The sequence below is a fragment of the Dysosmobacter sp. genome (assembly GCF_052306735.1).
Lineage (GTDB): Bacteria > Bacillota > Clostridia > Oscillospirales > Oscillospiraceae > Oscillibacter.
The window spans coordinates 7,778-56,892 of the sequence record NZ_DAWBAJ010000011.1; the positions used below are offsets into that span (position 1 = coordinate 7,778).

Annotated in this window: 56 protein-coding genes and 1 pseudogene; 38 read left to right on the forward strand and 19 right to left on the reverse strand. The window is 57.1% G+C overall.

The features are described 5' to 3' along the window. The 12 genes and pseudogenes from ACT67G_RS04555 to ACT67G_RS04610 all read left to right on the forward strand — a co-directional run. Positions 1-189, forward strand: a 189-nt coding sequence (locus ACT67G_RS04555; RefSeq protein WP_443663176.1) for a hypothetical protein, incomplete at its 5' end; no start/stop codon positions are given. A gap of 29 nt (positions 190-218) precedes the next feature. After that, on the forward strand, positions 219-686 hold the full coding sequence (locus ACT67G_RS04560) for a hypothetical protein (protein WP_443663177.1): 468 nt from the start codon (positions 219-221) through the stop codon (positions 684-686). 38 nt (positions 687-724) lie between these two features. After that, on the forward strand, positions 725-934 hold the full coding sequence (locus ACT67G_RS04565; RefSeq protein WP_443663178.1) for a hypothetical protein: 210 nt from the start codon (positions 725-727) through the stop codon (positions 932-934). 44 nt (positions 935-978) lie between these two features. Continuing rightward, positions 979-1,440, forward strand: coding sequence for a hypothetical protein (locus ACT67G_RS04570; RefSeq protein ID WP_443663180.1), 462 nt, complete (start codon positions 979-981; stop codon positions 1,438-1,440). Between the two features lie 162 nt (positions 1,441-1,602). Beyond that, positions 1,603-4,395, forward strand: coding sequence for a DNA methyltransferase (locus tag ACT67G_RS04575; RefSeq protein WP_443663182.1), 2,793 nt, complete (start codon positions 1,603-1,605; stop codon positions 4,393-4,395). Between the two features lie 126 nt (positions 4,396-4,521). Continuing rightward, complete coding sequence (locus ACT67G_RS04580; protein WP_443663184.1) at positions 4,522-4,905, forward strand: hypothetical protein; 384 nt, start codon at positions 4,522-4,524, stop codon at positions 4,903-4,905. 227 nt (positions 4,906-5,132) lie between these two features. Then, the gene (locus ACT67G_RS04585) at positions 5,133-5,291 is read left to right on the forward strand and encodes a hypothetical protein (protein ID WP_443663186.1); all 159 of its coding nucleotides are present in this window, start codon (positions 5,133-5,135) and stop codon (positions 5,289-5,291) included. Positions 5,292-5,352: 61 nt separating this feature from the next. After that, positions 5,353-5,478, forward strand: coding sequence for a hypothetical protein (locus ACT67G_RS04590; protein WP_443663188.1), 126 nt, complete (start codon positions 5,353-5,355; stop codon positions 5,476-5,478). Positions 5,479-5,649: 171 nt separating this feature from the next. Further along, positions 5,650-5,751: pseudogene (locus tag ACT67G_RS04595) on the forward strand (type II toxin-antitoxin system YoeB family toxin); the annotation flags it as partial. A 481-nt stretch (positions 5,752-6,232) separates the two neighbouring features. Then, positions 6,233-6,982, forward strand: a complete 750-nt coding sequence (locus ACT67G_RS04600; protein ID WP_443663189.1) for a hypothetical protein — start codon at positions 6,233-6,235, stop codon at positions 6,980-6,982. Positions 6,983-6,985: 3 nt separating this feature from the next. Further along, positions 6,986-7,936: a hypothetical protein gene (locus ACT67G_RS04605; protein WP_443663191.1), complete on the forward strand. Its 951-nt coding sequence runs from the start codon at positions 6,986-6,988 to the stop codon at positions 7,934-7,936. 12 nt (positions 7,937-7,948) lie between these two features. Further along, positions 7,949-8,392 carry a type IV toxin-antitoxin system AbiEi family antitoxin domain-containing protein gene (locus ACT67G_RS04610; protein WP_443663192.1) on the forward strand — a complete coding sequence of 148 codons (444 nt, stop codon included), beginning with the start codon at positions 7,949-7,951 and terminating at the stop codon, positions 8,390-8,392. Between the two features lie 551 nt (positions 8,393-8,943). On the opposite strand, the gene ACT67G_RS04615 is transcribed toward ACT67G_RS04610, so the two are convergent. Next, a complete protein-coding gene (locus ACT67G_RS04615) occupies positions 8,944-9,075 on the reverse strand; it encodes a hypothetical protein (RefSeq protein WP_443663193.1) in 132 nt (43 codons plus the stop codon). 135 nt (positions 9,076-9,210) lie between these two features. Continuing rightward, positions 9,211-9,432, reverse strand: coding sequence for a helix-turn-helix domain-containing protein (locus ACT67G_RS04620; protein WP_443663194.1), 222 nt, complete (start codon positions 9,430-9,432; stop codon positions 9,211-9,213). Between the two features lie 211 nt (positions 9,433-9,643). On the opposite strand from ACT67G_RS04620, the gene ACT67G_RS04625 reads away from it, so the two are divergent. From ACT67G_RS04625 to ACT67G_RS04640, 4 genes are all read left to right on the forward strand, one after another. Then, positions 9,644-9,922, forward strand: a complete 279-nt coding sequence (locus ACT67G_RS04625) for a hypothetical protein (protein ID WP_007493636.1) — start codon at positions 9,644-9,646, stop codon at positions 9,920-9,922. 127 nt (positions 9,923-10,049) lie between these two features. Then, positions 10,050-10,700, forward strand: a complete 651-nt coding sequence (locus ACT67G_RS04630) for a SprT-like domain-containing protein (protein WP_443663195.1) — start codon at positions 10,050-10,052, stop codon at positions 10,698-10,700. Between the two features lie 161 nt (positions 10,701-10,861). After that, complete coding sequence (locus ACT67G_RS04635; RefSeq protein WP_443663196.1) at positions 10,862-11,425, forward strand: tyrosine-type recombinase/integrase; 564 nt, start codon at positions 10,862-10,864, stop codon at positions 11,423-11,425. Between the two features lie 105 nt (positions 11,426-11,530). Then, positions 11,531-12,562 (forward strand): helix-turn-helix transcriptional regulator, encoded by a 1,032-nt coding sequence (locus tag ACT67G_RS04640; RefSeq protein WP_443663197.1) that lies wholly within the window; start codon positions 11,531-11,533, stop codon positions 12,560-12,562. A 55-nt stretch (positions 12,563-12,617) separates the two neighbouring features. Here the strand turns inward: ACT67G_RS04640 and ACT67G_RS04645 are convergent, their stop codons facing one another. Next, positions 12,618-13,829, reverse strand: a complete 1,212-nt coding sequence (locus ACT67G_RS04645) for a tyrosine-type recombinase/integrase (RefSeq protein ID WP_443663198.1) — start codon at positions 13,827-13,829, stop codon at positions 12,618-12,620. A gap of 13 nt (positions 13,830-13,842) precedes the next feature. Here ACT67G_RS04645 and ACT67G_RS04650 point away from each other — a divergent pair, with 13 nt between their 5' ends. The 4 genes from ACT67G_RS04650 to ACT67G_RS04665 all read left to right on the forward strand — a co-directional run bounded on the left by ACT67G_RS04650 (position 13,843) and on the right by ACT67G_RS04665 (position 17,137). After that, positions 13,843-14,325, forward strand: a complete 483-nt coding sequence (locus ACT67G_RS04650; RefSeq protein ID WP_443663199.1) for a ferritin-like domain-containing protein — start codon at positions 13,843-13,845, stop codon at positions 14,323-14,325. Between the two features lie 260 nt (positions 14,326-14,585). Continuing rightward, positions 14,586-15,215 carry a YoaK family protein gene (locus ACT67G_RS04655; protein WP_443663200.1) on the forward strand — a complete coding sequence of 210 codons (630 nt, stop codon included), beginning with the start codon at positions 14,586-14,588 and terminating at the stop codon, positions 15,213-15,215. A 215-nt stretch (positions 15,216-15,430) separates the two neighbouring features. Further along, positions 15,431-16,444 (forward strand): helix-turn-helix domain-containing protein, encoded by a 1,014-nt coding sequence (locus tag ACT67G_RS04660; RefSeq protein WP_443663201.1) that lies wholly within the window; start codon positions 15,431-15,433, stop codon positions 16,442-16,444. Positions 16,445-16,480: 36 nt separating this feature from the next. Continuing rightward, positions 16,481-17,137, forward strand: a complete 657-nt coding sequence (locus tag ACT67G_RS04665; protein WP_443663202.1) for an HAD hydrolase-like protein — start codon at positions 16,481-16,483, stop codon at positions 17,135-17,137. 62 nt (positions 17,138-17,199) lie between these two features. Here the strand turns inward: ACT67G_RS04665 and ACT67G_RS04670 are convergent, their stop codons facing one another. Beyond that, complete coding sequence (locus tag ACT67G_RS04670) at positions 17,200-18,498, reverse strand: S1C family serine protease (RefSeq protein ID WP_443663204.1); 1,299 nt, start codon at positions 18,496-18,498, stop codon at positions 17,200-17,202. A 169-nt stretch (positions 18,499-18,667) separates the two neighbouring features. Between ACT67G_RS04670 and ACT67G_RS04675 the strand changes: the two genes are divergently transcribed. Both ACT67G_RS04675 and deoC read left to right on the forward strand, forming a co-directional pair. Further along, positions 18,668-19,648 carry an MBL fold metallo-hydrolase gene (locus ACT67G_RS04675; RefSeq protein ID WP_443663206.1) on the forward strand — a complete coding sequence of 327 codons (981 nt, stop codon included), beginning with the start codon at positions 18,668-18,670 and terminating at the stop codon, positions 19,646-19,648. A 20-nt stretch (positions 19,649-19,668) separates the two neighbouring features. Next, entirely contained in the window at positions 19,669-20,325 is a 657-nt protein-coding gene (deoC, locus tag ACT67G_RS04680) for a deoxyribose-phosphate aldolase (protein WP_326215767.1), read from the forward strand. A 112-nt stretch (positions 20,326-20,437) separates the two neighbouring features. Here the strand turns inward: deoC and ACT67G_RS04685 are convergent, their stop codons facing one another. Then, complete coding sequence (locus ACT67G_RS04685) at positions 20,438-21,355, reverse strand: nucleoside recognition domain-containing protein (protein ID WP_326215768.1); 918 nt, start codon at positions 21,353-21,355, stop codon at positions 20,438-20,440. Positions 21,356-21,461: 106 nt separating this feature from the next. On the opposite strand from ACT67G_RS04685, the gene ACT67G_RS04690 reads away from it, so the two are divergent. The 10 genes from ACT67G_RS04690 (at position 21,462) to ACT67G_RS04735 (ending at position 30,177) form a co-directional block, all read left to right on the forward strand. Further along, entirely contained in the window at positions 21,462-21,746 is a 285-nt protein-coding gene (locus ACT67G_RS04690) for a YabP/YqfC family sporulation protein (RefSeq protein ID WP_325247514.1), read from the forward strand. Between the two features lie 3 nt (positions 21,747-21,749). Continuing rightward, positions 21,750-22,976, forward strand: coding sequence for a sporulation protein YqfD (locus ACT67G_RS04695; RefSeq protein ID WP_326215769.1), 1,227 nt, complete (start codon positions 21,750-21,752; stop codon positions 22,974-22,976). A 21-nt stretch (positions 22,977-22,997) separates the two neighbouring features. Continuing rightward, positions 22,998-23,972: a PhoH family protein gene (locus ACT67G_RS04700; RefSeq protein ID WP_325247512.1), complete on the forward strand. Its 975-nt coding sequence runs from the start codon at positions 22,998-23,000 to the stop codon at positions 23,970-23,972. Then, positions 23,972-24,469, forward strand: a complete 498-nt coding sequence (ybeY, locus tag ACT67G_RS04705; protein ID WP_325247511.1) for an rRNA maturation RNase YbeY — start codon at positions 23,972-23,974, stop codon at positions 24,467-24,469. Before ACT67G_RS04700 ends, ybeY begins: the two co-directional genes overlap by 1 nt. Positions 24,470-24,502: 33 nt before the next feature. After that, the gene (locus tag ACT67G_RS04710; RefSeq protein WP_443663209.1) at positions 24,503-24,766 is read left to right on the forward strand and encodes a hypothetical protein; all 264 of its coding nucleotides are present in this window, start codon (positions 24,503-24,505) and stop codon (positions 24,764-24,766) included. Between the two features lie 44 nt (positions 24,767-24,810). Beyond that, positions 24,811-25,134, forward strand: a complete 324-nt coding sequence (locus ACT67G_RS04715; protein WP_325247509.1) for a hypothetical protein — start codon at positions 24,811-24,813, stop codon at positions 25,132-25,134. Positions 25,135-25,155: 21 nt separating this feature from the next. Beyond that, complete coding sequence (gene recD2, locus ACT67G_RS04720; protein ID WP_443663211.1) at positions 25,156-27,360, forward strand: SF1B family DNA helicase RecD2; 2,205 nt, start codon at positions 25,156-25,158, stop codon at positions 27,358-27,360. Positions 27,361-28,081: 721 nt separating this feature from the next. Further along, positions 28,082-28,321, forward strand: a complete 240-nt coding sequence (locus tag ACT67G_RS04725) for a helix-turn-helix domain-containing protein (RefSeq protein ID WP_443663212.1) — start codon at positions 28,082-28,084, stop codon at positions 28,319-28,321. Between the two features lie 3 nt (positions 28,322-28,324). Further along, positions 28,325-28,990 (forward strand): ComF family protein, encoded by a 666-nt coding sequence (locus tag ACT67G_RS04730; protein WP_443663214.1) that lies wholly within the window; start codon positions 28,325-28,327, stop codon positions 28,988-28,990. Positions 28,991-29,151: 161 nt separating this feature from the next. Continuing rightward, on the forward strand, positions 29,152-30,177 hold the full coding sequence (locus tag ACT67G_RS04735; RefSeq protein WP_326215775.1) for a rod shape-determining protein: 1,026 nt from the start codon (positions 29,152-29,154) through the stop codon (positions 30,175-30,177). Between the two features lie 54 nt (positions 30,178-30,231). On the opposite strand, the gene ACT67G_RS04740 is transcribed toward ACT67G_RS04735, so the two are convergent. Continuing rightward, complete coding sequence (locus tag ACT67G_RS04740; protein WP_443663216.1) at positions 30,232-30,843, reverse strand: sugar O-acetyltransferase; 612 nt, start codon at positions 30,841-30,843, stop codon at positions 30,232-30,234. A 157-nt stretch (positions 30,844-31,000) separates the two neighbouring features. Between ACT67G_RS04740 and ACT67G_RS04745 the strand changes: the two genes are divergently transcribed. Beyond that, the gene (locus ACT67G_RS04745; RefSeq protein WP_325247698.1) at positions 31,001-31,846 is read left to right on the forward strand and encodes a DegV family protein; all 846 of its coding nucleotides are present in this window, start codon (positions 31,001-31,003) and stop codon (positions 31,844-31,846) included. A 156-nt stretch (positions 31,847-32,002) separates the two neighbouring features. Here ACT67G_RS04745 and ACT67G_RS04750 read toward each other — a convergent pair whose 3' ends face one another. Continuing rightward, positions 32,003-33,460, reverse strand: coding sequence for a sodium-dependent transporter (locus tag ACT67G_RS04750; RefSeq protein ID WP_443663217.1), 1,458 nt, complete (start codon positions 33,458-33,460; stop codon positions 32,003-32,005). A 165-nt stretch (positions 33,461-33,625) separates the two neighbouring features. Between ACT67G_RS04750 and ACT67G_RS04755 the strand changes: the two genes are divergently transcribed. Together ACT67G_RS04755 and ACT67G_RS04760 are read left to right on the forward strand one after the other, a co-directional pair. Then, positions 33,626-35,029, forward strand: coding sequence for a GNAT family N-acetyltransferase (locus ACT67G_RS04755; RefSeq protein ID WP_325247696.1), 1,404 nt, complete (start codon positions 33,626-33,628; stop codon positions 35,027-35,029). A 101-nt stretch (positions 35,030-35,130) separates the two neighbouring features. Further along, on the forward strand, positions 35,131-35,589 hold the full coding sequence (locus ACT67G_RS04760; protein WP_443663219.1) for a DUF1648 domain-containing protein: 459 nt from the start codon (positions 35,131-35,133) through the stop codon (positions 35,587-35,589). A 59-nt stretch (positions 35,590-35,648) separates the two neighbouring features. On the opposite strand, the gene cdd is transcribed toward ACT67G_RS04760, so the two are convergent. The 5 genes from cdd to ACT67G_RS04785 all read right to left on the reverse strand — a co-directional run bounded on the left by cdd (position 35,649) and on the right by ACT67G_RS04785 (position 39,389). Then, a complete protein-coding gene (gene cdd, locus ACT67G_RS04765; RefSeq protein ID WP_326215778.1) occupies positions 35,649-36,053 on the reverse strand; it encodes a cytidine deaminase in 405 nt (134 codons plus the stop codon). Positions 36,054-36,076: 23 nt separating this feature from the next. After that, positions 36,077-37,345 (reverse strand): hydrolase, encoded by a 1,269-nt coding sequence (locus tag ACT67G_RS04770; protein ID WP_443663221.1) that lies wholly within the window; start codon positions 37,343-37,345, stop codon positions 36,077-36,079. A gap of 98 nt (positions 37,346-37,443) precedes the next feature. Continuing rightward, positions 37,444-37,800 (reverse strand): stage V sporulation protein AE, encoded by a 357-nt coding sequence (spoVAE, locus tag ACT67G_RS04775; RefSeq protein ID WP_326215780.1) that lies wholly within the window; start codon positions 37,798-37,800, stop codon positions 37,444-37,446. 26 nt (positions 37,801-37,826) lie between these two features. Continuing rightward, positions 37,827-38,843: a stage V sporulation protein AD gene (locus ACT67G_RS04780; RefSeq protein WP_443663223.1), complete on the reverse strand. Its 1,017-nt coding sequence runs from the start codon at positions 38,841-38,843 to the stop codon at positions 37,827-37,829. Between the two features lie 90 nt (positions 38,844-38,933). Continuing rightward, a complete protein-coding gene (locus ACT67G_RS04785; protein ID WP_326215782.1) occupies positions 38,934-39,389 on the reverse strand; it encodes a hypothetical protein in 456 nt (151 codons plus the stop codon). 157 nt (positions 39,390-39,546) lie between these two features. Here ACT67G_RS04785 and ACT67G_RS04790 point away from each other — a divergent pair, with 157 nt between their 5' ends. From ACT67G_RS04790 to ACT67G_RS04800, 3 genes are read left to right on the forward strand one after another with little or no spacing between them, the layout of a single operon-like run. Continuing rightward, the gene (locus tag ACT67G_RS04790; protein WP_325247689.1) at positions 39,547-40,158 is read left to right on the forward strand and encodes a hypothetical protein; all 612 of its coding nucleotides are present in this window, start codon (positions 39,547-39,549) and stop codon (positions 40,156-40,158) included. Further along, positions 40,155-41,507 (forward strand): Na+/H+ antiporter NhaC family protein, encoded by a 1,353-nt coding sequence (locus tag ACT67G_RS04795; RefSeq protein ID WP_326215783.1) that lies wholly within the window; start codon positions 40,155-40,157, stop codon positions 41,505-41,507. The genes ACT67G_RS04790 and ACT67G_RS04795 overlap by 4 nt, the downstream gene beginning before the upstream one ends. Positions 41,508-41,513: 6 nt before the next feature. Then, the gene (locus ACT67G_RS04800; protein WP_443663226.1) at positions 41,514-42,677 is read left to right on the forward strand and encodes a cation diffusion facilitator family transporter; all 1,164 of its coding nucleotides are present in this window, start codon (positions 41,514-41,516) and stop codon (positions 42,675-42,677) included. Between the two features lie 393 nt (positions 42,678-43,070). Here the strand turns inward: ACT67G_RS04800 and ACT67G_RS04805 are convergent, their stop codons facing one another. From ACT67G_RS04805 to ACT67G_RS04835, 7 genes are all read right to left on the reverse strand, one after another. Further along, a complete protein-coding gene (locus ACT67G_RS04805; RefSeq protein ID WP_325246197.1) occupies positions 43,071-43,346 on the reverse strand; it encodes a tyrosine-type recombinase/integrase in 276 nt (91 codons plus the stop codon). Beyond that, positions 43,301-44,224: a tyrosine-type recombinase/integrase gene (locus tag ACT67G_RS04810; RefSeq protein ID WP_443663228.1), complete on the reverse strand. Its 924-nt coding sequence runs from the start codon at positions 44,222-44,224 to the stop codon at positions 43,301-43,303. The genes ACT67G_RS04805 and ACT67G_RS04810 overlap by 46 nt, the downstream gene beginning before the upstream one ends. A 265-nt stretch (positions 44,225-44,489) precedes the next feature. Then, positions 44,490-44,963, reverse strand: a complete 474-nt coding sequence (locus ACT67G_RS04815; RefSeq protein ID WP_325246193.1) for a nucleoside deaminase — start codon at positions 44,961-44,963, stop codon at positions 44,490-44,492. A 23-nt stretch (positions 44,964-44,986) separates the two neighbouring features. After that, positions 44,987-46,030: a BMP family protein gene (locus tag ACT67G_RS04820; protein WP_443663230.1), complete on the reverse strand. Its 1,044-nt coding sequence runs from the start codon at positions 46,028-46,030 to the stop codon at positions 44,987-44,989. A 43-nt stretch (positions 46,031-46,073) separates the two neighbouring features. Continuing rightward, entirely contained in the window at positions 46,074-47,006 is a 933-nt protein-coding gene (locus ACT67G_RS04825) for an ABC transporter permease (RefSeq protein ID WP_325246189.1), read from the reverse strand. A gap of 3 nt (positions 47,007-47,009) precedes the next feature. Next, positions 47,010-48,053 carry an ABC transporter permease gene (locus ACT67G_RS04830; protein ID WP_325246187.1) on the reverse strand — a complete coding sequence of 348 codons (1,044 nt, stop codon included), beginning with the start codon at positions 48,051-48,053 and terminating at the stop codon, positions 47,010-47,012. Then, positions 48,050-49,024: an ATP-binding cassette domain-containing protein gene (locus ACT67G_RS04835; RefSeq protein WP_443663232.1), complete on the reverse strand. Its 975-nt coding sequence runs from the start codon at positions 49,022-49,024 to the stop codon at positions 48,050-48,052. The genes ACT67G_RS04830 and ACT67G_RS04835 overlap by 4 nt, the downstream gene beginning before the upstream one ends. Positions 49,025-49,115 lie beyond the last annotated feature (91 nt).

Sequence of the window (49,115 nt, forward strand, 5' to 3'; positions counted from 1 at the left end):
AAAAAACCCCCGCCGCTGATTGCTTTTCACCGCTCCCCTTTCATCTTGCAGCCGTTTTCCGGCTGTTTTTTTCTTGCTCCCATTATACTACATGTTCCGATTAAAGTACAGGTTTTCCTTTTCCCGGTGCTATACTTAAAGCACAAAGAGGGACAGAGAACAAGAAAAAAACAAAGCCCCTCAAAATAAAAAATAAAATGAAAAAGGAGATTACCATCATGAAAAAGAACGCTATCATCTACATCGACGACACCCACGCTCAGGTCACCAAGGCTTTTGAGAAGCAGGCCCGTATCTTTGGCACTCCCGAATACAGAGAGTGGAGAGCCTACCGCCAGGACTTCCCCAACGCCCAGATGGTGCCCAAGACCATCAAGAAGGCGAAGAACAAGAAGAACGACGCCAAGAACAGAACTTATGAAAAGATGGCCGAGTATATCAGCTTGCAGAAGAACGCCGCCGAGCTGATGAAGGAGTTCGAGGCGCAGAAGAAACTGGCTGTTGTCCAGAAGAGCCGCTACCGCGCCGTGCTGAATTGGTTCCTCGCTACCTTCCCCGAGTTGAAGGAGGACGAGGATAAGAAGGAGGGCCAGGAGGACAAGGCCACCGCCGCCGAGGAAGCCGCTCCCGCCAGCGAAATCGCCGCCGATCAGAACGACGAGACGGAGATGGACAAAGCCTCTTGAAGTGTATTTTTCAAAAAACAGAAAAGGAGCTTGATACTATGGAAGTCACCCGTAACTACATGATTGGCTATCTGTTGCTCTTCTGCACCACCGAGGAAGAGTACAAGAAAGAGGAAGAGCGCTTGACTGTCCTAACCGATGAAGCGCTGAAAGCGGAGTTCACGGCCCAATACAACAGCCTAAAAGGTGCCTGTCCCAGCCATCCCCTCTACGAAGGCAATACTCCCGACCTCTACCTGGACTTTTAAGACAACTCACAATTCAAATTCAGAATTTTAAGGAGGAAAATACCATGAAGAACAACACTTACAAGATTGATTTTGTGAACAACACCCTCACCATGAGCAAGGCTTTCGAGGAAGCCCTTAACAATCCCGCCTCCGAGGAATACAAGTTGTTTCTGCAACTCCGTGCCGACTTCCCCGGCCTGACGATTATCCGCAAGACCCGCCGCGCCCCCAAGAAGGCCCGTCCCACCAAGAACCTGACTTACAAGCACATGGAGCAGTACATGAGCGTGTTTCAGAACGCCGACGAGCTGCTGGCCCAGTTTAAGGTGGTTAAGGAGTGCTCCAAGCAGCAGCCCAGCCCCTACAAGTTCGTGCTGGATTGGTTCAAGACACAGTACCCCAAGTACAAGGAGCTGCCCGACTTCGGCAACAACGCCCCCAAGGTGATTGACCTTGCGGCCTTCCAGAAGAAGCAGGAAGAGAAGAAGGCCCAGGCCGAACAACTGGAAAAGAAGGACGCTTGATAACAATGGAATACAAAATGAGAGAGGACGGTACTGCTGATGTACCGTCCTCTCTTATTTTGAAAATAGTCTCCAGTTTTGAAACACAGGGATATGCACCCTATGGAAAAACTCTGAGGTTTATGGTATTCTGTAAGCAAAGAAATTGCGGAGGAAGCCAGCATGACAGAGATACAACAGCGGACAGCGGCAAAAACATTCGTAGATTCCTGGAGCACTCGCGGTTATGAGAAGCAAGAGACCGCTCTTTTTTGGATTGACTTACTCCAAAATGTGTATGGAGTGGAGAATATAAAAGAATTCATCCAGTTTGAGGTGCCGGTTCAATTAGATCACACCAGCTTTATTGACGGTTTCATCCCGGAAACCCGCGTTTTGATTGAGCAAAAGAGCGCTGATGTGGATTTGAAGCGAGGGGCCAAGCAGTCGGATGGTTCTATTCTGACGCCCTATGGACAGGCCCGCCGGTATGCCGGGTATCTGCCCCACAACCAAAATCCCCGCTGGATTGTGGTCTGCAATTTTCGCGAATTTCGTATCCACGATATGAACCGGCCCAACGACGAACCGGAAATCGTACTCCTTGCCGACCTGGAAAAAGAGTACCCCCGCCTGCAATTTCTGGTGGATACCGGCGATACCAATATCAAAAAAGAGATGGAAGTCTCCCTGCAAGCGGGTGAAATTGTAGGAGTTCTGTATGATGCGTTGCTCAAGCAGTACAAAGACCCGGAGAGTGAAGAGACCTTAAAGAGCTTGAACGCCCTTTGCGTCCGGCTGGTCTTCTGCCTGTATGCCGAAGATGCTGGAATTTTTGGCGGCGGGCATAAGATGTTCCAAAGCTATCTGCGGAACCATGCCAGTGAGGCACGCCGCGCTTTGATTGACCTGTTTAAAGTGCTGGACACCAAGCCGGAAGAGCGAGACCCCTACATGGATGATGACCTTGCCGCGTTCCCCTATGTGAATGGCGGCTTGTTTGCAGATGAGAGTGTTGTCATTCCCCGTCTGGACGAAGAGATCGTAGATTTGATTATCCACAAGGCTAGTGAGGACTTCAACTGGTCTGAAATCAGTCCCACCATTTTCGGCGCTGTTTTTGAGAGCACCTTGAACCCGGAGACCCGGCGTTCCGGTGGGATGCACTACACCAGCATTGAGAATATCCACAAGGTGATTGACCCGCTGTTCCTGGATGGCCTGAAAGCGGAATTGGCGGAAATTCAGGAGATTGCCGTAGATAAGACCCGAACCGCCAGGCTGAAGGCATTCCAGACAAAGTTGGCCGGTCTGACCTTCCTTGACCCGGCCTGTGGTTCCGGCAACTTTTTGACCGAAACTTACCTCTCCCTGCGGCGGCTGGAAAACAAGGTTCTGGCCCTGCTGGTGGAGGCAGCGAGGAAACAGGTGACAGGTCAGATTATGCTGGGCGGCGGGGGTGATATGAACCCGATTCAGGTCTCCATCGGCCAATTCTACGGAATTGAAATTAATGACTTTGCTGTTACCGTTGCCAGGACGGCGCTGTGGATTGCAGAGAGCCAGATGATGAAGGAGACTGAGGACGTGGTACATATGCCCTTGGACTTCCTTCCTCTGCGCTCTTACGCAAATATCATTGAGGGAAATGCCCTGCGGCTGGACTGGGAGAGTGTGGTTCCCAAATATAAGTTGAATTACATCATGGGAAATCCGCCGTTTGTGGGTGGAATGATGATGACCAGAGAACAGCATGACGAACTCGAGAAAGCATTTCCTGAGTGTGAAAAAGTGGGGGAAGTTGACTATGTTGCTGGCTGGTATGCAAAAGCGTCTAAACTGATTCAAGGGACTACTATCAGATGCGCTTTTGTATCGACCAATTCAATCTGCCAGGGACAATCTGTTGCAGCGGTGTGGAAACCATTGTTTGCAGAACATATTCACATTGACTTTGCTCACCGGACATTTCGCTGGGACAGTGAAGCAAAGTTAAAAGCCCATGTGCATTGCGTTATTGTTGGCTTTAGTGTAGTACCAAACAATCAGAAAAAAATAATTTATACTTCGGAACGGCCAATGGAGGCGGACAACATCAATGGGTACCTTTTAGATGCTGAGAACGTCTTTATTAACAATAGAAATGAACCGTTGTGTGATGTGCCTAAAATGAAGTTTGGTAGTATGCCGCGAGATGGGGGAGGCTTTGTACTCAACGAAGAAGAGAAGGATGCTTTAATTGCGAGTGAACCTATTTCAAAAAAGTGGGTGCATTTGTATCTTGGCGCAGAAGAATTTATCAATAATAAAAAAAGATATTGCCTTTGGCTTGTAAATGCCTCTCCTAACGAATTGCGTTCCTGTAAAGAGGTCATGCGGCGAATTGAGGCTGTCCGTACATTTCGAGCAAATAGTAAAGCTGCGGCAACAAGAAAATTTGCAGAGACGCCTACTCTTTTTTGCCAGGTTGCTCAACCCGATACTGATTATATCATTATTCCAGGTGTTTCGTCAGAACGGCGGCGCTATGTTCCAATTGGATTTATGGATAAAGAAACGATTGCATCAAATCTAGTCCAGATTATTCCCAGCGCAACGCTCTACCATTTTGGCATATTAACCTCCAATGTCCACATGGCTTGGATGCGGGCAGTCTGCGGAAGATTGAAGAGCGACTACCGCTATTCTAAAGATATTGTCTACAATAATTTCCCCTGGCCCACCCCTACTGACGAACAGAAAGCGAGAATTGAACAGACGGCCCAGGCCATCTTGGATGCCCGCGCATTGTACCCGGATTCCAGTTTGGCTGACCTGTACGACGAAACCACCATGCCGCCGGAGCTGCGGAAGGCGCATCAGCAAAACGACAGAGCGGTCATGCGGGCTTATGGATTTGACATCAAGACCACGACAGAGACTTCCTGTGTTGCAAAACTGATGCAGATGTATCAGGTGCTAACGCAAGGGAGATGAGAATGCATCGACAGAGCGAGACGAGGATCGAAACAAGGGCGCAATAAAAATGCGATAATAGCGTTGAAGATGTGATTGCATTATCTCGAAGTGTGTGGTACAATAAGACGCAAAGGGGGGGCGAATATGTCTGCATTAGACGGATTCAGGGCGTTCGACTTTTCGGAGGGTGTTCCGTATGCGTCATTCACACAGAACGGCATCACCTTTAACAAGTCAGTGACGCTCAAGCTGGGTGAACCAGAATACGCAAAATTTCTCATCAACCCAGAGACGAAACAGGTTGCAGTTCAAGTGTGTGATTCGGACGATAAAAACGCAACTGTATTTTACCGTCCCAAGGCGTCTGGTGTGCTATCTGTAAGATGGAACGCCCGCGACTTGCTAAATACGCTGGAGCGCGTCATGGGGTGGAATCTCAAAGAAAATGGTTATCGGGCTGACGGAGTGTTGCTTCGTGAGGAGCGGGCCATTTTATTTGACCTTTCCAAAGCAACCATACTCACCTAATCGGTGTCTACCGGCAATACCGGATGACATATAAAAAGGCCTTGGCTGAGTTGCCGCTCAGTCAAGGCCAGGTGAGAAAAGTTCAGACGGCTAAACCGCCCATATACTTTACTCGGAACACATTATAGTATATGGTCGTCTCTACTTTTTTCAAGAGGTTTCAGTGATTTGCTTGCAACTTGTTTTTGTCAAGTCACTGAAAATCTTTTGGAAAGGAGGACGAGCGTTTGAATAACAACGTGAAGTTAGAGCAAACTGAACGGGACGATTCTTCGGTTACTTACGTTTACACGGCGTATATTACTACTCGTAATGGTAGACGGATTTATGCCAAGGCGTATGGCCTTAATGCGTTCCGTATTGCCGTTCAGGCTGACAAACAGTAACTAACCTTCAGGGAGGATGTTGGCGGTTTCGTCCTCCCTCACCATTGAAAGGAGATTATTCATGGCAGTCCATCATGGTGGCAAAGTAGGCAAAGCCGCTAAAACACTTGCAGCCAAATCGTCTACTCGCAAAGCCAAGAGTAAAGCAGGAAAAACTCTTGCTATTCACAAAGCCGAGCAGCACTAATTATTAACTGATACTCACTCTCAATTCTTTGAATTAAGGGTGAGTATTTTTATGCCTTTTTTGCCGTTTTCGCCCGTGTTTCCCGTGATTTATCAGCGGTCGGGAAAACTCCCAAGAAAAGCCGCCGCCGAGAATTACAAGTGTAGTTTCCCAGAACCACCCCCCGCCTGGGGGTATTGGAGCCGACGCATTGACGATACGAACAGACTTGTTTACCGCATGGTCGATGGACAGGTCGAAGTCTATCAATGCAAAGGCCATTATGACGATTGAGTGAGTGAAGCGGTACTGCCAGCCGCTTCACTTTTTTGTTGTCCAGGTTCCGCTCCAAATTGAAACTACACTTTCAAAAACGGATCTCTACGCACAAGAATTCAACTTGTGAGAACAACAGACAACTCCGAAACAACTTTTGAGAAGTAGCGGCAACTTCCAATCATCCAGTAACAACTTTTAGAGCAAAGGCAACAACTTTGTTGCAGAATGAGGCAAAAACAAGGCCGAAACCGTTTCTTTGACATAAAAAAATTTTTATGTTATAATATTTACAGAAAAAGGAAAAGGGATTTGTAATTCATCATTCCCTTTGTAGGCTTAAACAAGCAGTAGGATGAAGGCGCTGCGGCCTTCCATCTTGTAGAGCGCTTCCGTTCTATGCTTCCGGGCAGCAACGCCAAGTGCTGGCAACACGCTTCCTACTGTTTGCTTAAATCTACAAAGAAAGGAAGCATACAAGATGGCGAATTAGAACCTGTTGCCAGCAGGGGACAATCCGAAGTACAACAACTGTTTTACTTTGGGTGAGAAGTGTTGGCACAATGGAAGGCTGATAAAAGTTCCTGTTTTTATCGACCATTACGATGATACAATTCAAAATTTGTATGGCAGTAAAAACGGTGATAAACGCAAATATTATGAGCTTTCTTATGAAGAAGCCCGAACAGAATATTATCGGTTTAGAAGTAGCGAAAACTGGGAGAAAAGCAGTAAGGTTTTACGTATCAGCCTTTGGCTGGATAATGCCATGTTTGGCAACCTTCACATTTTTGTGATTGACTTTGACAAGATAGATGGAACAGTCGAAACGGAAAGCGTCTTTTTCAAGGAGGCAAAGGAGCTTGCCGACAAGGTGACACGTTCACAAGGCGGCGGCTACCACATGTTCTACGGCGTAGACAAGGAAAAGGCGGAGCCACTTTTTGACAGTATCAATCTGTTGGCAAGTGAGAACGCTGCGAGTTTTGTTTGTAAGACCGGCGCTGTCACACGGGACGGAGCAAACAAAGTCGATCTATTTTGTGATACAGGACACTTTATTTACGAATGGGAGCCGTGGGACAATACCATTGGCTTGACCGATAAGACACGAGAGCTTTACCAGCTTATCAAAGAAAACTTCGACTTATCGCGTCCCATGAGCAGCGGCAAGGGTAAACGCACAAGCAGCAAAGGCGGCAAAAGTTATGCCATGCTGGAAGAGGTTTCCGAAGAAGAGCTGTTGTAGCAGATGAGCGCAGAGCAGCGAGAAGTCTTTACCGATCTGCAAACAAAATCCTCTGACTGTTCCAGTTCCCAGTGGTTCAGTATTGGCATTGATATTTACCATGTCTTTGGTGCGGAGCTGGGCGGCAAGGTGTTCTTCCTATGGAGCAAACCGGGACATAGTTTCCAGCCGCAAGGCTGCTCTTTAACATGGTCTAATATTTGTGACCGTGGGCCTGATACAGAGCTTGTCAATGGGCGATGGGCTGACATTATGCAGGGCGATAACAAGGGCAAAGAGCTTGACGGGCTATCTTTACATGAAGCGCTCGAAGCAGCGCCACAAGTCCCGCTGCCGCTCGAAGATGATACTTCCGCCACGCTGGAAAAAGCCGCCGCCGAGCCAACCTTCCGCGACCTTCCGATTGCCTGGGAGAATGTGACAACAGAAGAGAACGGCAAGCAGAGAACCGGGCATTGGATTGTCTGGAACGGTAACCGCTCCAAGCGGGAAGAGTTCTTCATGCTGGCCTTCCCCGACCAATACAACAAAGTCAAGAAGCGCGTGAAGTTCCTGGGGCAAGCTGCGGATGATGTGCTGCGGCTGACAGGCGGACAGCGAACCAAATTGATGTATGAAATTTTGGCGTGGAAGTATGGATTGGAAGAAGTGGACGAACAGGACAGCCTTGACTTAATCCGCCTTTGCCAGCGCGAAGAGGACAATAAAACCGCCGATGATTTACTGTCCCGCCTGCATTGGCCCAACGGTTTATCCAAGCTGGTGACCTTTGGTGTGGGGATGAAGCTGGACGCTGCCGCACAGCAGACATGGTGCTATTCCGTTGACTACCAGGAGGACAAAGCGCTTTTCACGGGAAGCCCAATGACCTGGGAGCGCTGGCAAGTAAAGCTGATTGAAGTTTTAGATCGGTGCCGGGCCTGCCGTTATAGCTATTCAAAAATGTGGAAATAGGTTCGGCCCACCATGTATTATCAGTTTGACCGCTACGGTAGATACCTCACCCTTACACAAGAGGATTGCAGAGCAATAACGGAGTGGATAAATGAATGCTTTGTAGGCGGTTCCGCTCCATTCCCTCTGTCCGGGGCAATACCCGCCGCCGATTACAAATTTGTGATCGACTACAACACCGAGGTTGAATTTGTGGACAACCGGGATTTGAAGGCCCCCGGCGAGATGGCAAAATACAATCAGGAAACCAACGCCGCCAGGAACAAGGAGAAGGGCAAGAAAAGAGTGCAGGAGCGTTTTTCTGCCGCATGTGGGGCAGTAAAGGTAGGCGATACCTTGACAACGAAACAGCTCGTAGAAATGGGGTACACCGATGATAAAGCGAGAAAGAGGCTGATTGATAGCGGTGTCCTAAAAAGGATAAAACGAGGTTACTATTTGGTGCTTTCAGTGTAATTCCAGCGGAAACCCGGCACGCCCCGAGGGGGTAAAAGAGAAAGATATAATCCCCACGGGGTACGCCGGGTTTCCGCTTCCGCACTTGAAAGTACACTTTCAAAAAAATCAATGAAGGAGGAACACAACAATGTTCAAAGAATTACTTCAAATTTTGTAGGATTTCGAGCGCCAAGATAAGGCCAACCGTACTCACTGGATTGAAAGCGTCCTTGCTGCACAGAGCGGTTCCGCTCCAACTGCTTTAGAGAATTACAAGAGGGCAAAGGAGGGCTGGCAGGACGAACAGAGCCGCCGCCAAAGGTTCTATGACTATCTCATGCAGCGCCGCGATTTGGTGAACGCCCTGGCCCAAAGCGTGATAGACAGCAGCGCTAAGGAGATACAGGTCAAAGCCGAACAAGAGCTTGATAAGGCCGTGAAAGAAAAAATAGATAAGACAGTTCGCCTTTATTTCAAATGAGAGCTGCGCTGATCTGACAAAGATGTATCGTTAAATCAAGAAGTCGGAGAAAGATGTAAAATCTTCTCTCCGACTTCTCTTTTTGTGTTCAAGACTTTTTAGAAGTTGATGAAAGTTGTGTGTTTTCCTTCTCTTCTTCATCTTTTTCGCCGGGCTTCTTTTCCCAACCGAGTATTTCTTCCATGATAAGGGCCAGGGGCAATTCTGTATCTCCGAACATGATACCACCTCCCAGGTGTCGCTTGAGCCGGGCGCGTCGTGGCGACTGTCACGACGCGCTTCCTATTTTTTCGCGCTGCGCTGGATTTTCGTACTACTGTAATCAACATCAGTAATCTTTCGTGGTTCCCATAAATTACCTGTCCCCTGGAGCCTCCTTGACGTATTCCAGTAAATCGCCGGGCTGACAGTTGAGCAGTTCGCAAATGGTTTCGAGCGTGGCCCACGACACCATTTGGCCGCTGCGGATTTTTTGCAGCATGGCCTCCCCCATGATTTTCTCTTTCCGAATTCTGGAGGTGTTGTACCCGGCTTCTTTCAGCGCGGCGATTACATCAACCCTGTATTTGATTGGCATGTTTGGCCCTCCCTCCGGGACGCTCCAAAAATTGCGCGTCTCTTCCATTGTCCTTATTCTAACACAGAATTACACCTTTTTCAAGTGTTAAAATTACACATAATTCAAGTGTAAATCTTGTGTATTTTGCGAATTGAATTACACTTAAAAAAGGTGTAAACTATAATCAGTTAAGGGGAACGCCCCCAATAAAAACAAAGGAGAATGAGCTATGAGCAAGAACGAACTGGTTGCCAAAATCGAGGCGCTGAACGAGTGGGAAGCCGTTATCGAGGAAGCCAAAGCAGAGGCAGAGGCCATCCGGGACAGTATCAAGGCTGAAATGATGGAGCGCGACACCGAAGAAATGACCGCTGGAAAGTATATCGTCCGCTGGACTTCGGTTCTCTCCAATCGGTTCGACACCACGGCCTTTAAGAAGGCCCACGGCGAACTGTATAAGGAGTACACCAAACAGAGCGCCAGCCGCCGCTTCTCCATCAGCGCTTAAAGAAAAGCCCCTTGTCCCACACGCCGACCAAAGCAGAGGACAAAGAGCTTTACCCAGACCTCACGGAGAGGGCAAGACCATTATAGCTTGCCCTCTCCCCAAAATCAAGAACAGGAGAGAAAAAGACATGAAAGAACTGACAAGCTATAACCGCGTGGCCGGGTATCTGAATAAGGTTTTTGACCTGCTAAACGCCGAATTTTTTGAAAATGCACTTTCAAGGCCGACGATCACCATTCAATCCACGCCCCGCGCCTACGGCCATTTCTCCCTGCGGGAAGATACCTGGGTTTCCAAGCTGGGCGGCACCCACGAAATCAACATAGGAGCCGGGACACTGGCCCGGCCTATCGAGGACGTAGCCGCGACCCTGCTTCACGAAATGGTACATTACTACAACTACGAGAACGGCGTGCAGGATTGCAGCCGGGGGAACACCTACCACAATCGCCGCTTCAAAGCCGCCGCCGAGGCCCACGGCCTGATAGTGGAGCACAGCGACAAATACGGGTGGAGCCACACAAGCCCTTCTGACGAGCTGCTGGACTTCATATTGGAGAACGGCTTGACCGACATTCTCATAAGCCGCAACGAGTTCGCCGGGTTCCATATCACCGGGACAGGAACACACAGCGGAGCAGAGGGCACCACGCCGCCGCCGCGCACGTCCAGCACACGGAAATATATCTGTCCTTGTTGTGGCAATTCCGTCCGGGCCACAAAGGAAGTACACATAGCCTGTTTAGATTGCGGTATGCCGATGGTGCTTGCAGGGTAACAGGGAAGGGTGGGGAGCAATCCCCACCCAATTCCCCAAAGTTCGTATAATCGGGATTATACGAACACCAAAATCAAGCAATCACGGCACTTTTCCGCCGCCGCCCATAATACGCGAACTTTCCTGCTTGAAATAACGAACTTTTGACGATGGAGGCCACCATGAACAAGAAAACAAAGGCGCTCACCACCGAGCAATATAAAGAGATAATCCAGACCATGCGCGAGGGGTTCAGCGGTTGCCGCCCCAATGAGCGCATAGCCACCGCCCTTGTGCTGGAAGGGAATTTGGGCTTGCGTATCAGCGATATATTGAAGCTGCGGCCTTGTGATATTGTCCGGGATGGTGACAGATACCGGCTGGAAATCACCGAGCAGAAAACAGGCAAGCGCCGCGTGTTCACCGTCCCGCTTGTTATCCAGCAGTACATAGAGAATTATTGCTTGCGCCACAATATCCGACGTGAAGATCTGATTTTCCCCATCACCGAGCGAGCCATACAGAAGCAGCTTCATATCGTGTGCGACTACCTGGGCTTCGAGGGTATCAGCACACACAGCTTCCGCAAGTGGTACGCCACCGAGATATACAAGACGAACGGCTACGATATTGCCCTGGTGCAGAGGCTGCTACAACACAGCTCCGCCGCCGTGACACAGCGCTATATCGGCATTGAGCCGCAACGGATAGAAACGGCAATACAGAACCACGCACAGCTTATTTGACAGGCAGGGCCGCTCACTATGAGCGGCCCCCTATAACTTCGCTGCTGCCTTTTCCCTGATTTTATGGTACACTGGATATAAGACCGGGAAAGCGAGGCGGCACACATGGCAAGAGCAGAAAAGCAAAAAGTGAAAACGCTTTTTGTGGCGAAATACTTTTTGGAAAATTCCGATGAAAACCACCCGATCACCGCCGGGGACATTGTGGACTATCTGCGGGAAGATTGTGGGATTGAAGTGGAGCGCCGCGCCATCTACCGGGATATTGCCGCCCTGCGCGATGTGTACGGGATGGACATAGCTGGGGGACAGGGGGGCAAATATAGGCTGCTGTCCCGCCAGTTTGAATTTGAAGATTTACGGCTACTGGCTGAGTGCGTCCACGCGGCCAAATTTATATCCGCATCCAAGGCCAAGGAGCTTGTAAAGACTATCAGCGAGTTTTGCAGTATCTACCAGGCGGAAGAGTTGCAAAAAGAAGTGTTCCTTTGTGACCGCGTGAAAACAACACAAAATAAAGTCCTACACAATGTAGGGATTATTCACACGGCTATGGCAACTAAACAGGACGGAAAGCCCCACACGCCGCAAAAAATCACCTTCAAATATTTGAAATATACACTTCAAAACAAGGGCAAACAGATAGAAAGTTCTAACATTTATAAGGTCAGCCCGTATAGATTGCTGATAAATGAAGGGAATTACTATATGTTAGCTTTTGCAGACGGTAAAAAGCCGAAGATTAAGACTTACCGTGTTGACCGTATGAAAGATGTAACACCTATTGATGAACCGAGAGAGGGCGCAAAGGAATTTGCCGAGATTGATATGGAGAGTTATACCCGCCGCGTGTTCTCCATGTTCGGCGGGAAGCAAAAACGTGTCAGTATCCGCTTTATCAATCAGTTATTAGATACGGCGATTGAGCGCTTTGGAACAAGCCCCGATGTATTTTACAGGCAGGATGATGAAAAGCATTTTGTTGTGACCGCCGATGTGGAAGTCAGCGACCAGTTTTTTGCGTGGGTTTGCGGTTTCCGTAAGAGAGCGGCGATTATCAATCCTCCCGATGTGGTGGAGAGTATGAAAAAGTTTTTGGAAGATATTGAAACAAGATACCAAGATGATGAAAATTGAAGAAACGAGGCCAGAAGTTGTCACTTCTGGCCTCGTTCTTTTCAAAAGTTGTTGGTTATAGCCGGTTGAGGTTTTCCCGTAGAATATCAATTCCTGCTTTGGACAGCGCGATATAATACCGTTGTGTAACCTGAATGTTTCCATGACCCATTTGCGAACAAAGAAGGTGCTGCGGTGTGTTCAACTCCGCCATCATAGTCCCATAGGTATGACGCAAATAGTGATACTTGAACATTATCCCGCATTTGGCCTTAACCTCCCGCGTGTGGAACTTCATGGAGTTCACCGTCTGGATTTTCCCATCTGGCAGACAGTTCACAAGCTCCGTGGAGGAAATTTTACTTCCGTCCAAATCCTCGATAATACGCTGGTTCTGTTCCCGCAAGTCGGCAAGGTGGAGCTGGTCTTGCTCCCGCCGCTTCGCCAAATTCTGAAAATACACTTTCAGTTTGTCGCACATTTGGATTGTACGCTTTGCGTTGCGGGTTTTGAGGGACACAAGCTTGATACGCCCCTGCTGGTATTGCATTTGCCGGTCAATCAAAATCGTGCCATTTATCAGATCGACGTTCGACCATTTCAGACCGTAGCACTCATTGATACGCAGACCGCAATACCGTCCCAGCAAATACGCCGTTTCTGCATTGATGCCGTGGAAATAATCATCCAGTACGGCAAGCTCTTCCCGATTGAATGATACAATATCCAAGTCATCATCCGTTTTCAGCTTTGGCATGTGGATTTTGGTATCTTTGTTGACACAGAGCTTGTTGTAACTGTCCACGTCGAGATAGTTCCGGGAGTAGGCTTGCCCGAAGAGCAGATAGAACATCTTCAAGAAGCCCTCCACATAGCGATAGGAGAGGCCGCGGCTGCAATACAGTTCCGTCAAGTAGTCCACCACCTCCGCCGCGCTGATTTCATCAATGTACCGCTCCCCGAACCGGGTGCAAAGGTGGTTTTTCCAGAGGCTGTCCTGCTTGCGTTTGGTAGTGTATGCCCGGTCACTTCGGCCATTAGCACAGTATTCTTGATAGACCTCTTGAACCGTTTTCCGTACCGTGGGCTTTGGCTTGCGGGAGTTCTGGGCGCTGTCAATAGCCGCTTGCCGCGCCTTGATTGCTTCACGCTTTGTCTTGAAAGGAGCGCCAAATTCATCCTTTGCCTTCCGAACCTCTTTGCGGACACCATTCACCATGAGAACATAGCGATAAGCCCAATTCCCATTTTTCAATTTGTAGACACCCGCGTCATTTTGCTTTGCCACTTGCAAATCCCCCTTGTGGATTTTTTTGTGGCAAAAAGCCAAATTCCAGCGTGTGAAAAATGTCCACTTGTGGATAAAGAAATTTCCTGTATCTTCCTCTTTTTCACCTGTTTCCCGGCGCCGAACGGCGAAGCCGTTTGGCTACTTCACCGGCGAGTGCACTGAGGTGGGTATGTATCTGGCTATGTCCCGGGTGGCTTACCGCGAGGGCTATCCCGAGATCGGCGACTACTGGTACAAGGCCGGTCTGGAGGAGGCCGAGCACGCTGCCAAGTTTGCCGAGCTGCTGGGCGAGGTGATCACCGACTCCACCAAGAAGAACCTGGAGATGCGCGTCGACGCCGAGAACGGCGCCACCGCCGGCAAGTTCGAGCTGGCCAAGAAGGCCAAGGAGCTGAACCTGGACGCCATCCATGACACCGTCCATGAGATGGCCCGCGACGAGGCCCGACATGGCAAGGCTTTCGAGGGCCTGCTGAAGCGTTACTTCGGCTAATCCAAAGCCAACAGAATCGAAAATCCCCCGGCCGCAGCTGGCCGGGGGATTTTTTTGCGCCAGTGGGCTGACAGGCCATCAGGCGGATTCTCCTTGCATTTGCCAGTCGGGTGGGGTAGTATATAGAAGAAAACCGGGGGGTTTTCTTGGAAAATGATCGGTTGGAAGAGAAAACCAGTCACTTTGAGGGGCAGGGAGAAACAGATGTTTCGCTTTCAGATCTATGACAGCAGCGGCGACTATCTGGAAAGTCAGCGCTGGTGGATTTTTCCATCTTGATGACGGTGGGCGGCTTTTTGGGGGCATTTACCTATACCATCCGTGGCGGCGTGTTCTGCAATGCCCAGACGGCAAATTTTGTACTTTTCGCTATGGCCCTGGGGGATGCCCAGTGGAGCCGGGCGCTGTATTTCCTCATTCCCATGAGTGCCTATTTCCTGGGTGCCCTGCTCTCCGAGGCTGCCATGTCCTCTCCCAGATGGACGATGCCCGTCCGCTGGGAGACGGTTCTGGTCTTGGTGGAGATGGTTCTGGTGGTGATTTTGGGCCTGCTGCCGGAGAGTGCGCCTTATCAGATCTCCCAGGTGGTCATCAATTTCATGTGCTCCATGCAGTACAACACCTTCCGCATCGCCCAGGGAGTTCCCATGGCCACCACCTTCTGCACCAATCACCTGCGCCAGACGGGGATCGCCTGCTGCAAGGCTATTCGCACCCGGGATATCCAGCATGTCAAGCGCCTGGCCTGTCATCTGGAGATGCTGGCTGTCTTCGTGGCGGGGGGGCGTGGTCTCCACCATTTTGTGCCGGCATTTTATGGGACGGGCCATCTGGGCTGCCTTGCTCCCTCTTGCGGTGGTATTGGCGGATCTGCTGCACGCAGATCTTAAGGGAGAGCAGGCGGCGCCTGCGAAGTCCTGACGCAGCCGTGCATTGAGATTCAAAAGAGCCCCCTGATGGCACCGTCAGGGGGCTCCTTCTCACTTCCCGGACGTGTGCTGCGGAACGTTTTGGATATCTGCGGAGCGTAGACCGGTTCTTCAAAACAGGGATGGACACGCCCAAGACAGGGATGGGATACTGGGATCAGAAAGGAGGCGGAGGTATGGATGCCGGAAAAACGGGTGAGTATCTTGCCATGCTGCGCCGGGCCAGGGGCATGACCCAGCAGGAAGCGGCGGAGCAGCTGAATCTCTCCAACAAGACCATCAGCAAATGGGAGTCCGGCGGGGGGTTCCCCGATATCACGGTGCTGCCCGCTTTGGCGGAGCTGTACGGCGTGACCGCAGACGACATCCTGGCGGGGGAGACCCTGCGGGGCACCAAGCGGGAACAGGCGGCCGCCGGACGGAGTGCCGCGGAAAAGCGGCTGCTGGGGCGGCTGCGGATGCGGTTTGATGTGTGCTTTGTGCTCTCCCTGGCCCTGGCGGTCCTGGGGATGCTTCAAATCCCGTATGTGAGCCTGACTGCCCTGCCCCTTTCCGTGGCGTCAGTTTGGATGGGCTATGTTTTGACTGCCCATCCCCTTCGCTATGGCGGCGTGACGGAGGAGCGGAAACTGTATGAGAACCTTTACCGAAAGCTGCTGGCGGCTTCCGGCCTCCAGTGGCTGGCGCTGCTGGGCATGATCCACCTGGGTACGGTGGACTGGAGCCGGACAGACCTGGAAAATCTGACGGTGCCCTATACCGGGGATCATTGGAAACCGGTGATTTTCCTGGCGGGCCTGGTGCTTTTGTGGGGGCTGCTGGAGGCGGGCGTGCGCCGCCGCGCCGGAAAGGATGCCCGTCTGCTGCCGGGTAATTGGAAGGCCTGGGCCCTTTGGGGCATTTGGCTGACGGTGTTTCTGGCAGTGTGGACTGCTGTGGATCACCGGTTCGACGTGGCGTTGGCTCCCTGGGTGGAGCGGTATGGGGCGGATGTGCTCCATGACAGCCGCTTTGACGAGTGGTGGCCCACCTTGCGGGAGGAACGGGACAATGCGCTGATGCCCTTCCTGTGGGCCAGACGGATCACAGCCGGGGCTGGCGGTGTCATAACGGTGGTTCTGCTGGCAGTGACACTGCGGCGCATCTGGCGGAAAAAACCGGGGCAACCTCTTGCGCCGAAAGAGGAATGATGATAGAATTTTCCCGGAATAAAGGGGAGAATCATCATGTATCATGTTATCTTTTTCGACCTGGACGGTACGCTGACGGATTCCAAGGAGGGAATCTTCAAAAGCGTCCGCTATGCCCTGGAGAAGCTGGGGCGCCCGGTTCCCGGCGATGACATCCTGACGCTGTTTGTGGGCCCGCCTCTGGCGGATTCCTTTATGAATTTCTGCGGTATGACCCGGCCGGAGGCCGACGAGGCCGTGCGGATCTTCCGGGAGCGGTATGCCGTCAAGGGCCTCTTTGAAAATGCCGCGGTGCCCGGCGGCCCGGAACTGCTGCGGCGGCTGAAGGAGCGGGGCTATGTGCTGGCCCTGGCCTCCTCCAAGCCGGTGGAGCACTGCCGGCCCATTGTGGAGCGGTTTGGTTACGCCCCGTACCTGGATGTGGTGGCCGGCAGCGAGGGTGAATCCGACGAGACCAAGGCGGACATCATCCGCAAGGCCATGGCCCAGCTGGGCATCACGCAGGCGGATAAGGCCCGGGTGCTGATGGTGGGCGACCGGAAGTTCGACGTGCTGGGTGCCCGGGAGTGCGGCATCGACTGCGTGGGCCTGGAGGTGTGCCGCTATGGCCAGCCCGGCGAGCTGGAGGCAGCCGGCGCCGTAGCGGTAGTGGAGACGATGGAAGAACTGGAGACCTTCATTCTCCATCATTGATCAAAAAAAGGATGCCCTGCGCAACTGTACGCAGGACATCCTTTTTTGTCCGGGAAAAACCGTCAGGCGGCTTCCCGTTCCTTGATCTCGCGGATGGTCCAGCCTTCGCCGGTCAGGTCTGCGGAGAGTACCGGGTCGATGGGCACCGCCAGATACATGCTGTTGCCGTATGTATAGGCGCCGGAGGTGACGCCGATCACCTGGCCCAGGGCGTTTAGCAGGGCTCCGCCGCTGCTGCCCTGAGAGATATCCGCCGTACTCATCAGGCAGGGCACGGAATAGCGCTCCACATCCCGGTTCGTGGCACTGATGATGCCGGAGGATACCGCCAGGCCCATGCCCAGGGGATCGCTGAGGGTATACACCGGATCTCCGGGCCGCACGTCCCGGGTGCCGGAGGGGGCGATGTCCAGATGGGCAAAAGCAGAGGTGACATGGCCGGAGCGGCTGGTCTTGGAGATCTGGATCACGGCAATGTCGGCGTCGGGATCATAGTAGAGCACCCGCTGGACGGGATAGACCTCCCCGGTGGAGAGGGTGGCAACGGCGTGGACACTGTCTTCAATGGTGTGGTAATTGGTGACGGCCAGACCATCGGCGGAGATGAAGAAGCCGCTGGCATTGACCATGGGCATATCGATATCCAATTCAATCTGCCGGGTATAGACGTCCAGATGGAAGGCCGCCGCCGTATAGCGCTCTGCCACCTGCCGGGCCGTGAGAACAGGGGAGAGGAAGCCCAGAGCATTGGCCGCCGCCCGGGAGACGATGCCGCGGTCTATGAGGCGGCTGATGACGGTGGCGGAGCCGTCCTTGTAGGAGAAGGACAGGGCACTTTCCAGAAGGACAAAGAGCTGCCCCCGGGAGAGGGAACCCGTGGAGACCTGGGGCGTCAGGCCGATATGCTGGGCGAACAGGGCGGCGGAGTCCGGGGAAAAGTCACCGGCGGCGTCGTCATAGCCCAGCATCCGCAGCAAGAAGGTAAACCATTCATCCGCCGTAATGGCCGTGTCGGGATGGAAATCCAGGCCGGCGGAAGCGGGAGAGTCGATCCAGCCCTGGTGCACCGCGTAATGGACGGCGCGGGAGGCCCAGGTGGGTACATCCCGGTAGCCGGAGAACCAGTTGTCCGCGGCAGCATCCTGCTGCGCGCCTGCCAGACGCACCAGCAGCACAGCCGCCTGGGCCCGGGTGGCAGGGGACTCCAGGGCATATCCGCTGGTCCCGGTACCGTTGATCAGTCCCAGGGTGTGCAGGGCGTCGGCGGCCCGAAGGGTTTCCCCCTCCTGGGCAGCGGCAAAAGGGACTGCGCCTGTCAGCAGCAGCAGGGCGCAGAGAAAGGCAAGTACGCGTTTTTTCATGGGGCAGTTCCTCCATATTCCTGGGTGGACAGATTGATGGGCGGTGCCCAACAGAGGCTGAAACGGCGGGCACCGTCCGGCAGCCTGATTGTAGCACCTGGAAGCGGGGTTGGCAAGTGGGCGGATCTCTGCTACAATCTCACTGTAAGAACGGAAAGGCGGAAGAAATATGGCACAGCGCATTGCGGAGGGATTGTGGCGGCTGGAGATCCCTCTGGTGGGAAATCCCCTCAAGACGCTCAACAGGTACCTCATCACCGGGGAGCGGAACCTCCTCATTGACACGGGCTTTCGCCAGCAGCCCTGCCGGGAGGCATTGGAGCGCCAGCTCCGGGAGCTGGCGGTGGATCTGAACCGGACGGATCTCTTTCTCACCCATCTCCACAGCGACCATACGGGCCTGGCGCCGGAGCTTGTCCGGCCCGGCTGCCGGGTTTACATCGGCGCGGTGGATGGGCGGCGCCTGGTGGAGAGCGGGAGAGAACAGCCGTGGCGGAAGCTGTACCGGGAGTACGTGCAAAACGGCTTTTCCCGGCAGGATATGGAGACCCTCTGGGACAGCAATCCCGCTAAATCCGGCGCGCCGGTGCCGTGGGACGGTTACACGTTCCTGGAGGATGGGGACACACTGGGCTATGGGGCTTATAACCTGCGCTGCCTGCTGACGCCGGGCCACACCCCGGGACACATGTGCCTGTACGATGCAGCCCGGAAGACACTGTTCTCCGGGGATCATGTGCTCTTTCACATCACCCCCAACATCTGCCGCTGGACCGGCGTGGCGGACTCCCTGGGGGACTATCTCAAAAGCCTGGACCGGGTGCGGGATCTGCCGGTGGAGCTGCTGCTGCCCGCCCACCGGGAGGAAACGGGAGATCTGGCATGCCGGGTGGAGGAACTTAAGGCCCACCATGCCCGCCGGCTGGAGGAGGCGCTGCGGGTGGTGCGGCAGACGCCGGGGCTCACCGCCTGGCAGATTGCCGGGCGCATGGCCTGGAGCATCCGCTGCCGCAGCTGGGAGGACTTTCCCCTGACCCAGAAGTTTTTCGCCGTAGGGGAGGCTCTGGCCCACCTGGATCATCTGGAGGCCCGGGGGCACCTGCGCCGCATGGAGCATCAGGGCGTCATGGTTTATGACGCCATATCATAAAATATAAGGAGAGAATGACCATGGATATCCAGGAGATTTTGTCCAAGTGCGACCACACGCTGCTCTCCCCCACCGCCACGTGGGAGGAGATTCGGACACTGTGTGACGACGGCGTCCGGTACGGCTGCGCCAGCGTGTGTATCCCCGCCAGCTATGTCCGCCAGGCGGCGGAGTATCTGGCGGGACGGCTGCCGGTGTGCACCGTTATCGGCTTTCCCAACGGCTACGACACCACCGCCGCCAAATGCTTTATGGCTGCCGACGCCGTACAAAACGGCGCCGACGAGGTGGACATGGTCATCAACCTGGGCTGGGTGAAGGACCAGCGGTGGGAGGATCTCCTCGCAGAGATCCGGGCAGTGAAGGAGGCCTGCGGCGGCAAGCTCCTGAAAGTCATCATCGAGACCTGCCAGCTGACGGAGGCGGAGAAGATCCGCATGTGCGAGATCGTCACCGCCTCCGGGGCGGACTATATCAAGACCTCCACCGGCTTCTCCACCGGAGGCGCCACCCGGGAGGACGTGGCCCTCTTTGCTGCCCATGTGGGGCCGGGGGTGAAGATCAAGGCCGCCGGCGGCATCGCGGATCTGAAAGATGCGGAGGACTTTTTGAACCTGGGGGCCTCCCGGCTGGGGACTTCCCGGGTGGTGAAAGCCGTCAAAGCCCTGGGAAAGTGATTCCAATTTGTAGAATACAGACGATAAAATCCCCTCCGTTGTCGGATTCCGGCGGCGGAGGGGGTGCTTTTTCCACAGCGTGTTGAAAATACGGCGGGCGGGACAGGCGGGTTCAGCCCAGGACATAGCCGCTGAGAGCCGCTGCCAGCAGGGCGGAAAAGAGGCCCTGAAGGGCCTTCCCCGCCAGGTAGTACCGCAGCCGGAGCCCGCTGCCCTCCAGCGCCGCTGCCGTCTGGCACAGCACGGACAGCCCGCCCCATCCGGCGGCTCCCGCCGCCAGGATGAAGCCGAAGCGGTCCGGCGTCAGCAGCGGCGTCAGGGAGAAGAGCTCCGTCATCCCGACCAGCAGGGCGCCCGCCGGGCTTCCCAAAGAGGAGAGGGGCCGGGAGAGCACATAGAAGAAGGTCACAAAGGCGCAGACGGACAATACGCTGCGTAAAGCACCGTCCACTGCGGACACAAAGGCCTGTACCGGGGAGATGGCCTGAAAAGTACATGACCTTGACATATCCTGGGAACAGGCGGAGGACGTTCCCCGGAACAGCAGTCCCACCAGCAGGGCGGATCCTACATGGATCAGCAGCAGCCACACACCGGCGCGGACGCTGCCAAAGATCCCGGAGCCCAGAACGGAGATCAAAAAGACAGGGGAGCAGTTGTTGCAGAAGGTCAAAAGCCGCTCCGCCTCCTGCCGGGACAGGGCGTGGGACTGGTAGAGCTCCCCGGCGGTTTTGGCGCCGATGGGGTATCCTCCCAGCAGGCCCAGCACCAGGGCGGCGCTGCCGGGGCCTCCGATCCGGAACAGGGGCTCCATAAGACCCGAGAGCACCGAGGCCGTCAGGTCTCCAAAGCCCATGGCCAGTAGCAGCGACGAGATCACAAGAAACGGGAACAGGGAGGGGATCACGGACCGGGCGCACAGGGACAGCGCCTCCTCCACAGCGGCCCGGCAGTGGGCGGCGTCCGCCAGAAACCACAGGGCCCCGCAGCACAGTACCAGACAGAAAGGCGTTCTCCAACGTTTTTTCATATCCATCACCGGAGCCATTCTATGCGTCCCCCCTCTGGTACATGCCGGGGTGGGACAGGCAAGTTTGCGGGGATTTCCGCATACACGTGGCAAAGAGGTGAGACATATGGAGCGCAATCGAAAGGAGAGCCGGGTGCTGGATACCGTGGCGGAGCTCTTTGACCTGCCGGCGGACGTGGTGGCGGGGCTTCCCCGGCTGGAGATGGTGGGCAGCCGCCAGCTGTATCTGGAGCATCACGCGGGGATCCTGGCGTACAGTGAAGAGCAGATCGACGTCAATACCCCCGAGGGCATCCTGCGGGTGCGGGGGGAGCGTTTGACCTTGACGGCCATGACGGCGGAGGAACTGCGCATCGGCGGCGCCATTGCGGCGGTGGAGTGGGTGAGGTAGCCTATGCTCAAGGAAATCGTCAACCGTCTGCGGGGGCAGGTGCGATTGCGGGTGGAGAGCCCGTTTCCGGAGCGGGTGCTGAACCTGTGCGGCGCCCGGAATCTGGCATTCTGGGATCTGGAGTGGGAGAGCGCCACCGCCTTCACCTGCCGCATGAGCCGGGGGGATTACCGTGTTCTGCGCCAAGCGGCAGCGCAGCTGGAGTGCGCGGTGACTCCGGTGAAAAAAGAGGGGGTTCCCTATTTTCTGGGTCGCTTCCGCCACCGCCAGGCCCTGGCGGTGGGCCTGGTAGGCGCCGCATGCGCCCTGACGGTGGGCTCCTTTTTCATCTGGGACTTCACCGTGGAGGGCAATGTCACCGTCACCGATGAGGAGATCCTCCGCTCCCTGGCGGACAATGGGGTGGGGCTGGGAACCTTTGGCCTGTCCCTGGACGGAGAGAGCATCCGCAACCATGTGCTCCTGGATATTCCGGAGCTCAGCTGGATCGCCGTCAATGTCTCCGGCTGCCGGGCCTATGTCCAGGTACGGGAGCGCGATCCCAAGCCGGAGATGGTGGATGAGCGGAGCCCCACCAACGTGGTGGCCCGGCGGGAGGGGTTGGTGCTGGACGTGCAGGCCCTGGACGGGGTAGCCTGCGTGCTGCCGGGCACCACCGTCACGAAGGGGCAGCTGCTGATCTCCGGCGTGGAGGATACCGGCACCTACGGTGCCCGGCTCCTGGCGGGAATGGGGACGGTGGAGGCCCGCACCTGGTATACCCTCACCGCCAAGATCCCCCTGACACTGCCTCAAAAACAGTACACCGGGGAGGAAAAAACCTGCTTTTCCCTGGTCTTGGGGACCCACCGGATAAAATTCTTTTCAAACAGTAGCATTCAGGGGGAAAATTATGATAAAATAACCAACAGGTATCCGTGCTCCCTGCTGGGAGTGCCGCTGCCGGTTACCATTGTGAAAGAGCAGTACCGGTTTTACGATCCGGTTTCTCCCTCCGACCCGGACGAGGCGTCCGTTGAACAGGCCAAGGAGGCGGGGGAGGCCGCCCTGACGGCGTATCTCAACACGCTGCTGGAAGGATACGGGAGCGTATCCTCCACCCTGTGTACCTCCCGGCAGGAGGGGGACACCCTGGAGGTGACGCTGCGGGCGGAGTGCCGGGAGCAGATCGGGCAGCCGGTACCGATCTATACCCAATCTACCAACGAACCGGGCGGAGAAAGCCCGTGAATAACAGGAGTGAAGCAAGCATTGGAACAGCGAATCAGCATTGAGCGTTTGGAACAGGCGGTGAACATCTTCGGATCCTTCGATGAAAACATCCGCCTTTTGGAGCAGGAATTTTCCGTCACCGTGGTGAACCGGGACGGGGAGCTCCGGGTGGAGGGTGAGCCGGAGAACACCATGCTGGCCTGCAAGGCCATCCAGGCCCTGCTGACCCTCTCCTCCCGGGGAGAGTCCATCGGCGAGCAGAACGTGCGCTATATCATCGGCCTGGTGCGCTCCGGCAAGGAGACCCAGGTAGCGGAGCTCACCGGAGACGTGCTGTGCATCACCGCCAAGGGCCGCCCGGTCCGGCCCAAGACCATCGGACAAAAGGAATATATCAAGTCGGTGCTCCACAACACCGTCACCATCGGTGTGGGCCCGGCAGGCACCGGCAAGACCTATCTGGCGGTGGCCGCCGCCGTCTCCGCCTTCCGGGACAAGCAGGTCAACCGCATCATCCTCACCCGCCCGGCGGTGGAGGCCGGCGAGCGCCTGGGCTTTTTGCCCGGCGACCTCCAGAGCAAGGTGGATCCCTACCTGCGGCCGCTGTACGACGCCCTCTTCGACATGCTGGGGGCGGAGACGTACCAGAAGTACCTGGAGCGGGGCAACATCGAGGTGGCGCCCCTGGCCTATATGCGGGGCCGCACCCTGGACGACAGCTTCATCATCCTGGACGAGGCTCAGAATACCTCCCGGGAGCAGATGAAGATGTTTTTGACCCGCCTTGGCTTCGGGTCCAAGATCGTCATCACCGGTGACGTCACCCAGATCGACCTGCCCGACGGAAAGGCCTCCGGCCTCAAGGAGGCCATGCGGGTGCTGCGGAACGTGGAGGGCATCGGCATCTGCCAGCTGACCAACGCCGACGTGGTGCGCCATGTGATGGTGCAGCGGATCGTGGAGGCCTATGAGCGCTATGAGGAGGCCAAAAACGGCGGAAAGGGGCGCAAGTGATGGCAAAACGGCACTATATCCCGGTGACGGCGGACATTCCCGGCGCCGCCAGTGAAGGCAACTGCGCCCTCATCCGCAAGGTCATCCGCACGGCTTTGGCCGCCGAGGGGGTGGACTTCCCCTGTGAGGTGGACGTGCTGCTGACCAACGACGAGAACATCCATCAGGTGAATCTGGACATGCGGGGGGTGGACCGGGCCACAGACGTGCTGAGCTTTCCGGAGTTTGACCTGACCCCGGGGGAACTTCCGGGACCGGAGGACGCGGACCCCGGCACGGGGCTGGTGCCTCTGGGGGACATGGTGATCTCTATGGAGCATGTGGCGGCCCAGGCCAAGGAGTACGGCCACCCCAAGCGCCGGGAGCTTGCCTATCTGGTGGTGCACTCCGTGCTGCACCTGCTGGGGTATGACCACTTGGACGAGGGCCCCCAGAAAAAGCAGATGCGCTCCCGGGAGGAGGCCATCCTGGCGGAGCTGGGCATTGGCCGGGATTGACGGCGTAAGTCTGAACACCGGAGAGGGATCGGTATGAAAGATTTCTTGGCGGCTTTTGTGCTGCTGGTGATTGTGGGGTATGGATTTCTGGCCCTGGGCGGCGCGCTGGGACTGGCCCTCTTCGGCGTGGCGGTGGCGGCTGTGGTGATTGCCGGGCTCATCTCCCTTTTGGGAAAGCTGGAAGATCTGGAGAAGAAACTGGATGCACTCACCGCCGCCGGAGCTGCCCCTGAGGGGGAAAGCACACCGCCGGAGGCGGACGACGGGGAGGCGCCTGGGGACAGCGCGGTGCATTGACGGCGGACAGCCCCGGCGCATAGACTATCCCGAGGTGATTTGGGATGGTATTGCTGCAAGATGGAGTCATCGCATTTTTGTCCGCCGTGGGGCTGACGGCCATTGTCTGGCTGGCAGCGGGCGCGATCCTGCACACGGGCCGGCCCACTGTGCCGGGCCTTTTGCTGGTGCTGCCGCTGCGGGGAGAGGTTCCGGCCCTGGAGGAGGATGTCCGGGAGCTGCGCCGGGTGCGCCGCCAACTGCCGGGCGCCCGGATCGTGCTGGCGGACTGCGGCATGACGGAGGAGGCCAGGGCACTGGCATCCTATCTCTCCGCCCGGACGGAGGGGGTCTCCCTGACGGAGGGAACGGAGATTCATGTGGGGTAGTACCCCGGGAAGAGGAAGAACATGGAAGAGCTGACTGCCTGCGAGGGCACCGTACATAGCGTGATTTTTCAAAATGCCGAAAACGGCTATACGGTCCTGCGCCTTCTCACGGAGGAGGGCGAGGTGGTCACGGTGGTGGGGTGCATCCCCTGCGTGGCGCCGGGGGAGCACCTGAGCGCCGTGGGCACCATGGAGACCCACCCCCAGCACGGAGAGCAGCTGCGGGCGGTGGAGCTGGAGCGGAGCCTTCCGGAGGACGAGGAGGAGATCGCCAGCTATCTGGGTTCCGGCGTGGTGAAAGGGGTAGGCCCTGCCACCGCCCGGCGGATCGTGGACCGCTTCGGCACCGAAACCCTGGACATTCTGGAGCGGGAGCCGGAGCGGCTGAGCCTCATCAAGGGCATTACGGAGCGCAAGGCCATGGAGATCGCCGAGAGCTTCCGCCACCACATGGGCCTCAGGCGGCTGATGGAGTTTCTGGCCCGGTATCAGCTGCCGCCGGTGCTGGCCATGCAGCTGCGGCGCCAGTACGGAGACGCGGCGTTGGAAAAGGTACGGGAAAACCTGTACCTTTTGTCCGGTGAGAGCTGCGGTGTGGAGTTCGCCGTGACAGACCAGATCGCCCTCTCTTTGGGCATGGAGCTGGACAGCCTGTGCCGGGTGGAGGCGGCGGTCTCCTTTGAGCTGGGCCACAACGAGCGCAACGGCCACGTGTTCTTGCCCCGGGAGAAGCTGATTGCCGCCACGGCGGAGCTGCTCCACGGCAGTGCGGACACGGTGGAACAGGCTCTGGACGGCCTCATCGAGCGGGGAGCGGTGGTGCAGGAGGGCGTGGGCAACGCCCAGGCCTGCTATCTGCGGCGTCTTTGGGAGGCGGAGCAATCCGCCTGTATCCGCCTGACGGGCCTGCTGGCGGTGGAGGCAGACCGCAGCACCCAGCCGGAGCGGGCAGTGCGGGAGATCGAGTCCCTCCAGGGCATCACCTATGCGCCCCTGCAGCGCCAGGCAGTGGAGCTGGCGGCCCGGGAGGGGGTGGTGATCCTCACCGGCGGCCCCGGCACCGGCAAGACCACCACTGTCCGGGGCATCGTGGCCTTGTTTCAGAAAATGGGCCTGGATATCCTGCTGGCGGCTCCCACGGGCCGGGCAGCCAAGCGCATGAGCGAGCTGACGGGTATGGACGCCCAGACCATCCACCGCCTGCTTGGCATGAGCTGGAGCGAGGCCACCGGCCAGGTGACCTTCACCAAGACGGAGAAGGAGCCTCTGGAGACCGACGCCCTCATTGTGGACGAGATGAGCATGGTGGATCTGCCCCTCTTTTCCGCCCTGCTGCGGGCCTTGCGGCCGGGAACCCGGCTGGTGCTGGTGGGAGATGCGGACCAGCTGCCCTCCGTGGGGGCGGGCAACGTCTTTTCCGACCTTATCCGCAGCGGGAAGATTCAGACGGTATTTTTGCGGGAGGTGTTCCGCCAGGCGTCGGAGTCCGCCATTATCCGCAATGCCCACGCGGTGAATCTGGGGCAGCCCCCCCGGCTGGTGAATGACCAGGGGGACTTCTTCTTTCTGTGCCGCCGGGACCCGGAGCGGGCCTTGGCCACGGTGGTGGAGCTGTGCAAGACCCGCCTGCCCGAGAAGATGGGCATCCCTGCGGATCAGATCCAAGTGCTTACCCCCACCCGGAAGGGGCCCTGCGGCACCATCCGCCTCAACGGCTGCCTGCAGGAGGCGCTGAATCCTCCCGCTCCGGACAAACGGGAGATTTTGTGGGGGGAGCGGCTCTTCCGCCAGGGGGACCGCATCATGCAGACCCGCAACGACTACGACGTGGTGTGGGAGAAGGACGACGGCACCGTGGGTACCGGCATGTTCAACGGCGACGTAGGGAAGATTTTGGAGATCGACCCCTCTGGAGAGCTGCTGGTGGTGCGCTTCGACGACCGTACCGCCACCTACACATCGGACATGCTCAGCGAGGTGGATCTGGCCTATGCCCAGACTGTCCACAAGGCCCAGGGCAGCGAGTACCGGGCCGTGGTGTTCGCCGCTATGCCCTCCGCGCCGTCGCTGATGGTGCGGGGCGTGCTCTATACCGCCCTCACCCGGGCCCGGGAGCTGCTGATCGTAGTGGGGGACGACGCCGCCATCCGGTCTATGGCGGAAAACGACCGCCGCCAGAAGCGGTATTCCGGATTGAAATGGCGGCTGTCCCACGCCGGGGAGTAATTTGGGCCGCCCGCCAGCCGGGAGAACCGGGCTTCCCGGGAGAATCCGCCCCCATTTTCTTTTCGAGGCATCGAAAAGAAAACGGCTGCGGCCGGTCAAAAGAAAAGATGCTGGGACGAACCGACGGATGCGAAAAGTACATCCGCCGGTTCGTAAGTACGGGGGTATTCTCAGACACTGCCCGGGAAGTCCGGCAGTCTTCTGCCGCGTGCGCCGGAGCGGTTCGGTATCATAAACCGGTCCCCGCATACGGCGGCCCGATCATGACCGGGGCTGTTATCGCATGGCTCCGTTTCTCTTTCCGCTGCCGCTGCCTGGTACGCACCCGGCAGCGCGTAGCGAAGCGGAACGCGCGGGAGTTGGCGGACAGTCCTTTCGATGACCACCACGATTTTGTATCGCACCGGTTGTGCGGGGAAGCAGTTGGTTGATGGCCTGAGTATGGCGCACTAGGCACAAGGGCTCCGATTTCAGACTGTACCGATTCCGAAGGCCCTCGTTTTTCGCCCAAATGCCTGTGGCATTTGGGCGCTGACGGTTTTCTTTTGGACCGTGCACGGCCCGTTTTCTTTTTAAAAGAAAATGGGGGGTGCATGCCCTGCGGACACACCACCATGATATATCCAAAATGATAGGACCCGTTTGGGTCCCATTATTTTTGCGTTCCTCCATAGAATAATGCAAAAGTGGACCAAAACAAGTCCGTTTTGCGGAGGCACCTATGGAGGAACAAAAGATCAAACAGGATATTCGGATTGGGGATAATATCCGCAAAATCCGTCAACAACAGGAGATCGGCCAAACGGAACTGGTCCGGCTGCTGCAATTAGAGGGCGTGGAGATGACGCGGGAAACTCTGGTGAAAATCGAGCGGGGAACCCAGCATATTCGGGCATCCCAACTGCGGGGAATCCGGGATGCCCTGCATACCACGTACGACGCGCTTTTGGCAGAAGAGTAAGGCATGAGCGTGTGGGAACAGCTCCTGAATCTCCTCTTTCCCCCAAAGTGCCCCTTCTGCCGCCGCATCCTGGACAGCCCGGGTGTATGCGATACCTGCCGGAAGGAGCTGCCCTGGACGGAGGAACATGAGGCTGTGCGGGAGGGAACCGACGGCCTCCGGTGTGCCGCGCCTTTGTGGTACGAGGGGAAGGTCCGGGAGGCGATTTTGCGCCTGAAATTCTACGGCGCCGCCGCCACGGCGGAGACACTGGGCGCCCTCATGGCCCAGTGCGCCGCGGAGCACCTCTCCGGGGAGTTCGATCTTGTCACCTGGGTGCCTGTCAGCCGCAAGCGCCGCTGGAAGCGGGGGTACGACCAGGCGGAGCTGCTGGCCCGGGCCGTCTGCCGGGCCTGGGGCGTCAAGCCTGTTGCCCTGCTGCGCAAGACCATGAATAACCCCGCCCAGTCCGGCCTGAAGGAGGACGCCGCCCGCCGGGCCAATGTGCTGGGGGTCTATGAGATGCGCCCCGGCGCGGAGGTGTCCGGGCGGCGGGTGCTGCTCATTGACGACGTATGCACCACCGGAGCCACGTTGACGGAGTGCAGTAAGGCCTTGCGGGAGGCGGGAGCGGATGCCGTGGTGTGCGCCTGTGTGGCCCACGCCCGCCGGGAGAGGGACCGGAGGTGAGAGACAGGAGGTTTTCACCAGAAATTTGTCTTCCGACGCCTGGAAATGTAAACATAATAGACTTGCATTCCCGGAAAGCGGTCAGTATAATGTAGAATGTGTGATTGTATGCGGGAAAACCGTTCATAATAACAGATAGAAAGAACAATGAGGTGGAAGTTATGTCCATGGCAAAGGATATCGGTATCGATCTGGGTACCGCTTCGGTTTTGGTGTATGTGAAGGGCAAGGGCATCGTTTTGAACGAGCCCTCTGTGGTGGCACTGGATAAGAATACCGGCAAGCTGCTGAAGGTGGGCGCCGAGGCCCAGGCCATGCTGGGCCGTACCCCCGGCAACATCATCGCCATCCGTCCCCTGCGGGAGGGCGTCATCTCCGACTACGACATGACGGAGCGGATGCTGCGGGAGTTTATCCACAAGGTGGCCGGCGTGTCCTTCTTCAAGCCCCGGGTTATCATCTGCGTGCCCTCCGGTATCACGGAGGTAGAGGAGCGCGCCGTTATCGACGCGGGCATCCAGGCCGGCGCCCGGAAGGTCTACCTCATTGAGGAGCCTGTGGCGGCTGCCATCGGAGCCGGGATCGACATTACCCAGCCTGACGGCCACATGGTGGTGGATATCGGCGGCGGCACTGCGGATATCGCCGTTATCTCCCTGTCCGGCGTGGTGGAGAGTGCCTCCATCAAGATTGCCGGCGACCAGCTCAACGAGGCGGTGGTGAAGTACATGCGCCGCAAGCACAACCTGCTGGTGGGCGAGCGTACCGCCGAGGAGATGAAAAAGCGCATCGGCTGCGTCTTCCCCAAGGATGAGGAGGAGACCATGGACGTCAAGGGCCGGTGCCTGCTGACGGGCCTTCCCAAGGTGGTCACCGTCTCCTCCACGGAGATGATGGATGCCTTCGAGGAGCCTGTGGAGCGCATCATGGAGGCCATCCACTCCGTCCTGGAGCGCACGCCCCCGGAGCTGGTGGCGGATATCTCCACCAATGGCATCGTCATGACCGGCGGCGGCAGCCTGGTCTCCGGCTTCGACAAGCTGGTCTCCGCCCGCACCGGCATCCACACCGTCATCGCCGAGGACGCCATCTCCTGCGTGGCCATCGGCACCGGCAAGAGCCTGGATTCCCTCAACAACATGCAGGACGGCACCATGAACCTCTCCCGCCGCCGTCAGATGAACTGAGCGGAAAAAACAAAACGCTCCCGGAGCCCAAAGGCTCCGGGAGCTTCCTTATGATTACAGATGGTCGTCCTGGTATTCCCGGCGCTCCGCCTCCCAGCGGGCCCGGTCCGCATCCGTGAGAGGCCGCAGCACCCGGCAGGGATTGCCGCCCGCAATGACCCCCGGGGGCACGTCCCGGGTCACTACCGCCCCGGCGGCGATGACGCTGCCCCGCCCGATGGTGACCCCCGGTACCACTACCACATTGCCGCCGATCCACACATCGTCCTGGATGGTGATGGGGAGGCCGAATTCCAAGTCCAGGTTCCGGATCTCCGGTACCGTGGGATGTCCGGCGGTGTATAGGCACACCCGAGGTGCGATGTAGACGTGGTCGCCGATGGTAATGGGTGCCACGTCCAGAAAGATGCAGTCGTAGTTGGCGTAAAAGCAATCCCCGATGGAGATGTTGGTGCCGTAGTCGCAGCGGAAAGTGGGTTCGATCCAGCAGTGTTCCCCCACGCTTCCGAAAAGCTCCCGCAAGATGGTGTCCCGGCGGTTCTGCTGCTCCGGCAGAGTGGTGTTGTAAGCATGGCAGAGTTCCTTTGCCCGCTGCCGGCCCTGTACCAATACGGGATCCCCGGCATGATACAGCTTGCCGGAGAGCATGCGTTCTCGCTCGTTCATGTGTACTCCTTTCTCCGTGCGCCCGCAGGCGGTTTCCAATCTCAGTAAAGCAGGAAAGGAAACCCTTGTCAACGGAAATGCCTTGCTTTTTTGCGGGAATTTGATATAGTTATCATATTAGGCATACGATCTTCGTACTGGAAAGAAGGAGGAGCCCATGGCTGTTTCCATCATCACCGATTCCACCAGTGACCTGACGGCGGAGGAGCTGCAGGCGCTGAACGTTCACATGATCCACATGCGGGTGATCTTCGAGGACGGCGTCTATACCGACGGCGTGGATATCACCAAGGAGATGTTTTATCAAAAGCAGGCAGAGGCCAAGACCCTGCCCAAAACCACCCAGGTCAACCCCCAGGAGTACTGCGACGCCTTTGAGCCTCTGCTGGAAAACGGGGACGAGGTGGTGGCCATCCTGATGTCCTCCAAGCTCTCCGGCACCTTCCAGTCCGCCATGATCGCCAAGGAGATGGCCAGGGGCGGCGAGCGGCTGCATCTGGTGGATTCCCTGAACGTCACCATCGGCGAGGGGCTGCTGGTTCGGGAGGCTGTGAAGATGCGGGATGCCGGGGCCTCCGGCGCCGAGATCGCCGCCGCGCTGGAGGAACTCAAGCACCGGGTGCGGTTCGTGGCCTTCATCGGCACGTTGAAGTATCTGAAGATGGGCGGACGCATCTCCTCCTCCACCGCAGTGCTGGGCACCATGCTGAACATCTCCCCGGTGGTGGCCATCGTGGACGGTGAGGTCCGGTCTGTGGGCCGGGTGAAGGGCAAGCAGAAGATCGTGGAATACACCCTGGATTTTGCCCGGGCCTATCCCATCGACAGCCGCCACGGTGTCATGTTCGGCCACTCCCGCTGCCTGGAGACCATGGAGACTTATCGGGAGAAGGTGTCCCAGGCTTTGGGCATCCAGCGTTCCGACTGGGACGAGCTGGGGGCTGTCATTGGGACGCACTCCGGCCCCGGGTGCTACGGCATGGCCTATATCGGCCTGAAATAAATCAAAAAAAGCAGAGCCTCCCGGCTCTGCTTTTGCCTGTTGCAGATACGACTGTACTTTCTGAGTATGGGGCGTATGCTGTGGGGGAAGCTAGTGTATGCGGGCGTTGAAAAAAGGACGCGGCCCGTAGGCCGCGTCCGGGTGAATCGTCTGAAGTTATCCGAAAATATGGATGAAACCGAAGTCATTGAGCTGTCCCAGCAGCACCAGAATCATGCCCACCGGCGTTACAATGTAAATGCAGAGTTTGTAGAACAGATCGATCTTGGCAGAGCAGCCCTGCCGGACTTCTTCCAGAATGGTCTTGGGCTTGACTTCCCAAGCCACCATCAGGCTCATCAGCAGCGCGCCCAGCGGCATGGCGATGCCCTCGGACATCATGTCCATGAAGTCCAGCCAGTTGTCGTTCCAGTTGTTGATGCCGAAGGTGGCCTGACCGGGGACCCACAGACCGTTGGAGCCCAACCCGTCCACCGCTACCAGCACGGCCTCCACCGTAATGGCCAGGCAGATGATGAGGACGATCTTGTTGCGGTTTCCGGTTTTACCCTTTTCCGCGGCCCGGTCCAGGAAGAAGGTGGCCACCACTTCCACCAGGGAGATGGCGGAGGAGATGGCGGCGATCAGGACCAGCAGATAGAAGATCACGCCGAAGAGGGGACCGGCGGTACCCATGGCATTGAACACATCCTGCAGCGTCACGAACAGCAGACTGGGGCCGCTGAGCTTGATGTCCGCCACATTCATGCCCTGCTGGATGCCGATGGCCACGGCGGCGGGGATCACGGCCAGGCCTGCCATCAGAGCCACCAGGGTATCGGAGAAGACGATGACCACAGAGTTTCTCACCAGGTTCTCCTGCTTGTTGAGGTAGGAACCGTAAGTAAACATGACGCCCATGGCCAGGGACAGCGAGAAGAACATCTGGCCGCCGGCAGTTGCCAGGACGGTGAGGAAATTGGGCGCCTCGGCAATGAATCCCTTGCTGACGGCATAGCCGGGGACAAACATGAATTTCAGTCCCTCCACAGCGCCCTCCAGGGTGACGGAGCGGATGATGATGATGACCAGCATCACGAAAAGGGCGGGCATGCCGATCTTGTTGAACTTCTCAATGCCGCCGGAAATGCCGCCCCGGTTGATGAGATAGCAGATCACCAGGAACAGCAGCGTGAAGACCACGCAGCCAAAGGGATTGGTGAGCATGGCGGTGAAGAGGTCTGCACCGGTTTTGATCTCAGCACCGGCGAAAGCCAAATTGCTCATGTTCAGGGCCATGTACTCGATGCAGTAGCCGCCCAGAACGGAATAGAAGCTCATGATGATGAAGGGGGAGAAGACCGCCAGCCAGCCCACCCATTTGAATTTCTTGGACAGGGTATGGTAGCAGCCGATGACGCCTTTGCCCACTTTGCGGCCCATGGCCAGTTCGCTGACCATCACCACGAAGCCCACAAAGACCGCCAGGAGAAGGTATGCGATCAGGAAGGTGAAGCCGCCGGACTTGCCCATCTTGTACGGGAAGCCCCAGATGTTGCCAAGACCTACGGCAGAGCCGATGGCCGCCAGCAGGAAGCCGATATTACTTCCCCAAGAACCTCTCTCATTTTCCAAAATAATTCCCTTCTTCCCTATCAAACTCTCTCATATCTACCATGCTTATTCTTCATACAACATACTATATTTTTCCGGTCAGGTCAAGACCAGTTATGTGCAAAATGACAAAAAATGTTTTTCTAACAAGGACAAAAATTTCACAATCAAGGACAAGGTGAAACCATGCTGCAATTCAAAACCGTGACAAAACAGGATGCCTCCAAGCTGCGAAAATACTATCAGAGCTGCAATTACGGACTTTGTGAGTACTCTGTGGGGACAAAGCTCATGTGGCGCAAAACCCTCCATCCGGCCTGGACGGAGGCGGAAGGGTGCCTGGTGGTGCGCAATGAAATCGACGGGCAGGTGGTCTTTGACTATCCTGTCCCCGGCCCCGAGGGGGACGAGGACGCGGCCCTCACAGCCATTGAAGGCTACTGCCTGGAGCAGGGGATCCCGCCGGTGATCTCCGTGGTGCCGGAGTGTAAGGCCCCCCGGCTGCTGAGCCGTTATCCCTATATGCGGGTGAGTGACGTGCGCACTTGGCGGGACTATGTATACTACCGGGAGGATCTGACCCTCTTCGCCGGCCGGCGCTACTCCGGGCAGCGCAATCATATCAACAAGTTCCGCTCCAAGTGGCCGGATGCCTATTTCCGCCCGCTGACGGCGGCGGACACGGCCCTCATCGATCAGTTCTGGAGGGATTATGAGGCGGAGTTCCCCAAGGGGGACAACGCCAAGGCCATGGACGAACTGAAGCTGGCCCAGGGGATGCTGAAGCTGGTGGGCAAGCCCTGCTTCCTGGCGGGGGGCATGTTCGACGGGGAGAAGCTCATTGCCCTGTCCCTGGCGGAAAAATGCGGCGAGACCCTGATCATCCACATTGAGAAGGCCCTCTACTCCTATACCGGGGTCTATCCCACCCTGGTGCAGGCCTTTGCCGGAGAGTTCGGGGACGGCTGCCAGTGGATCAACCGGGAGGACGACGCTGCCGACCGCGGGCTTCGGACCTCCAAGCTCCAGTACGGCCCTGCCAAGCTGGCCCCCAAGTACCGCTTTGAGCCGCAGAATGAGCTTTTGCGCCATGTCTCCTCTATTCCGGAGCTGAAGACGGAGCGTCTGACCCTTTCGGCGCTGCGCCAGGAGGACATCCCCGCCTACAACGCCCTGGTTCTGGACGGGGAGCGCAACCGCTGGTGGGGCTATGACGATGTGGGCGGCCTGGGCGGCCCGGTGGAGGAGCGCAGCTTCTTCGATGTGGCCAACCGGGACTTTGAAAACCGTCTGGCTGTCAATTTTGCCGTCCGGCTGGACGGGACGCTCATCGGCGAGGCGGTGCTCTACCGCTTCGACTACCGGGGCGGCGCGGAGCTGGGCTGCCGGATCGACACCGCCCATGCCGGACATGGCTACGGCACCGAGGCCTTTGCTGCCGTGGCAGACTGGGCGCTGTATAAAGTCCATCTGACCCGGGTGGTGGCCAAGTGCTACAAGGAGAACCAGGCGTCCTACAAGATGCTCTCGTCCTGTATGCGCAGGAGCGGTGAGGACGGTACCTTCTACTATTTTGAAAAGCTGGTATAAACTGTACGGCGGCGGTTTTTCCGCCGCCGTTTTGCCATCCTTGCGCGAACCTGTGGGGTGTGCTATGCTGAGGCCAGAATGGGGGAAGGAGGGCGGCGGTCTTGAACAAGCATCCTCTGGATAAGCTGATGAACCGGTTGAGTTTGCTGGTGCTGGTGGGCTCCGTGGTTTTTCTGGCCGGATACTGGAAGCAGATTCCTGCGGAAGTACCCATGCACTACAACGCCGCCGGGGAGATCGACCGCTGGGGCACCAAGGCAGAGCTGCTGATCCTGCCGGTGATCGCCTGGCTGCTGTATGGTCTCTTGACGGTGGTGGAGCAGTTCCCCAGCGCCTGGAATACCGGGGTCAAGGTGACGGCGGAGAACCGGGAGCAGGTATACGCCTTGCTGGGCCATATGCTCAGCACCTTGAAGCTGCTGGTTATGGTGATGTTCGCCTGGATCACCCTCTGGTGCGCCCTGGCCCGTCCTTTGCCGGTGTGGTTTTTGCCGGTGGTGCTGGCCGCGGTATTTGGGAATATGGCCTACTGGCTTGTCCGCATCTTCCGGGCCCGGTAAGTGGTGATATGAAAAAACGCCCGCGCCATGTTGACGCGGGCGTTGCTTTTTTGATGCGGTTATGTTCCGGCGTGTTCCAGGTTGGCGGGGCCGAAGCTGTGGGGCAGCAGCTCCCGGAGGGTGAAGCGGCGCTGCTCGCCCCGACCGTTGAGGGCGATGATCTCCAGATCCGGCGCAAACTCCGAGAGTACCTGGCGGCACACGCCGCAGGGGACGCAGAAATCCTCTCCGGTGCCGGCGATGGCGATGCGCCGGAAGTCCCGGTGCCCCTCGCTGACGGCTTTGGCCATGGCGGTGCGCTCGGCACAGATGGAGGGGGAGTAGGCGGCGTTTTCAATGTTGCAGCCGGTGAAGACGCTCCCGTCGGCGCACTCCAGAGCGGCTCCCACCGGGAAGCGGGAGTAGGGACAGTAGGCCCGCTCCAGCATGGCCACGGCGGCGGCGCACAGCTGAGATTCGGTCATGGTACTTCTCCTTTCCTGTACGGTTAAGAGGCGCTTTTGGGCGTCCACCGGACGCCCCGGTCCGGCCGGACGGTGAGATCAATGATGTCCCGGGCGTCGTAGAACTGGCTGTACCAGCCCAGGACCTTGTCGGTGCCCCGGAGGGTGGTCCCGTCCGGGTGGAGCCGGTCGCAGATGACGGCGCTGATGTCCTTTTTGATGTAGCTGAAGCTGTTGATCCCCACAGAGCAGAAGATCCGGAAGCCCTGGCTCTGGAGATACCGGAAGATGGGGCCGGTCTGGTGCCAGTCGTCCCCGTCGGGGCGCTCCCCGTGGGGATAGAACAGCACATTGGTGGGGCCTACCAGGCTGCCCACCTCGTCAAACCAGCGCTGGGTATCTGCCTGGATGACCTCCATGCTCTTGCTGCCCCCCAGGCGGATATGGCCCCAGGTATGGCTGCCGAAGGTCCAGCCGGTACGCTTGAGCTCGGCGATGATGGGCTTGACGGCTTCCCGCTCCTTCTGACGGTTTTCTTCCTGGGCCTGCGTCCAGCTCTTGGTGTCCGTCTGGGTGCGGTAGCCCAGGATGCCCTCGTAGCCGGTGAGGCTCAGGCAGCCCTTGGCGCCGAAAGGAGAGAAGTCCGGATGCTCCTCCACGAACTTGTCCAGGATGGGGATGGCGTCCAGATCCCGGGAGACCACCTCGTTGCCCTGGGGATCCTTGCCCCAGGAGGCGATCTTGCCGTCCTCCCCGATGATGAGCTTCCAGGTGAAGCCGTTGGAGAGCATGTATTCGTAGTAATTGGTGTCATCGAAGGAGAGGATCAGGGGCTTTTTCCCCTCCGGCAGGTACAAGGTGTTGCGCACCATTTTGGCGGTGCCGTCCTCGCCGGTGACCTCGCTCCATACGTCGGCGATATCCACCAGGATGTAGCCCCTGTCGTAGACGCTCTGGAGGATCTTGCGGTACTCGTCGGCCGTTACCATATAGTCGTCGATGCCGTTTGCCTCGCTGTCGCCGTCAAAGGCCAGCTCCGGGTAGGCCACCACCGGGTGGAAAAACAGGTGCTCCACAATGCCGTCATAGGCCGCGTAGGTGACGCCGTCCCGGGTACCGCCCTCCGGCATGACGGTGGGATCGCAGATGGTATAGGGCTCCGGCTCCGGCGGGGCCTCCTCTTCCGGGATATCTTCCTGGGCAGAACCTGGCGTCTTCTCTCCGTCATCTCCGGAGGAGGCCGTGCCGCCGCAGGCGGCCAGGGATGAGATCAGCAGCAGGGCCAACAGCAGGGAAAGCATTCGGCGGATCATGATAGGGGAACCTCCTGTCGGTTTTTGTCGTTACCGACAGTATAGCAGGTTCCCCGCTGGAAGGAACAACAAAAGGATGACAAAATCCACCGGGACTGTTACCGTTTGTCCCCGGGACGGAAGAGGGCTGCCACGATGACGCCGGCCACCACGGCTGCCGCGATGCCACCGGCTGTAGCGGAGAGGCCGCCGGTGAGGACGCCCAGCCAGCCCTGTTCCGCCACCGCCTTTTCCACGCCCTGGGCCAGGGAGTGGCCGAAGCCTGTCAGGGGCACCGTGGCCCCGGCCCCGCCCCATTTGGCGATGGGGTCGTAGATCCCCAGGGCGCTGAGCAGCACCCCCGCCACCACGTAGCCTGTGAGGATGCGGGCGGGGGTCAGGGTGGTTTTGTCGATGAGCAGCTGCCCGATGGCACAGAGAATGCCGCCGCAGAGAAAGGCGTTGAGATATTCCATATGAGACCTCCTGATGATGCAGCTTTTTAGCGCTGGACGGAAAGACATACGGCGTGGCAGATGCCGGGGATGCTCTCTCCCTGGCCGGAGGAGACAGGGGAGAGCAGGGCCCCCGTAGGGGCAAAAAGCACCCGCTGCCATACCCCGGCGCGCAGCTGGGGGAGAATATAGCCGTTGAGTACCGCGGCGGAGCAGCCGCAGCCGGAGGCTCCGGCGTGCATGTCCTGTTTTTCCCGGTCGTAGAGCAGCAGCCCGCAGTCAAAATAGTTGGCGGAGAGATCCACGCCGTCCTGGCGGAACCAGTCCAGCACGATGCTGTGGCCCAGCTCCCCCAGGTCTCCGGTGAAGATACGGTCAAAGTCTCTGGGGGAGGTTTTGGTCTCCCGGAAGAAGGCGGAGAGGGTGTTGTAGGCGGCGGGAGCCATGGCAGCGCCCATGTTGTTGGCGTCGGCAATGCCCTTGTCCACGATCTTCCCTCGGGTGACGTGGGTGACGTAGGGCCCCGGGCCTTCCCGGCCCAGGATGGTGCAGCCGGAGGCGGTGGCCGTCCACTGAGCCGTGGGGGGACGCTGGTTGCCGTAGGGCACCGGCATGCGGTACTGCCGCTCGGCAGTGCAGTAGTGGGAGGAGGTCATGGCGGCGGCAGTTTGGGAGAAGCCGCCGTCGATGAGCAGCGCTGCCAGGGAGAGAGATTCCCCCATGGTGGAGCAGGCGCCGTAGAGCCCGTAAAAGGGAACGGCAAAGTCCCGCAGGCAGAAGGAGGTGCCGATGCACTGGTTGAGAAGGTCCCCCGCCAGCACGATGTCCAGATCCTCCGGCTTCAGCCCGGCTTTTTCCAGTGCCTTGCCCAGCGCCTGGGCCTGCATGGTGGACTCCGCCTTTTCCCAGGTTTTTTCTCCAAAGAAGGAGTCCTTGCAAAGAGCGTCAAACCCCTTTGCCAGAGGCCCCTGGGCCTCGAATTTCCCGCCGATGCAGGCGAAGGAGAGGACGGAGGGCGGGTGGGCCAGGGCTACGGTCTGACGGCCCAGACATTTTGTTTCCATTTTCCGGACACCTCGCTGTCATGGATTTTCCCTAGGTTGCCCGAAACGGGAAAAAATATGAAGCCCGGCTGATGCCGGGCTTCGGATCGGTCAGGATTGGATTTGTGAGGAGTCTTCTTCATCATACACAAACGGAGCCTTACAGGAATAGCACAGATCCCGGTCTCCCCGCTGGCGTTTGCCGCACCGGGGACAGGCGATGATTTCTTTGGTGCGGGAGGAAAAGTGCACCGGTGTACCCGGTGGGGCCGGCGGTACCTGGGGAGGTTCCGGCTGGGGGTCTGCTTGTGCGACAGGCTGCATACGTTCCAGGGCCGCGATGCGGTCTTTCAGCGCGTCCACCTCTTCCTTGTGGCGCTGTTCCCGCAGGTCCTCTTCGGCTTGCTGCTCCGTCAGATCCGGCAGCAGCAAAATGACGATCAGGGCAATGAAACTGAAAAAGAAACCAGCTACCAGACAGAGAACAAAATGGTAGCCTTTTGCCTGTCCCAGCTTGCCGCAGAAGACCATCAGCATGATGTTGATGAGCAGAATCAGGATCTCCATTTTTTTGCCCCCTTTTTCTTATGGTAACAGGCGGAAATATGGCTGTCAAGACGGTTAGCAGCGCCTAATGTTTCAAAAAACGCTGTACATGGCATTTTTCCCGTGCTATAATTTTCATTTAATGGAAAAGTCTAGTTTCACAAGAGAGGTGCATACAATGAGCGAGGAGATGCGTTCTTTCGGCTACCTTTGCCCCAAGTGCGGCAAGACGGTGATGGCGGCCCGTTCGGTGTTTGCCCTGGAGGCCTCCAACGCCGAGATCGAGTGCGCGTGCGGCGAGAGTGCCCTTCGGGTGGAGTTTGACGGGGAGCGTTATCATATTTATGTGCCCTGCGGCATCTGCGGGGAGACCCACGAGGCGGTTTGTCGCCCGGAGCAGATTTTGAAGGGGGCTACCGCCCTGGGCTGCTCCAAGACCAAGCAGTTTTGCTGCTTTGTGGGAGACGAGGGCACCGTGGAGAAGCATCTGCGGGAGCTGGCCATCCTGGCCCAGAAGGAAAAGCAGCAGGATGAGGAGGGCCAGGAGGCCTTTGTGGACAGCGTCATCATGTATGAGGTCCTCTCGGAGCTCAAGGAGATTGCGGCCCGGCCAAGGGGCATTACCTGCGGCTGCGGCTCGGATCGCTACGGTATGGAGATCCGCCGGGGCGCGGTGGACCTCATCTGCCGGGACTGCGGCGCCCGGCTGCGGATCCCCGCCGTCACCGATGGGGATCTGGATGACCTGTGCTGCCATATGAAGCTGCAGATCCCCGGGAGGAAGGTATGATCCCCTGTTTTGCCCTGTTTTTATTGGGGGTGGGCACCTGCCTCGTCACGGGACACAGCTTGGTGTGGGCCCTGAGTCTGGGGTTGGTGCTCTTTTCCCTGTTGGCCCTGCGGCGGGGCTATCAGCCCCGGCAGGTGGCCGCCATGGCCTGGGAAAAGGGCCGGGAGGCTTTGATCGTGGTGCCGGTCTTTTTGATCATCGGTGCGGTGACGGCCCTGTGGCGAGCCTCCGGCACCATCTCCTTCTTCCTCTACTATGGCCTGCGGGCCATCCCGCCTGCCGCATTTGTGGCGGCGGCGTTTTTACTGTCGGCGGCCCTCTCCTTTGTGCTGGGTACCAGCTACGGCGTCACCGGCACCGCGGGGTTGGTGCTCATCACTCTGGCCCGCTCCGGCGGGGTGGACCTGGCGGTGACGGCGGGAGCCGTCCTCTCCGGGGCGTATTTCGGGGACCGGTGCTCTCCCATGTCCTCCTGCGCGTCGTTGGTGGCCGCCGTCACGAAAACGGATCTCTACGGCAACGTCCGGGAGATGCTGCGCACCGCCGCACTGCCGACGGTGCTCTCCGTGGGGATCTACGCCGCATTGTCGGTACGCCACCCCATCGCCTCCGTGGACCCGGCGGTGCTCGCCGCCCTCTCGGAGGGTTTTTCCCTGCAGTGGTATGTGCTCCTTCCGGCGGCACTGATGCTGGTGCTGCCCCTGTTCCGCATTCCCGTGAAGAAGGCCATGGCCCTCAGCGCCCTGGCGGCTCTGGCTTTGACGGTACTCCTGCAGGGCCTGCCTCTTTGGGAGGCGCTGCGGGCGGCCCTGCTGGGCTATGTGCCGGACTCTCAGGAGCTGGCGGCCATCCTCTCCGGTGGCGGCGTGGTGTCCATGGTGGAGTCCTCTGCCGTGGTGTTCCTCACCAGCCTGTACGCCGGGATCCTGGAGGGTATCCATGCCCTGGCCCCGGCGGAGGCCTGGGCGGAGCGTCTGGCGGACCGGGTGGGACTGTTTCCCGCCACAGCCCTGGTGAGCATCGGGGTGCTGGCGGTCTTTTGCAACCAGGCGGTGACGGTGATGCTGGATGCCCAGCTGATGGGAGAATGTTACCGCCGACGGGGGGCCTCTCGGCGGGAGCTGGCCATGGACATCGCCAACTCCGGCGTTACCATCGCCGGGCTCATCCCCTGGAGTATTGCCCTGACGGTGCCCCTCCACATGCTGGGGGTGGGACTGGAGGCAGTGCCCTGGGCGGTGCTGGTATACCTGATCCCCCTTTGTTATCTCCCTACAAAACGCTTTTTCCGGGCGGGGCAAAACCGCCCGCAAGACTTGGGGCGCTCTTGCCCCGCAGAAAGGATCTGATGAATCGTGGTTACGCTGCTTGGGCGGCTGCTGATCCGGCAGGAGGGCCGGGAGGAGGCGGAGATCCGCAAGGCCTACGGCATCCTCTGCGGTGCGGTGGGCATCTTCTTCAACGTCCTGCTCTTTGCCGGAAAGTTCTTCGCCGGTACCCTTTCCGGCTCCATCGCCATCACGGCGGATGCCTTTAACAACCTCTCGGACGCAGGGTCTTCGGTGGTGACGCTGCTGGGCTTCCAGCTGGCGGGGCAGAAGCCGGATACCCACCATCCCTTTGGCCACGGGCGGATGGAGTACCTCTCTGGCCTGGTGGTATCCATGCTGATTTTGCTGATGGGCGTGGAGCTGGGCAAGTCTTCTCTGGAGAAGATCCTCCATCCGGAGGAGGTGGATTTCAGCCCCCTGATCGTGGGTATTTTGTGCGTGTCCATTGCTGTGAAGCTTTACATGTTCCTCTATAACAAGCGTATCGGCAAGAAGCTGGGCTCCACCGCCATGGAGGCCACCGCCATGGATTCCCTCAGCGACTGTGTAGCCACCACCGCGGTGCTGGCCGCCACATTGGTGGGCCACTTCACCGGCCTGCGCATCGATGGCTGGTGCGGTATCCTGGTGGCCTGTTTCATCCTCTGGTCGGGTATCGGTGCCGCCCGAGATACCCTGGATCCCCTGCTGGGCACGCCGCCCACGGCGGAATTTGTGGGCCGCATCCGGGATCTGGTGATGGCCCACAAGGGCATCATCGGCATCCACGACCTCATCGTTCACGACTACGGCCCCGGCCGGGTGATGATCTCTCTCCACGCGGAGGTCTCCGCCTCCGAGAATGTGCTGGAGCTCCATGACGAGATCGACAACGTGGAAAACGAGCTGCGGGAGAAGCTGGGCTGTGAGGCCGTCATCCACATGGATCCCATCGTCACCGATGACGGCATTACGGAGGAGACCCGGGAGCGGGTGGCCGATCTGATCCACTGCATCGATGACGATATCAATATCCATGATTTCCGCATGGTCTCCGGCCCTACCCACACCAACCTCATCTTCGACGCGGTGGTGCCCTTTGGCTTCCGCCTGAGCGATGAAGAGGTGGAGAGAAAGATCAAGACCGCCGTCCGTGCCCTGGACGGCAACTACTACGCCGTGGTGAAGGTGGAGCGCTCCTATACATAATTTCAGCGCAGAAAACAAGAAGACCGCTGCCCTTTTGGGCGGCGGTCTTCTTGCGTTGTGGTAGGAAAGGCTTTCAAAAAACAGGCCGCCCATCTGGGCGGCCTGTTGAAAATGCGGAGAGAAAACTCAGCGCTTGGAGAACTATTCCGGGCATTTTACATCGTGATAAAGGGTGGCAAACCATTGAAAACTGTGAGTTTGGGTTTTTAAAGAATTTGGAAACGTGACACATCGTCAAATATTTTCAAATCTCTTGCCCGGCAAATTTGCGGCAGGTGCCCTGGCTTATAATGAGTTAAGAAAGCCACCCTTTACCCATACAGTATAACTTCTATTAGCCGAATTGTCAACGCTGTCAAAGAAGAGATAAAGCCATAGAATAACTCGTGACAATCAGCGCAGGACACCGGAGATGGTCTGTGTGATCCGTACTTGTACCTCAGACATGAGATGGGCATAGTACCGGCTGGTAATATCGGCGGAAGCATGGCCCAAATGCTTGCTGATGGCATCCAGATTTTCACCCGCCAGGATCAGCAGTGAGGCGTGCGTATGCCGGAGACCGTGAATAGTAATCCGGTGCAATTCTGGGTGTTGGTTCATAAATCGCCGAAATTGAGTATTCAGCAAAGAACGATCATAGAAATGGCCTGTGGCAGAGGTAAACACAGCTTCTGGTTCCTGCCAGGCAGAGCAAATGATCTTTTTTGCTTATCCTGCGCAATCTTATGTTCCTGAAGCATTTGTACGGTTGCATCATCAATTACAATCTTCCGGATGCTCATGGGCGTTTTCGGTGTGGACAGGAAGTAGTGGCCGGGCACATAGGTCAACGTTTTGTCTACGAAAATAGTCTTATTTTCGAAGTCAATTTTATCCCAGGTCAGACCCAGTGCTTCTCCACTACGAAGCCCTGTTAGCAACAGTAGTTTGATGATGGTGTTAAAGGCGGAATAGGGAGCCACCAACTCCATCAGTTTTTTAGCATCTGTGGCGGAAAGGTAATTATCCCGCGCAGTTGAGTCAACCTCTACATCCTGCTTCCAGATAGTACCAATACAGGGATTCTCAGTAATGAACTTCTGAGAAACAGCGTATTCTAGAATGCTATGCATGATGATCTTGTTCTTTCTGACAGTTTGTGGTTTTTTTGTTTTCCCAAGCTCCAAAAGAAATTCCGTGATCCTAGCAGTAGTAAGATCCTTTAGCCGGGTATTGCCGAACACCGGCTTGATATTCTTTCGATAGGAGCCTTCATAAGTGTACGCAGTGATCTCCTTGAGGCAATTCGGCGCGTACTGACTGAAGTACAGATCACCAAGCTCGGAGAGCCGCATATTTTCTTTCAGAGTTTGATTATTGGTTACTTTTACATAGAAGTTGTCATAAGCAGTTTCTATCGTCTGCTTTAATTGACGATTAGAAAGCCCCGCCGGAGGATGAAAAGTCATGTATTTCCGGATGGGTTTTCCGTTTCCATCGAATCCGTTAGAAACAGTGAATTGATAACTGTTTCCCCTTTTCCGAATTCCTGGCTTTAAGTTCATAGTTATATCACCTCGTTTGATAGAGATATTTGGAATTTATCGGGAAGCGGCAGAAGCATTACATCAGGTGGACGATAAAAAGATGGGTTTCATGCCTGCGGTGGAGCTTTTGAAACGTCCCTGGAATGTTGAATCCTGAAAAGGAAAAAGCCAGCGCTGAACAGCACTGGCTTTTTTTCGCGGTTTTCTGTCCCAAAGGCAGAATCGGCGAGGGATTCCGATGCAGCAATGAATTGCCGAAAAACAACCGGTTGGGAAACAGGTTTTACTTCCAGAATCCGGCGTGAACTTCCACGATCTCGCCTTCCACTTCAGGGAAGGGACCTTGCAGTTCGATCTCCTTCTGACCGGCGGCAAAGACCTTGTCGGCCCCCATAGAGAAGGTGGGGTTCTTTTCGTCGTCGCCTGTCAGTTCCAGGAGCCGGGATTCCGTAATTCCAAATGCAACATGACCGATGTTGGCCCAGTAAATTCCGCCGCTGCACATGGGGCAAGGCTCGCAGGTAGTATACAGGGTGCAGTCTTTCAGAAACTCCTTGCTGTACTCCCGGCTGGCCCGGGAAGCCAGGGTCATCTCTGCATGGGCGGTGGCGTCGTGCAGATCATATTCTGCATTTCCCTGTTCCATCAGGACTTCACCGTCAGGACCTACCAAAATTGCTCCGAAAGGGGTGTTCCCGGCAGCCCGGGCGCGCTTCGCCACTTCGTTGGCGCGGCGCAGATACATGATTGGACTCATGGAAGATGCTCCTTTTATTTTTATTAATATTCGGTGCTGATCTCCGTGGGAACGATGGAACCGTCCACAATTCCCTGGATCACTTCCTGGGCCTTGGCCACAGTCTCTTCAGAGCAGGAGGTGCCAAACTCGGTGATGTAGATGGCGCCCTCTGCCAGACCGTCACGCTGAATGCCGCTGAACGTCCCGTTTTCGATCTTTTCAATCTGGTCGGAAATGCACTGGGAGATGTTGACGCCCAGGCAGCACAGCATCTGATCCGGAGCCAGATCCCGCTGATCGCCGCCATATCCGATCACTTTCACGTTCCGCTCTGCGCAGGCATCGATAACGCCTGTGCCGGTGGCATCGCATACATGCATGACGACATCGCAGCCGCCTTCAATCAAAGAGTAGGCCGCTTCCTTGCCCTTGGCCGGATCATCGAACGTGCCGGTGACAATGATGGAAACATCAATATCGGGCTTAACAGACTGTGCGCCCTCGCGGAAAGCATTGTAGTTGGCAATCTGCGCATTGGAAGGCGCGCCGCCTACAATGCCGATTTTATTTGTCTGGCTCTCCATGGCAGCTACGACACCGCACACATAGGCGCCCTCATATTCCTTGTTATAGGAGTATGCGGTATTGGCAGGGAGATCCTCTTCGGCCACGTCCGTAGGAGCCGTGCCGTAGACATAGAAGTACTTGTCGGGGAAGTCCGGAGCCACAGCCAAAGAAGCATCAATAAAGGTATATCCGTGTCCCATAATCAGCTCGAAATCGCCGCTGGCATAGGTGCGGAATACGGTTTCGCCGTCGTTTTGCTCCACGTTTTCCGTGTACTCCACGTGATAACCCATATTTTCAATTTTCTGCAATCCCAGATATGCGCTGTAGTTCCAGGACTGGTCACTGATCAGGCCCGGCAGCAGCATGGCAACATTTTGAACGCCGCCGGTTTCCTCTGCAGTCTGATCACCGGAGTCGCCGGCGGGGGCTGTGGAACCCTCTGTGCTGCTTCCGCAGCCGGACAGCAATGCGGCTGCCAGTACCAGCGTCTGCAATAGAACGAATACTTTTTTCATAACTTGATCCTCCCGATAATATTTATGTGAAAATAGTTGGGAACTATCTCCCCTCTTTTTCATAAGGCTCGCCCAAAGCCTTTGGCTGGAACGAATTGCGTCCCATCAGCAGAATGCTCAAAAGGACGACTACGTACGGCAGCATGACAAAAAACTGATACGGAATCGACACATCCATGGTCTGGGCACGGAGCTGGAAGGCATCCACCAGGCCGAACAGCAGTGCGCCGCCCAGCACGCCCAGGGGATTCCAGCGTCCGAGGATGGTAATGGCCAGCGCGATATATCCTCTTCCGGAAGTGATTCCGTCCGTGAAGCGCCCCACATAGGCCACGGACAGGAAAGCACCGCCCAGGCCGCCCATCATGCCTGCAAAGAACATGCTCCAGAGGCGAACGCTGATGACGGAGATACCCGCTGCCTGTGCCGCCCGCGGATTTTCACCGACAGAACGAATCCGCAGGCCAAGCATGGTCTTTGAAAGAACGAACCAGGTAGCGCCTGCCAGAACGATGGAAAGATATACCAGGACATTCTGGTTGAACAGGGTTTCCCCCAGCAGCGGGATGCTGCTCAATACCGGAATGGCACGGTTGGCCAGCGGCTGGACCGAGGGGGCCGTCAACGCCACGCCGAAAAAGGCGCGGTAGAGGTAGCTTGTCAGACCCACCATCAAAATGTTGAACATAATGCCCACAACCGACTGATTCTGCCGCCGGCAGACGCCCAGCCCGGTCAGCGGCAGGGTGCTGACTGCACCGGCCAGTGCGCCGCAGAAAATTCCGAGAGCTGCGCTGCCGGTAGCAAAGTTTACACAAAAAGCGGTAAATGCCCCTAACAGCATCTGACCTTCCAGACCGATGTTGATAACACCGGCACGTTCCGCCACAATTTCGCCGGTGGCACTGAAAATCAGCGGGGTGGACATCCGGAACATAGAGGCGAGCAGTGCCACAAGAAAGGAAGAGCTTAGCATGGATTACACCTCCGCTTTTTTACGCCGGGTAAATTGAAAACTGAGTCCCAGAAGGACGAAGAGCACAATGAGACCCTGCAAAATATCCACCAGAGTAATGGGAACCCCACTGACCACCTGCATAAACTGTGCGCCTGTATTCAAAAGCGCCATCAACACCGAGGCCAGCACGATGCCAACCGGATGCAGCATTCCCAACAGAGCCACCACTACGGCCGTAAATCCGATATCTCCAGCCATTGTTTCCGTGATCCGGTAATAAACGCCCAGCAGCTCAATGCCGCCGGCCAGACCTGCCAGACCACCGGAGAGGGTCATAATCCCCATGTGATAGCGTTTGATGGAGATTCCGCCGTAAACCGCCGCTTTCTCTCCGCCGCCCAATACCCGAATGCGGTAGCCGGTACGGCTACGGTAAATGAAGAAGTAATACAGGATAACGAGGACGATCGCCAGCAGGATGCCGGTGTGGGCCCGTGTGGAAGGAATAAGCTTGGCAAGCCGTAAGCCTTCGTCGATCTTAGAGGACTCGGGTACCATACCGGACGGCTCCTGCAGCGGCCCCCGGATCAGATAACCGATGAAATTTACGGCAATATAATTCAGCAAAAGGGAAGTGATGATCTCGTTTGCCCGAAAAAATGCCTTGAGGGCACCGGAGATTGCACCCCAGAATGCGCCGAATGCGATTGCAGCCACAGCGCCCAGCAGCAAAACGGGCTTTCCCAGTGTCTGTGCCAGGCCGGAACTGCACACCAGGAACATGCCCAGTGCCCCCATGTAGATCTGGCCTTCACCGCCCAGATTCGTCAGACCTGCACAGCGGGCGATCGCCATGCCGACACCTGCAATCAGCAAGGGCGTCATATTTGTCAAAAGCTCTCCAAAACCAGACTTGGAAGAGAGGGGGGTAATCAAAAGCTGCTGATAAGCAGACAGCGGGTCACCGCCGACAACCAGAATGAAGGCAGCGCCGATAGCCAGGGACAAAATGCCGGCCAGAAGGATCACACCCCATTTGGGTACCGCTTCTCTCCATGCTTTCATACCGGCTTCCTCCCCATCATCATACTGCCTAGCTGGGTGACCGTGGTCTCTTCAGGTGTGGTCTGCGCAAAAATCATGCCCTTATACAACACAACAATACGGTCAGATAAATAAAGCAGTTCTTCAAAATCTCCGGAAGACAGCACCACGGCCATCCCCGACTTCTTGGCTTCAAGGATCTGGTTGCGGATTGACCAGGATGCCCGGACATCAATCCCCCGGGTGGGATTGGAACAGACCAGCAGCTGCGGATGTTTGCTCAGCTCGCGGCCAAGGATGAACTTCTGCAGATTTCCGCCGGAAAGGTTTTCGGAGACGGCGTCATAGCCGGACGTCCGAACGTCAAACGCATCAATGGCGGCCTTGGTGTCCTCAATGACCTTCCGGTAATTGAGAAATTCACCGGTTTCCTGGCGTTTGCGCCGCAGCAGCCAGTTGTCGTAAAGACGGAACTTTTTGACAGTTCCCACATTGTTCCGGTCCGACGGCACATAGGCAACGCCTTCTTGAATAAAATCTTCCCCGGAAGAGAGGGTCAGGTCTTTCCCGGCCACGGTGATCTTTCCGCTGGTGCAGCGTCGAAGGCCCGCAATCACATCCATCAGTTCGTCCTGGCCATTCCCTTCCAAACCAGCGACTCCCAGGATTTCACCCTGCCGGACCTGTACGGACACGCGATTCAAGGTCTGTACGCCGCGGTCATCCACTGCGCAGACGTCCGACAAGGAGAGAATTTCCTGTTGCCCCGTCTGCCGGGAGCTCTTCTCCTGCAGCTCAACCTGAAAGGATTCCCCAATCATCATTTCCACGATTTTAGCCTGATCCAGGTCCCGGTTGGCGGTGTCCTCCACAACCCGTCCACGGCTGAGGATTGTAATCCGGTCGCTGATCCGCAGGACTTCCTCCAGCTTGTGGCTGATGAAAATGACGGACTTTTGGTGGGCAACCAGTTTTTTGATGATCTCAAACAACACATCACATTCCTGAGGGGCCAGGACTGCAGTGGGTGTGCGACACGTTCCTAACTGAAAAGGTTAGGCGTGAAACAAAAAAATCAGGATT

Bases quoted from the DNA above. Each gene is read 5' to 3' on its own strand.
- ACT67G_RS04715 (WP_325247509.1), top strand. From the start codon at position 24,811: ATGGTATTGCTGCAAGATGGAGTCATCGCATTTTTGTCCGCCGTGGGG.
- ACT67G_RS04605 (WP_443663191.1), top strand. From the start codon at position 6,986: ATGAGCGCAGAGCAGCGAGAAGTCTTTACCGATCTGCAAACAAAATCC.
- ACT67G_RS04670 (WP_443663204.1), bottom strand. From the start codon at position 18,498: ATGAAAAAACGCGTACTTGCCTTTCTCTGCGCCCTGCTGCTGCTGACA.
- ACT67G_RS04665 (WP_443663202.1), top strand. From the start codon at position 16,481: ATGTATCATGTTATCTTTTTCGACCTGGACGGTACGCTGACGGATTCC.
- ACT67G_RS04640 (WP_443663197.1), top strand. From the start codon at position 11,531: ATGGCAAGAGCAGAAAAGCAAAAAGTGAAAACGCTTTTTGTGGCGAAA.
- ACT67G_RS04610 (WP_443663192.1), top strand. From the start codon at position 7,949: ATGTATTATCAGTTTGACCGCTACGGTAGATACCTCACCCTTACACAA.
- ACT67G_RS04780 (WP_443663223.1), bottom strand. From the start codon at position 38,843: ATGGAAACAAAATGTCTGGGCCGTCAGACCGTAGCCCTGGCCCACCCG.
- ACT67G_RS04675 (WP_443663206.1), top strand. From the start codon at position 18,668: ATGGCACAGCGCATTGCGGAGGGATTGTGGCGGCTGGAGATCCCTCTG.
- ACT67G_RS04745 (WP_325247698.1), top strand. From the start codon at position 31,001: ATGGCTGTTTCCATCATCACCGATTCCACCAGTGACCTGACGGCGGAG.
- ACT67G_RS04710 (WP_443663209.1), top strand. From the start codon at position 24,503: ATGAAAGATTTCTTGGCGGCTTTTGTGCTGCTGGTGATTGTGGGGTAT.
- ACT67G_RS04725 (WP_443663212.1), top strand. From the start codon at position 28,082: ATGGAGGAACAAAAGATCAAACAGGATATTCGGATTGGGGATAATATC.
- ACT67G_RS04580 (WP_443663184.1), top strand. From the start codon at position 4,522: ATGTCTGCATTAGACGGATTCAGGGCGTTCGACTTTTCGGAGGGTGTT.
- ybeY (WP_325247511.1), top strand. From the start codon at position 23,972: ATGGCAAAACGGCACTATATCCCGGTGACGGCGGACATTCCCGGCGCC.
- ACT67G_RS04730 (WP_443663214.1), top strand. From the start codon at position 28,325: ATGAGCGTGTGGGAACAGCTCCTGAATCTCCTCTTTCCCCCAAAGTGC.
- ACT67G_RS04695 (WP_326215769.1), top strand. From the start codon at position 21,750: ATGCTCAAGGAAATCGTCAACCGTCTGCGGGGGCAGGTGCGATTGCGG.
- recD2 (WP_443663211.1), top strand. From the start codon at position 25,156: ATGGAAGAGCTGACTGCCTGCGAGGGCACCGTACATAGCGTGATTTTT.
- ACT67G_RS04685 (WP_326215768.1), bottom strand. From the start codon at position 21,355: ATGAAAAAACGTTGGAGAACGCCTTTCTGTCTGGTACTGTGCTGCGGG.
- ACT67G_RS04560 (WP_443663177.1), top strand. From the start codon at position 219: ATGAAAAAGAACGCTATCATCTACATCGACGACACCCACGCTCAGGTC.
- ACT67G_RS04735 (WP_326215775.1), top strand. From the start codon at position 29,152: ATGTCCATGGCAAAGGATATCGGTATCGATCTGGGTACCGCTTCGGTT.
- ACT67G_RS04635 (WP_443663196.1), top strand. From the start codon at position 10,862: ATGAACAAGAAAACAAAGGCGCTCACCACCGAGCAATATAAAGAGATA.
- ACT67G_RS04615 (WP_443663193.1), bottom strand. From the start codon at position 9,075: ATGTTCGGAGATACAGAATTGCCCCTGGCCCTTATCATGGAAGAAATA.
- ACT67G_RS04570 (WP_443663180.1), top strand. From the start codon at position 979: ATGAAGAACAACACTTACAAGATTGATTTTGTGAACAACACCCTCACC.
- ACT67G_RS04810 (WP_443663228.1), bottom strand. From the start codon at position 44,224: ATGAACTTAAAGCCAGGAATTCGGAAAAGGGGAAACAGTTATCAATTC.
- ACT67G_RS04755 (WP_325247696.1), top strand. From the start codon at position 33,626: ATGCTGCAATTCAAAACCGTGACAAAACAGGATGCCTCCAAGCTGCGA.
- ACT67G_RS04565 (WP_443663178.1), top strand. From the start codon at position 725: ATGGAAGTCACCCGTAACTACATGATTGGCTATCTGTTGCTCTTCTGC.
- deoC (WP_326215767.1), top strand. From the start codon at position 19,669: ATGGATATCCAGGAGATTTTGTCCAAGTGCGACCACACGCTGCTCTCC.
- ACT67G_RS04830 (WP_325246187.1), bottom strand. From the start codon at position 48,053: ATGAAAGCATGGAGAGAAGCGGTACCCAAATGGGGTGTGATCCTTCTG.
- ACT67G_RS04790 (WP_325247689.1), top strand. From the start codon at position 39,547: ATGAGCGAGGAGATGCGTTCTTTCGGCTACCTTTGCCCCAAGTGCGGC.
- ACT67G_RS04630 (WP_443663195.1), top strand. From the start codon at position 10,050: ATGAAAGAACTGACAAGCTATAACCGCGTGGCCGGGTATCTGAATAAG.
- ACT67G_RS04625 (WP_007493636.1), top strand. From the start codon at position 9,644: ATGAGCAAGAACGAACTGGTTGCCAAAATCGAGGCGCTGAACGAGTGG.
- cdd (WP_326215778.1), bottom strand. From the start codon at position 36,053: ATGACCGAATCTCAGCTGTGCGCCGCCGCCGTGGCCATGCTGGAGCGG.
- ACT67G_RS04660 (WP_443663201.1), top strand. From the start codon at position 15,431: ATGGATGCCGGAAAAACGGGTGAGTATCTTGCCATGCTGCGCCGGGCC.
- ACT67G_RS04590 (WP_443663188.1), top strand. From the start codon at position 5,353: ATGGCAGTCCATCATGGTGGCAAAGTAGGCAAAGCCGCTAAAACACTT.
- ACT67G_RS04690 (WP_325247514.1), top strand. From the start codon at position 21,462: ATGGAGCGCAATCGAAAGGAGAGCCGGGTGCTGGATACCGTGGCGGAG.
- ACT67G_RS04740 (WP_443663216.1), bottom strand. From the start codon at position 30,843: ATGAACGAGCGAGAACGCATGCTCTCCGGCAAGCTGTATCATGCCGGG.
- ACT67G_RS04620 (WP_443663194.1), bottom strand. From the start codon at position 9,432: ATGCCAATCAAATACAGGGTTGATGTAATCGCCGCGCTGAAAGAAGCC.
- ACT67G_RS04825 (WP_325246189.1), bottom strand. From the start codon at position 47,006: ATGCTAAGCTCTTCCTTTCTTGTGGCACTGCTCGCCTCTATGTTCCGG.
- ACT67G_RS04795 (WP_326215783.1), top strand. From the start codon at position 40,155: ATGATCCCCTGTTTTGCCCTGTTTTTATTGGGGGTGGGCACCTGCCTC.
- ACT67G_RS04815 (WP_325246193.1), bottom strand. From the start codon at position 44,963: ATGAGTCCAATCATGTATCTGCGCCGCGCCAACGAAGTGGCGAAGCGC.
- ACT67G_RS04575 (WP_443663182.1), top strand. From the start codon at position 1,603: ATGACAGAGATACAACAGCGGACAGCGGCAAAAACATTCGTAGATTCC.
- ACT67G_RS04820 (WP_443663230.1), bottom strand. From the start codon at position 46,030: ATGAAAAAAGTATTCGTTCTATTGCAGACGCTGGTACTGGCAGCCGCA.
- ACT67G_RS04770 (WP_443663221.1), bottom strand. From the start codon at position 37,345: ATGATCCGCCGAATGCTTTCCCTGCTGTTGGCCCTGCTGCTGATCTCA.
- ACT67G_RS04785 (WP_326215782.1), bottom strand. From the start codon at position 39,389: ATGGAGATCCTGATTCTGCTCATCAACATCATGCTGATGGTCTTCTGC.
- spoVAE (WP_326215780.1), bottom strand. From the start codon at position 37,800: ATGGAATATCTCAACGCCTTTCTCTGCGGCGGCATTCTCTGTGCCATC.